The following is a 57,671-nucleotide window of genomic DNA, read 5'->3' as shown; positions in this document are numbered from 1 at the left end:
GGCGACAGGCTCGAGCCGGAACCGGTGACATACAGCACCGCTGCCTCACCACGCTCCAGCGCTACCGGCTTCACATCGCCGACCTTCTTGTCGCCGTCATACAACGCCAGACTCACCTTCACCGGGTTGATCTCGCGCTCACCACGGCCCTTGGCGGCCACCGACTTGACCACATCGGTCTTGCCGTCGGCAGTTTTCAGGCTCAGGGCCTTGTCGCTGAGGTTCTGCACGCGTACCAGGGATTTCTGCTTGTTCTTGAACGGCGGTTCTTCGATCAATTGCGGCTGGCCGCTGCCGCTGTTGACCAGGGTGTAGTAGTGGTCGGCGGCAAGTTTGACCGGCACGGTCTGGCTGCCGACCTTGGCGCTGTAGTCACCGCCCGGCATGAAGCTGAAGTCGCTGCTGGCCAACGGTGCAACGTCGCTGAGGTTGGTGGCGCCGACGGTGGCGCTGACTTCCTGGTTGCTGGCGTTGTAGATGCGCACGAAGCTGGAGCCCTTCGGAGCGGTTGGGCCGTAGAGGGCGGCGTCACCACCGGCAAAGGCGGACATTGATACGAAGCTCAGGCCGGCAGCGATAGCCAGGGTCTTGGCGAGACGACGAGGAGTAGTAGTGAAAGTCATGTGAGTTACCTCTCTTTCAGTTTTGCGCCCGGTCGGGCGTCTCGGATTTAGTGTTGATTGCCATGTTCTGTTGGCGCGAACCGGCTTGTTTAAGCTGCGCAACCCACGCTGGGTCGGCGTCACCGATTTCGTTATTCACGGGCAGATAGCGTTCGGGGAATTCCCAGATCAGCAGCTGGGGCGGGTTGTTCTTGAAGTCGTCACTTTTGAGGTAGCTGAGCATCGGCAGGATCGGGCCGTGGCCGTCTTCGGCGTAGCTGACCACGTCGCTGTGCAAGGCTTGCTTGAGCGCGCCCACGAAGTTCCAGTTGGGGTTGGCGCTGTAGCTGGTGCCCACCAGGGCCACCGGGGTTTCGCTGTCGCTGAACAGCGCGTCATCACCTTTTTCTTCGGCCAGGTGCGTGACGCGTTTTTCCAGCGGCTCTTTAGGCGGCATCAGGTTTTCGAACAGCGGGTCCAGGGGCAGGAACAGACGCAGGTCGCCTTTGTGTGGCTCGATCTTTTCGGCCTCGGTGACAAAACGCTGCGGCTCGCCACTCAGCGGGGTCTTGTCGGCAATCGCCTTGGCCAGTTGCTTGGCGGCGATTTCCGCACCGTCCGGAGTCCAGTGAGTGTCGGTACGCAGGAACACCTGCTTGCCACCCAGCTTGGCCTGTTGCAGCGGCCCAAGCAGGTCGGGAGCCGGGATGTTGTCGGCGGCGACCCGGGCGTGGAAGTCCTGGTACAAGTTGGCGTGGATGCTCGCCGGCTTCACCTCACCCAGGTGTTCCGGGTACAGGCGCACCTTGGCCGGCACAATCGCCATAACCAGTTGGATGCCTTGGGCCTTGAGTTTCTGGCGCACGCCTTCGACCAGCGCGTAATTGCCCTCAAGGTTCTGGTCTTCGTTGACGGCGGGATTGAACTCCTCGTCGCTGTACAGCCAGTGGTCGCGGCCCAGCACTACGCCAGGGCGACCTTCATTGAACAGTTTGTAGTCCAGCGCTGCCCACAGGTTGGTGCCCAGGCGCTTGATCGGGAACTCCTCGTCATAGTGAGTCTCGACGGCTTTGGTCCAGCGACCGTTAAGCACCGTGGCATCAGCGTTGGTGCTGAAGCCAAAGAAGCTGCGCAGTGACCACGCCCCCAGTGCCAGCAGCAGCACCAGGAACAGGCCGATATAGAGGACGCGTAATGAACGGGTCATGGTCGGCTCCCTCAGAATTGGAAGTAAAGGAACGGCGAGAAACTCTGCGCCGACAGTTTCAGAATCGACGCCACGAACAGCAGCAGCACCGCAGCGCGCATGGCGTAGCGTGGCCAGTCAGCGGTCCAGTAGGCCGGTTGCACAGCGGCGTCACGGCCCACGCTGAAACCGGGCTCGTGAATGCTGCCTGGGTTGTCGCCCGGTACCGCCTTGATCAGGCTCGGATCGGCCGGCTTGGTCTTGTCGGCTGGGCGGTTGGTGTAGAAATCGCGCAGGCCGAAGAACGCCAGGGTTGCGTAGGCCACGACCAACGTTGCCACTTGCAGGCCGGTAAGGTTGGCGCGGTTGAGTTCCGACAGCGACCATTCGCTGAAGCTGAACATCGCACCGTACATGCGGCCTGCGACGTGCAGGTTTTCGGCGCGGAAGATCACCCAGCCCATCACCACCAGCAGGAAGGTGAAGGCCCAGCGCAACACGTTGAAGCTGCGCGGCGCAGTATTGAGGCCGATGGCTTTTTCAATCGCCAGCCACATGCCGTGCCAGGCGCCCCACACGATGTAGGTGATGTTGGCGCCGTGCCACAGGCCACCGAGCAGCATGGTCAGGAACAGATTGCGGTAGGTGGTCAGCGTGCCTTTGCGGTTGCCGCCCAGGGTGATGTACAGGTAATCACGCAGCCAGGTAGAGAGGCTGATGTGCCAGCGCCGCCAGAACTCGGTGATCGACTGGCTGATGTATGGCTGCTTGAAGTTTTCCATGAAGCGGAAACCCATCATCAAGCCCAGGCCGATGGCCATGTCGCTGTAGCCGGAGAAATCGAAGTACAGCTGCGCGGTGTAGGCCAGCGCGCCGAGCCAGGCGTCACCGGTGGTGGGATTTTGCAGGGCGAAGCAATGGTCGGCCACCACCGCCAGGGTGTCGGCAATAAATACCTTCTTGATGAAACCCTGCATGAACCGCGTGCAACCCTCGGAGAACTTGTCGAGGGTGTGGGTGCGGTTGTTGAACTGGTCGGCCAGGTCGCGAAAACGCAGCACGGGGCCGGCGATCAGGTGCGGGAAGATTGCCACGAACGCCGCGAAGTCGATCAGGTTGCGGGTCGCCGGGGTATCGCCACGGTACACGTCGATGATGTAGCTGATGGACTCGAAGATGTAGAACGAGATACCAATCGGCAACAGCACGTGGGTGAGAATGAACGGCTCCAGGCCCGCTGACTTCATCATTACATTGATGCTGTCGACGCCGAAGTTGGCGTACTTGAAGTAGCCGAGGATGCACAGGTCGACGGCCACGCCGAGCAGCAGCCAGCGCTGCGCCGGCTTGGTGCGCACGCCGGCGGCACCGACCTTGAGGCCGATCCAGTAATTCCACAGCGTGACGGCGGCGAACAGCGCCAGGAAGTCCACTCGCCACCAGGCGTAGAACACGTAGCTGGCAATCAGCAGCAGCAGGTTGCGATAGCGTTGCCCGCTCAAGTAGTACAAGCCGAGAAAGATCGGCAAGAACAGAAACAGGAACACATTGGACGAGAAAACCATCCCGATCTCTCCATGTTTAACCAACAGTCAAGGGCCAGAGCCCCCCCAAACCCCCCCACGAAATTCGGGAGGGTTGTATTGCAATCTCACTGAAGGAACCGGGTTAACGGTGGGAGCTGGCTTGCCTGCGATGGCGGTGTATCAGTCGACATCAATGTTGAATGTCAGACCCCTATCGCAGGCAAGCCAGCTCCCACAGTTGGACCGAGTCCAACCGGGAGCTATGTATCAGCTGCCTTTGTTGCCTTTTTCGTGCGCCGGGTCGTACACCTTGGTCAGGTCGCCACCCAGGCGGAACGTCTTGAAGGGTTGCATCCCGTGCTTGCGCTCGATCACATCCGGCGCGCAGGTGTAGAGGGTGCAGAAGGGTTCAAGCCAGGCGAATTTCATGTCCTGCTTCAAGTCCTTCATGTCCTGCTCTTTACCGTTCTTCTGCTCGAAGATGTCCGGATCTTTCACCCCGGCCAGCACCTTGTCGCCCAGGCGTTTGAGCGCGCTGTTGTTTTCCTGGCGCAGGTCCACACCGTTGACCAGGGCAAAACTGGCGATCATCGACAGCGGCGGCAGGGCGTAGTTGTGGTACGACAAGGCGCGTTGCTGACGCTTCAATTCGTTCGGCAGGAAGCCTTGGTCATCGACCTGGTTCACACCGACCTTGTATTCCTTCACGGCCCAGTCAAACAGGTCGCGACGGTTGGTGGCGATGGAGGTCGCCATCACCGACCAGGCGGCCCAGTAAGAGTGGTTGTTGGTTTTTTCCAGGGGCAGGTTGTCCCAGTCGCTCACCACCTGATCGGCCAGTTTGTTGAACCAGGCTTCGATCTGTTGCGACTCCTGCTGATGGTTGGCCAGCGGGTGAGATTCGGAGAATTTCAGGCGTACATAGGCCGAGGCCATGCTGCCCAGTGCCCATTTGCGCATGGACTTGCCGGTGTGGTTGAAGTCCTTGGACATCAGTGCGTCGGCCTTGGCCCACGACACCAGCCAGTTCAGGGTGCATTCGAGCTGCTGCGGGCGACCGTCGCGCATGAACTGCATCACCCGTTTGCTGGTGTCTTTTTCCAGCTTGGTGATGTCGGCGGTGCTATCGCGGAAGGCTTTTTCCGACTGCACGTTCAGCGTGGAGCGCGCCTTGTCCGAACCTTCGTACTTGCTGCGAAACTGCAACGGCCCGGTGTAGGGCGTCGGCATGGTGTCGCAGTTTTCCTTGAAGTCGCCGGTCTTGAACGCTTCGATCGGTGCGAAATAGCCCTGGGGCGGGCGCAGCGGCGCGGCGGCGTTGGCTGCCCCGGCGAAGATCGCCAGGCCCAGTAACGATGGAATCAATAGCTTCTGCATAAGTAACCTCATTGCCCAGTTGAAGCGGTCTGTTGACCACCGCTTGGGAATACGTTGCGTGTGCAAATTTTCGCTTCGACTTTCTGCGCGGCAGCACCCTTTTCCGGGCCCTGCACTTCCACGGCCAGCAAGTTCTGCGAGGCCCAGTCTTCATCGGTGCGCAGTTCAAAGGCGAAACGCCCGTCTGTATCGGATGTCTCGGGTTTCTCGATCTTGATGTCCTCGTGGCGACCGTTCATGTACCAGAGGGTGGCTTGCAAGGTTTTTACCGATGGATCGGCGAAGCGGATATCGACCTGATGGTTGGCGTTGCGCAGGTCTTTGTTCGCGCTGTTGACCATCAGTTCGTTCTTGCCGGGTTTGAGGGTGGTGCTGGCGGACATCTGTGCAGGCTTGCCTTCGCAACCGTTGTCCAGCAGCGCCATCATCTGGCGGTAGATGGTTTCCTGGTCGAGACGGTACAGCGGCGAGAATTCCCAGATCAGGATCTTCGGTGGGGTCTTCTGGAACTCGTCGCTGCCCAGGTACTGCAACATCGAGCCTTCCAGGCCACCACCGGGGAAGGCGACGTTGAGGATGTCGGCCCCGATTTCTTCTTCGAGGAAACCGGCGAAGTTGTAGTTCTTGCCGCTGTGGCTGGTGCCCACCAGGGTGATCTGCGGGTTGCCCGAATCACTGAACAGGTCACCGTCACCGGCTTCGCCCTTGGGCTCGGTGGTGAACTGGTCCATGTACTGGATCGCATAGCTGGTGCCGCACAGTTGCCCGGCCATGTTGTGCAGGGTGCCGGTCTTGCCCATGCGGCCCGAGCGCTTGGTCTCGAATTCACGCTTGGGAATCTCGGCATATTCCGGCATCTGCTTGACCTTGGCGGCGACGATCTTCGCCGTGCGCTGGGCGCCGTAGGGGGTCCAGTGCTGGTCGCCGCGGAAGTAGAAGTCGTGAGCCGGCAGCTCGTCCGGCAACTGCTCGTTGGTCAGCGGCGACAGGTCCGGCACCACGTAGCCCATCTTGGCGAAACGGCCGAGCATGGTCTTGTAGTTGGTGAGGGCCTTGTCGAAATCGTACTTGGCCTTTTCCTCGGGGTTGAGCTTGTTGCGGTTCACCAGGCCACGGGTTGGCTGGTAGACCACCACCAGTTCCACGCCCTTGGCCTTGAACGCATCGTGCAATTGCTGCATGCGTTTGTAGCCGGCCGGTGTGGTGTCGAATTCGGTGCGCAGGTCTTCCTGGGTACGGAACAACCAATCGCCCTGGGCTTGTACCAGGGTGGTGAAGTTCTGCTGGTAGCGCGTGGTGTAGTTCTTCGCATCATGGGCGGCCGGGCACAGGCTGCAGCACGGCTCGGCAGTGAAGGTCGGTGCTTTCACTTCATCGGCGCGCACGCCCTGGCTGGCCGCCAGCAGGCCGAGGGTCAGACCCGAGAGGCTCAACAGTTTGATCATGTGTGGGTGCATAAGAGTCATCCTCAGTCCTGCATTTCGGTCTGGCGTTCGACAGGGTCGATCAGCACGGCTTTCTGCTGGCGCACCAGCAAGTCGAGAATTTCTTCCTGGCGCTCGCCAAGAATGCCGTTGAAGCTGATACCGCTGGATTTGGTCGGCGCCAGCATCGACACGCGATACAACTCGATACTCAACGGCGAATCGATGGACAGCGGCCCGCTGCCGTTACCCGCCAGTTCACCACCCACCACGATCAGCGAGACCTTGGCATCGAATGGGTCGAGGGCGATGTCGCGGTCGGTGTCGGTCAAGTCCTTGATGTGGCCGTACACGCCGGTCAGCCCGTTGGCCATCGAGGTATTTTCGTAGAGCTTGATGTTCACGCTGTTACGCACGCGGATACCGTGGCGACGGTTGCTGATCACCTTGTTGCCCCACAGCAGGTTGTCTCCGCTCTCATAGAGGGTGATGCCGTCGGTGTGGTTGCGGTAGATCTCGTTGTCGGCGATCAGGTTGTTGACGCTGTTACGGTCGATCACCAGGCCCGAGAGCTTGTTGTCGTAGCTGCGGTTATTGAAGATGAAGCTGTCGTTCACTTCCCGGGAAATGATGATGCCGTGCTTCTTCTTGGTGCCGTATACGGTGTTGTCGGCGATGATCAGGCCGTGGGAACGGTCATGGGGGTCAATGCCGTAGACGATGTTGTCTTTGTAGGTATTGCCCTTGATCACAAAGCCCGTGGTCTCGTAGCAGTAGAAGCCGTACCACATGTCCGAGAACTCGGAGTCGATGATCCAACCGGTCGGCTCAGGACGCTTGAGCACCTTGGCCATGTTCGGCGTGTACTGGGAAATACTCACCCCGTAGGACTTACTGTTGGCGTAGCCGAAGCTGGCCATCTTGGTCTTGGAGATATAGGTCTCAGTGCCGCCCCAGGCCAGCAGGAACGGGCGGAATTCCTTGGGCGACTTGAACAGGGCAGGGCCGTTGGTTTTTTCATCCCAGCCGGTGACCTTGGTGTCACGTACGAACAACTGGCCGTCGTTGATCAAAAACGAGCCGGCTTGCTGGGACAGGCGCAATTCCTGGGTGTTCTTGTCGATATCGAGGATGCCTTTGCGGCCCACCACAATCGGTAGCTTGGCCAGGAACACTCCTGGCGAAGTCTCGCTGAAGTACTGCTTTGGCACCTTGCCCAGCAGGTCCTTGAGGTTCATGTAGCCGTCGTCGACAAAGATTGCCTGAGGAATGCCATGCTGGCGCACCACCCACTCGGCCATCTTGTTATCGCCACCGATAAAGTCCTTGAGCGCGTCTTCCTGCATCATGCGGCGGATGCTGATCTTGCCCGCCTTGGTCTTGATGATCTTCTTTTCCATGGCCGCGGCGGTGTAGCCCGACAGATCGGGCAGCGCCGGCTTGGCCATTTCCAGCGGCGCGGTGGGCGGGCTGGAAATGGTGTAGGTCTTGGCCTGTTGCAGTTCCTTGGCGATGATCGGCGCCTTGGCCGCCGTATCGGCAAACGCTGTGGCGCTGGCCATCAGCATTGCCGCGACGAGTAGGCTTTGAGCATTCATGGCGCAGGCTCCCATCAGAATTTCCAGACCACGTCGACAAACGCGCGGTGCATGTAGGAGTCGACCTGGCTGCCATAGGCGTCGCCCGGCTTGAACACGCCGGCACGCAAGCGCACCAGGGCCGATGGCTCGTCGATCGACTGGCTCAGCGCGGCGGGCAGCAAGCCTTTCTTGAAGTACTTGGTGACCACCAGGTCCATCTCCTGGCCGAGGTCCTTCTTGCCATCTTCCAGCGGCAGGGAGGTGCTGGAGAGGATCGCGCCGGTGACGTCGTCGGTGTTGTTCTGCACCGCATCGATACCGTTGCTGCCCACCGGCTTGTTGCCGTCCACGCGCCAGAACTTGTGGTACACCAGGCTGGCGTCGTAGTCCTCGCGCAGCTGCCAGGAACCGAACAGGCTCATGGACTGCATGTTGTTCATCTCGCCGCGAAACGCTTCACCGAAGCGGTGTAGGCGCGACTGGGTGCCGGTCCAGTTCGAACGGTTGCTTTGCAGGCCGTTCTGTTCGTATTCGGCGCTGGCACGGGAATAGGCCGCGCCGACTTGCCATTGCGGGTCCAGGCGCAGGCGCACACCGATGTCGGTGGCCCAGCCGCTGAGGTCATCGCTGCGCTTGGCGCTGGTGGGGCGCGTGCCGTCGGCGTTCAAGGCGTTGACCTTGTCGCGGTCCCCGCGCATGCCGGTGATGCTGGCCCAGTAGTTGACGGTGTTGGTGTTGCGCCAGTTGTAAGCATCGCTGTTGGCTTCGATACCGAGCCAGGTCAGGTCGCCGTTTTCGCGCTTGTCCAACGGGTCGCTGGCGACACCCGGTTCGGCGTAATCGAGCTTGCCGTCGTCGTGGGTGTGGTGGCCGCGCAGGCCGATCCACTGGCCCGGCGTCCACTGGTAGGCGGCGTCGGCGTAGAAGTGCTGGCGGTCTTTGTCGACCGGCGAGAGTTCCTTGAGGTCGGTGCGGTATTCGCTGAAGCGTTCGGCGGCGCCGACATTGGCCTTGAGCAAGGTGGTGTCGAAGGTCCAGTTCAGCGCTTCGATGTTGGTGTCGCGCCATTGGCCGTCGTCATTGCGCAGGCGCTGGCGACCGAACTTGAGGATCTCGCCGGGGTAGGGCGTGAAGCCGCTGTAGCCGACCCAGAACTCGCGCAGGGCCAGGTAGTTTTTCTTGGCCTTGCGGTCGTCGTTGCTCGATTGTTCGGTGGTGTCATCGGCCGACTGTTGCAGGGTGTCGGTCTCGATGATGTCGCTGGACACGACGGCCTGGCCCATGGCGTAGGCACTCCACGCGCCGCTTTCGCCGTAGATCCACGGGCGCAGGTCGAGGCCGATGCCGTTGACGTCGCCGCCTTTCTGGGTGCCCAGGTCGCGGTCGTCTTCGGACTGCGCGGTGGCTTTGACTTCCAGGCCGAAGTTCTTGGCTTCGGTCAGCGCGGCCAGGGTCGGGCACGACCACAGCAGGGCGAAGGACAGGCCGATACCGGCCTTGACGAATGGGTTGAGCTTCATAGGGATTCCTCGCCGTCTTCTTCTTGCAGGGCGTGCAGTTGCAGCGTGCTTTGGGCCAGGGTGCCGCGGGCGGCCAGTTCCTGTTGCACCAGGCGTTGGCCCTCGGCGCGTTGCTCAGGGGTCAACGGCGCTTCGAGCTGGGTGGCCAGGTCATTGGCCTCTGGCGTGTCCTGGGCCTTGGCCAACTGGCTGAAGACATAGGCGTTCAATGGGTCGGGCTTGGTGCCCTTGCCTTGGGAAAACAGTTGGGCGATGGCGAAGTCGGCGCTGTTCTGGCCGTTGCGCGCTGCGGTCAGCAAGTGGTCCAGGGCCTTTTGCGGGTAGACCTTGCCCAGGTAGCCACGGCGGTAGATCTGGCCGAGGTAGTAATCGGCGGCCACTTCACGGCCCACGGCTTTTTCGAAATGCGCCTCGGCGGCCTTGGCGTCGGCCGGCACCCATTTGCCTTCGTAGTAGAGCTTGCCCAGCAGCAATTCGGCGCGCGGCTGGTCGGCGGCGCGGCCGTTGTCCAGGTACTTCATCATCTGCTCGACATCGCCCAGTTCGGGGAAGTCGTAGAGCAGCTGCGCCAGGCTGACCCAGGACGCCGGGTAGCCGGGGGCGATTTTTTCAAGCAATGCCTGAGCGGTCTTTTCGTCCGGCGTGCCGAGGCTGGCATCACCGAGTACGCGGGCGACGCTGTCGACGCGCTGGGCGGTGACTGTGCCACGGCTGTAGCCGGCTTCCATTTGCTTGAGCAGTTCGGCCTGTTGTTCCGGCTGGGCTTTTTTCTGGTAGACCGTGGCCAGCTCGACATAGCAGATATCGGTGGTGTTCAACGCGGCCTTGCAGATGCGCTCGATATCATCCAGGTGCTGGTCGTAAGTGTCTTGGGTGCGATACAGCAGCACCTGGGCCAGGCCGGCTTCCGGGTAACCGGCCGCTTGCCATTTGCTGATCTGCTGCTGGGCATTCACGTTGGGGAAGCTGTGCGGGTATTGCAGGTACAGCATCGCCAGCGGGATCAGGGTGTTGCCTTCGCCATTGGCGAAGGCTTTTTTCAGCAGGCTTTCGGCTTCATGGTGCTCGGCCTCAGTGGCGCCAGGCTTGGCCGCCAGCAGGCGACCCAGGCGTGCCTGGGCACGCGGCGAGGTGTCTGCCGCTGCACGGTAAGTGGCTTCGGCCTGCTTGATTTGCGCCGGGTCGCGGGTACCGACCTGGATATCGGCCAGGCCCACCTGGGCCTCGCTGTAGCCCAGGTCTGCCAGTTGCTGGTAATTCTGCTGCGCGGTGACGGTGTCGCCGCGTTTCAGCGCTTCATTGGCCAGGCGTTGGTCGGGCAGGCCGGCGCAACCGGCCAGGCTCACGGCCAGTGCCAGCGCGCAGTACGCAGAGGCCAAGTGAAATCTGCTCTGTGTGGGAGCTGGCTTGCCTGCGATGGCATCGCTGCGGCGCAACTGATGCACCGAGTCGCCTGCATCGCGGGCAAGCCCGGCTCCCACAGAGGTCAGCGGTGTTGTTGGAATAGGGTTCACAGGCATGTCCTCGCTTACAGACCGTGAGCCATGGCTTTGTCGATCAGCCAGTTCAGCGATGGGCCACGGTCACTGGTGACTTCCACCGGGCGACCGGCATAGGTGCTGTCCAGCGGTGCGTCGGGCTTGATCTGCACACGGATGTCAGAGGACAGGTCGGCGCTGTTCAGGCTGGTGCTGCTGACGATGGTGCCGGTGCGAACCTGTTCTTCGTCGGCGACCTGGAAGCTCACCGGCGTACCTGGACGCACATCGCCAAACTGGCGGTAGGTGAAGCGGGCTTCGACGTTAGCCTGGCTGCCACGCGGCACCAGTTGGAAGATCACATCGCCCTTGCTGGCGTACTGGCCGTCGGCGACCAGTTGCTGGGCGACCACGCAATCGCATGGCGAGGTGAGGGTGCCGGTCATTTGCTTGCCGAACAGCTCTTCAACCTTGGCCGGTTGCAGTTGGTCTTCGTCCAGGTGGCCCTTGAGCACGTCGAGCATACTGGTGCTGAACGTCGCCAGTGGCGCGCCCTTGGCCGCTACCGAGTCACCTTTGAGCAGGCTCTGCACGGTGCCGTCACGCGGCATGGTCACGTTCATGCCCGGTACGCTCACAAGGCCGGCCTGGGCGTGGCTGACGAAGTACATGCCGTACAGCGATTTGAAGACAAAACCGAAGGCGGCCAGGCCAACCAGGAAAATCGCCAGGCTGAACGTCACCGCCCGCAGGCGACCGAACGCGGTCATGCCACTGCCGCTGTCCTTGACCTTGCGCGCCTTGGTGAAGTTGTCGCGTTGCAGCGTCGCCAGCACGTCGCCCATGGTCACGATGTCGCCGGACAAGTGCGAGGTGATCAGGTGGCGCAGGGTGGAAATATCCTGGGCATCGAGGTTCTGGAACTGGCAGCCGGTGCGGCCGGTCTGGCGGTCGTAGGAGCGGATTTGCAGCTCCACGTCCATGGCCAGACCGAGGTTATCGATCACGAACTGCAGGCGGCCCTTGTGCACCTGGCCGACGGTGAGCGGCTGGGTGGCGGTAAAGGCCAGGCCACCGGCGGACAGGTCGATCACGCGTGCTTCAGTTGGCGTGCGGTCGCTGTTGAAGAAGCGCAGCTTGGCCGGGATTTTGACCCGTGCGTGCTGGCGCTGGGCTTCGGATTCGTGGACAACGTTGGCGTTTACTTGGCTGTTCATAGTATTCGATTTCCTAGTTAATTCAGGCTTGGCAGGGTCAGACCATCATCAGCAACACGGCAACGAAGATGCTGCCGGCGGAGAAGGTCATGGTCCGAGACGACCAGGTGTTGAACCAACGTTGAAAGCTGGCCAAATCGCGGGTCAGTTTGGTGTCCTGGCGGGTCCAGGACTGTTGATCAAGGCGGAAGAACACGTAGATCTTCACCAACGCGCCCATGATCTGGTTGTAATAGAGAATCAGCGGGTAGGCCGGGCCGATCTTGTGGCCCGAGCACGACAGCAACAGGGTCAGGATCAGGCGGGTGATACCGATCCACAGCAGGTACGCGAGGATGAACGCGCCGCCATACTTGAACGTGGCGATCATCGCCACGGTCAGGCCGAGCAGGGAGGTCCACATCGACACGCGCTGGTCGAACAGCACCACGCTGGTGAACACGCCGAGGCGACGCACGCCCAGGCCGAGGGCACGGGAGTTCTGGCGCAGGTTGTTGCCGTACCAGCGGAACATCAGTTTGCGGCTGGCTTTGATAAAGCTCTTTTCCGGCGGGTGTTCCACGGTGTTGATCGCGGCGTCCGGTACGTAGAAGGTGTCGTAGCCCAGGCGCATCAGGCTGAACCAGCTGGACTTGTCATCGCCGGTGAGGAACTTGAAGCGCCCCAGGCGCCAGTGTTGCAGCGAGTCGCTTTCCACGTCGGCGATAAAGCCCGGGTCAGTCACTACGCTGGCGCGGAACACCGACATGCGCCCGGTCATGGTCAGCACGCGCTTGGACAGAGCCATGGAGCACATGTTGATGTGGCGCTGGGCGAAGCGCAGCTTGTGCCACTCGCTCATGATGTAGCCGCCGCGCACTTCGCAGAATTCGTTGGTGGTCAGGCCACCGACATTGCCGAACAGCTGGAACCAGGGGACGGTCTTGCGGACCACGCCTTCGGCGAGCACGGTGTCGCCATCGATCACAGCTACCACGGCACGGTCATCCGGCAGGTGGCGCGAGATGGCGCGAAAACCGAAGGCCAAACCGTCACGCTTGCCGGTACCGGCGATGCGCACGAAGTCGAGCTTGACGTGAGCCGGCGGGTTCATCTTTTCCCAGAGGCTTTTCACCAGCAGCTCATCGGACATTTCCACCAGCGAGCAGACCACGGTGGTCGGGAAGCCGCATTCGATGGCTTCGCGAATCACCGAGCTGTACACCTGGGCGGTGGTCAGCGCATCGATACGAAAACTGGTGACCATCAGGAACACGTGGGACGGGTCGGCGGCCTTGCCCAGCTTGCGCACTTTGCGGCGCAGGTGCGGGTACACCACGTAGAGAAACAGCATGCCGCGAAAGAAATGCGTCGCACCCATCGAGTAGCGCCAGATACCCACGGCGCCAATCAGGAAAATAAAATTCTTCGATTGCGAATCGAAGGTACTCGCCGGCAACAGCAGGGCGAGCCCCATCAACAGGCTGAGGAATAACAGCCAGCCGGCCGATTGCAGAAATACATGTTTTAACTTGGACATAAGCGTCATCCGGAAGGGGAGGAGGCTTCAGGCTGCAAGTGCTGGGGTAAGCCACTGGCAGCCTGAAACTTGCCGTTGCTGTTACCAGCAAATACCTTCAGTACGGCCACTCACGCTGGTGGCCTTGGACATGAAGCCCACCAGGTCGACCACTTGCTTGCCTTCCGGAGCGTTATGCGCCAGGGCACGGAACTTCTCGTCACGGTTACCGAGGATGATCACGTCGGAGTTGTTGATCACATCATCGAAATCCGAGTTGAGCAGGGACGACACGTGCGGGATCTTGCCTTCGATGTAGTCCTTGTTCGCGCCGTGCACACGGGCGTACTCGACGTTGCTGTCGTAGATGCTCAGGTCGTAGCCCTTGCCGATCAGCATTTCCGCCAGTTCTACCAATGGGCTTTCACGCAGGTCATCGGTACCGGCCTTGAAGCTCAGGCCCAGCAGGGCGACTTTGCGCTTGTCGTGGCTGGAAACGATGTCGAAGGCGTTCTGTACCTGGGACTCGTTGCTGCGCATCAGCGAGTTGAGCAGGGGTGCTTCCACGTCCAGGGAACCGGCGCGGTAGGTCAGGGCACGCACGTCTTTTGGCAGGCACGAACCGCCGAAAGCGAAGCCTGGGCGCATATAGTACTGGGACAGGTTGAGGGTCTTGTCCTGGCAGACCACTTCCATCACTTCACGACCATCGACGCCGACGGCCTTGGCGATGTTGCCGATCTCGTTGGCGAAGGTGACCTTGGTGGCGTGCCACACGTTGCAGGTGTACTTGATCATTTCGGCGACGGCGATGTCCTTGCGGATGATCGGCGCGTCGAGTTCTTCGTACAGCGATTGCAGGACATCGCCGGAAGCTTTATCGAACTCGCCGATGACGGTCATCGGTGGCAGGTCGTAGTCGGCAATGGCGGTGGACTCACGCAGGAATTCCGGGTTGACCGCAACGCCGAAGTCGACGCCGGCTTTCTTGCCGGAGCAGTCTTCGAGGATTGGAATCACTACGTTGGCGACAGTGCCCGGGAGGACGGTGCTGCGCACCACGATGGTGTGGCGGGTGGTCTTGTCACGCAGGACAAAACCGATCTCGCGGCATACCGACTCGATGTAGTTCAGTTCCAGGTCGCCGTTCTTCTTGCTGGGCGTGCCGACGCAAATCATCGACAGGTCGGTATCGCGAATCGCCTCGGCGAAGTTGGTAGTGCCACGCAGTCGGCCGGTCTGGATACCCTGGCTCAACAGCTCGCCCAGACCCGGCTCAACAATCGGCGATTTACCCGCATTGATCAGGTCGATCTTTTCCTTGGAGATGTCTACGCCGACCACTTCGTGGCCACGGGCAGACAGGCAACCGGCACACACGGCGCCAACGTAACCCAAACCAAATATGCTGATGCGCATCGCAATTACCTCTTTGTTTAATTCATGCCATTAAATGGCCGGAGTTCATGTTTGCAAGCGTCACTGATGCCGCGAAAGTTAGGCGAATAGACGCCGACTTACCGCGTGCAGGCATGTTGAATAACGAGTGACTAACTATTGCACTCAAGTTGTGCGCAACGAGGCCTTATTATTGGGGCTTGCCCTGAAATGCAGCCGTGCTTCCTTGGAGGAAGGCTCCGGCGCCGGTGCGGCAAGGTTTTGATGAAGGCAAAATGCCTTTTCTATCAATGCCTTGTGTGTGTGCACGGGCTCATTTAGGTCAGCGCTGCCTTGGCCTGCGGGGGATAGCAATGCGTACTTATCGCCACCCTTAACTCGATCAGTTGATGTTATGACCATAGAACCAAAGTGTTTTATGACAACTTGGCTACTTCCGTTGGTCGTTATGTAAGTCATCTCTTACGTAAGCAGAGAATTTCGTTACCGGTGGTATGAGCGGTGCATCAGGACGAAGTTCCTGGCCGCTCATCCCCTTTCCCGAAATTTTTTGAAATATTAGAAAAGATGGCACTGGTACTATATTGATAGCACTTGCTATTCAGGCCAGTAGTTATGGGGAGTTGGTGCGCGGGGATAGTTTTGTGCCACTACTGATTAAAAAAAGTGGTGCCACTACGAAAAAAACCGACAAGTGTCGAGTGAAAAAATCGTTAGGGTTGTGTCTGGATGTTTTTCTGGCGCCAAATAAATGACTATTCTTGAGGTGAAATGCAGGCAAAAAATGTGGGAGCTGGCTTGCCTGCGATAGCTGTCTATCAGAAACATATGAGCCGGCTGACCCTGCGCTATCGCAGGCAAGCCAGCTCCCACATTTGATTTTGGTGGCTGTACAGGCCTTATTCCGGTGCGTGATCGCGCAAAAACACCAGGTTATCCGGCTTGGACTGCTCCGCATTGAAGCGATAGCCCTGCACATCGAACTTCTTGAGCTTGGCCGGATCGTTGATGCGTTCTTCAATCACAAAGCGGCTCATCATGCCCCGGGCCTTTTTCGCGTAGAAGCTGATGATCTTGTACTGGCCGTTCTTCAGGTCCTTGAACTCGGTGTTGATGATCCGCGCGTTCAGGGCCGTGCGCTTGACCGCCGAGAAGTACTCATTGGACGCCAGGTTGAGCAGCACATCGTCGCCCTGTGCGGCCAGGGCCTCATTCAACCATTCGCTGATGCGGGTGCCCCAGAACGCGTAAAGGTCCTTGCCCCGGGCGTTGGCCAGCTTGGTGCCCATCTCCAGGCGATACGGCATCATCAGGTCCAGCGGGCGCAGCAGGCCGTACAGGCCTGAGAGCATACGCAGGTGGTCCTGGGCATAGCTGAAATCGGCATCGCTGAAGGTCTCGGCGTTCAGGCCGGTATACACGTCGCCCTTGAAAGCCAGCAGCGCCTGCTTGGCGTTGGCCGGAGTAAAGGCTGGTGTCCAACTGCCGAAGCGCGCGGCGTTGAGGCCACCGATCTTGTCGGAGACGTGCATCAACTCGCTGATTTGCGCCGGACTCAGTTCGCGCAGCTGTTCTATCAGCTCCTGGGAATGGTCCAGGTATTGCGGCTGGGTGAAGCGCGCAGTGACCGGCTTGGACTCGAAATCGAGGGTTTTGGCGGGGGAAATCACCATCAGCATGAAGTTGGCTCCTGGAATCGTGGGCGAGATTCTAGGGGGTGGGGCGTTTGGACTCCACCTATGATGGCGATAGATGCGATCCGCTATGATGGGCGGTAACTCTGGAAAGGAAGACCCCGTGTGCGATTAGCGCTTTTATTGTCGGCTTGCCTGCTGTGCGTCACCGCCCAAGCGGCGCCGGTGGATGTCGCCAGCCTAGACCGTAGCACCTGGCCGGAAAAACTCAGCAGCCCGGCGCTGTTCGATGTGGCTTCGCGGGCAGAAATCCTGATGTTTGCCCACGGCCTGCTTGCCAGCGAAGCCTTGGACGAAAGCGCGCTCAAGCAACGCCTGGGGCTGAAGATCATCAACCTGGCGGCCATCGACGACCTGCGTCGCCAGCTCTGGCAACGGCTGTTGGAGAACTACAGCTTCGCCCAGCAAAGCTGCGAGGAAGATGCTTCGTTCTGCTACCTGGTGGAAAACATGGACGACCTGCGCGAGCAGGCCGGCAAGTTCGAGGTCAGTGACAACTCGTTCTATATAGGCTGGGCCGCACCCAGCCGGCACTTTCATGAGCGCTATCTGGATGAGCTGCTGCGCAAGGCTGCGCTGTTCCCGCAGATCAGCAGCGAAGTGGCGCGTTTCGGCGACCATGAGCGCAATGGCGACGAGCTCAACGATCGCATGTTCCTGCTGACCTTCGACGGCGGCCCGGCGTTGGTGGGCGGTAATACCGACTGGCTCACCGACTACCTGCGCAAGCAGAAGATGAACGCCACGTTCTTCGCCCTCGGCAGCAGTTTGCAAAGCCGTGTGGAGCGCAGTTCTGTCGCGGATGTGCAGGCGCTGTACCAAGGGCAGTGCGTAGGTATCCAGGGTTGGCAATACCGTTCCCATAGCCATTGGGTCGACTGGCAAAGCTCCATCACCCGCAGTGCCGCGCTGGTACAGAACCTGATGCCGGAAAACTATGTGCCGCTGTTCCGACCGCCTTATGGGCAGCGTCGTGCGGACAGCCAGGGGTTCTTCCAGCAGCAGGGTTTGCAGGTGGCGTTGTGGGACATCGACTCCCAGGACGATCCGGGCAAACTCAAGGCCGAGGAATCGGCGCAGCGGGTGCTGACGCTGATGCTGCTGTGGCGCAAAGGCGTAATTGCGTTTCACGACACCCAGGACAAGGCGCGGGTGGCAATACCGATAGTGTTGCAGGCAACGGCGCAGAGTGGTTTGGGTTGGCAGGAGTGTCGCGAGGCATTTCGCTGAAAATCCCCGGCCCCGTTGGGGTTGAGGCATTTCTGGGGTGATTTTCTGCGACATTTCGCTGCAGGCGGACTTCCGACTTTAACGGGGTGGCTGGCACTCGGCTAGTGCTATTCGTCATCCTGAAAAATAAACTTCAAAAAAGCGTCAAAGTGCTTTTTCCTGTCATGGGTTTTGCGGTATTACGAAGTCAGACCGCCGAACCCTGCAACACAGGTGGCGTCTTCCAAGACTCCTCATGTGGGCACTGCACTTGACGTCACTCAGGTGTGGTCGGTGGTCGAATCGAGGCGCAGCACCGCCCAGGTATTGCGTCGACTGGCTCCCACAAAGGTGACCGAGTATGGATGATCATGGACGTACCCCTTCTTCCGACCAGCCAATCCTTTACGTGCTTGATACCAACGTATTGATCCACGATCCAAACGCACTGCTTAACTTCGAAGAACACCACGTCGCCATCCCGATGATCGTGCTTGAGGAGCTCGACAAACTCAAAAGCGGCCACCACAGCGTCGCCGCCGAATGCCGCCAGGCCATCCGTCTGATCGACAAGACCCTGGGCGAAGCCTCGCCCGAGGACGTTGAGGTCGGTGTGCCGATCCAGCGTGGCAAAAGCGGGCCCAAGGGCTTGCTGTCGATCCTGATGAGCAAGCGCAGCGAGCCCAACAGCCTGCTGCCGGAAAACCTGAACGACAACAAAATCATCAACCAATTGATCGACCTGCACGCTCGCGACAAGGACCTGCGCGTAGTGCTGGTGACCAAAGACATCAATATGCGCCTCAAGGCACGAGCGTGTGGGATCGCTGCCGAGGACTACAGCACCGACCAGCTAGTCGACGACGTGTCGATGCTGTCGCGGGGTTATCACATGATGACCGGTTCGTTCTGGGACCGTGTCAGCAAGGTCGAGACCCGTCAGGACCATGGCCGCACCTGGCACCAGGTACAGCTGATCGACAACCTGCCGGCCGTGCATATCAATGAATTCATCGTCGACGAACAGGGCTTCGTGGGCTGGATCAAAGAGATCCAGGTCGACAAGCTGCTGATTCTCGACCTGCATCAGGAACCCCTGTTGCACCAGGAAGCCTGGGGCCTGAAACCGCGTGATATCTACCAGAGCCTGGCGCTGTACGCGCTGCTCGACCCGGACATCCACCTGGTCAACCTGACCGGCGCCGCAGGCTCGGGCAAAACCATCCTCGCCCTGGCCGCTGCCATCGAACAGACCATGGTGACCAAGCGCTACCGCCGCATCATCGCCACGCGCAGCGTGCAGGGCCTGGACCAGGAAATCGGCTTTTTGCCCGGCACCGAAGCGGAAAAAATGGAGCCGTGGCTGGGGGCGATCACCGACAACCTCGAAGCCTTGCACATGGATGACGAAAACACCCATGGCAGCGTCGACTACATCCTCAGCAAAGTGCCGTTGCAGTTCAAATCCCTCAACTACATCCGAGGTCGCAGCTTCCAGCAGAGCCTGATCCTGATCGATGAATGCCAGAACCTTACCCCGCACCAGATGAAAACCATCATCACCCGTGCCGGCGCCGGTTCCAAAGTGGTGTGCCTGGGCAACCTGGCACAGATCGACACCCCTTACCTGTCCGCGACCAGCTCCGGGCTGACCTACCTGACGGAACGTTTCAAAGACTTCCCCAACGGCGTGCATATCGCGCTGCAAGGGGTGCCTCGTTCTATTCTGGCTGAATACGCCGAGTCCCACCTGTAACTAACAAGTGGCTAAATGCCACGAACCGCCCCGGATTTTTCACGAAATCCGGGGTTTTTGTTGTGGGCGACATTTGCCTGCGATAACGCGCCCTGGGTACTTGTGGTTTTTGTAATTATTTTGTTACATTTTTTCTCGCGGTAGAAACAATAAAAACACTCCACAACCCGTCGGAGCGCCACCTCCTTGATTCGACGAACCTTTTGAAGACCTATCTAGGGTTTTCACCGTGACCCTGCCTATTACAAAAGCCCGAAACACCGCTCATTGACGACGCACATATCCAAAGGGAAAGGAAAATGGACGTAGCAGGTAATGGCTTCACTTTGTCGCAACGCAAGCACGCCACTCGTTTCAAGCAGATACCCCTGACACCTATCGCGCTCGGCCTGGCTCTCTGGCTGGGCCAGGGCTCATTGGCCTGGGCGGACGACAATCCCTACACCTCCCAGGTACTGGAGTCGGCATTTCGCAAAGCCGTCGCCTCGTTCGGCCCCGGCACCGACGTGTACAAGAACCTGCGGTTTGCCTACGCGGATATCGTCGACCTGGCGGCCAAGGACTTCGCCGCCCAGTCAGGCAAGTTCGATTCGGCCCTCAAGCAGAACTACGAACTACAGCCTGAAAACCTCACCATTGGCGCCATGCTCGGCGATACCCGGCGCCCGCTGGACTACACCTCGCGCCTGGATTACTACCGCAGCCGGCTGTTCAGCAACAATGGTCGCTACACCACCAATATTCTCGATTTTTCCAAGGCGATCATCGTCAACCTGCCGGCTGCCAAGCCCTATACCTACGTAGAGCCGGGCGTGAGCAGCAACCTCAACGCGCAACTGAACGCCGGGCAATCCTGGGCTGGCGCAACCCGTGACTGGAGCGCTAACGCGCAAACCTGGAAAACCCCGGAAGCCCAGGTCAACTCTGGCCTGGACCGCACCAACGCGTATTACGCCTATGCCCTGGGCATCACCGGCAAGGGTGTGAATGTCGGCGTGCTCGACTCGGGCATCCTTACCAGGCACTTCGAGTTTCAGGGCAAGAATGCCCTGGGCCAGGACCGGGTACAGGCGGTGACATCCACTGGCGAGTACTACGCCACCCATCCGCGTTACCGTCTTGAAGTGCCCAGCGGCGAGTTCAAGCAGGGTGAGCATTTCAATATCTCCGGGGAATATGACCCGGCGTTCAACGATGGCCACGGGACGGAAATGTCCGGTGTGCTCGGCGCCAATCGCAACGGCACCGGTATGCACGGCATTGCCTTCGATGCGAATATCTTTGTCGCCAACACCGGCGGCAGCGACAACGATCGGTACCAAGGCTCCAACGACCTCGACTACAACGCGTTCATGGCCAGCTACAACGCCCTGGCGGCGAAGAACGTGTCGATCGTCAACCAGAGCTGGGGGCAAAGCTCGCGCGATGACGTGGAGAACCACTTTGGCAATGTCGGCGACAGCGCCGCGCAAAACCTGCGTGACATGACCGCCGCCTATCGCCCGTTCTGGGACAAGGCCCACGCCGGGCACAAAACCTGGATGGACGCCATGGCCGACGCGGCCCGCCAGAACACCTTTATCCAGATCATCTCGGCGGGCAACGACAGCCACGGTGCCAACCCGGACACCAACGCCAACCTGCCATTTTTCAAGCCGGATATCGAAGGCAAGTTCCTCGCGATCACCGGCTATGACGAGACCAGCGCCCAGGTCTACAACCGCTGCGGCACCTCGAAGTGGTGGTGTGTAATGGGCGTATCGGGCATCCCGTCTGCCGGGCCTGAGGGCGAAATCATTCCGAATGCCAATGGTACCTCCGCGGCGGCGCCGAGCGTTTCCGGAGCCTTGGCCTTGGTGATCCAGCGCTTTCCCTACATGACCGCCAGTCAGGCGCGGGATGTGTTGCTCACCACCTCCAGCCTGCAGGCACCGGACGGTGCGGACACGCCCGTGGGCGAGCTGACGGGAGGGCGCACCTACGACAACCTGCAACCGGTGCATGATGCCGCGCCGGGAACGCCGCAAGTGCCGGGTGTGGTCAGCGGATGGGGCCTGCCCAATCTGCAAAAAGCGATGCAAGGGCCGGGGCAGTTCCTTGGCGCCGTGGCGGTGGCCTTGCCTACCGGTACCCGCGATATCTGGGCCAACCCGATTTCCGATGAAGCCATTCGCGCCCGCCGTGTGGAAGACGCTGCCGAGCAGGCCACCTGGGCGGCGACCAAGCAGCAGAAGGGCTGGCTCAATGGCCTGCCCACCAGTGCCTCGGCCGATGAAGAGTTCGAATACGAGATCGGCCATGCACGGGAGCAGGCGACGCTCACCCGTGGCCAGGACTTGCTCACCGGCACTACTTACGTCGGTAGCCTGATCAAGTCCGGTGACGGCGAGTTGGTGTTGGAAGGCCAGAACACCTATTCAGGCAGCACCTGGGTGCGCGGTGGCAAATTGTCGGTGGACGGTGCGTTGACCTCTGCCGTGACGGTGGATGGCAGTGCCGTGGGCACGCGTAATGCGGACAACGGCGTAGTGACCACAGTGGGCGGCACCCTGGCCGGCACCGGCACGGTGGGCGCCTTGACCGTCAACAATGGCGGGCGCGTGGCGCCGGGGCATTCGATTGGCACGCTGCGTACCGGCGACGTGACCTTCAACCCTGGCTCGGTGTATGCCGTTGAAGTGGGGGCCAATGGCCGCAGCGACCAGATCCAGAGCAGCGGCGTGGCGACCCTCAATGGCGGTGTGGTGAACGTGTCCCTGGAGAACAGCCCCAACCTGCTGTCCGCCACTGAGGCGCGTAGCTTGCTGGGCCAGCAGTTCAACATCCTCAGCGCCAGCCAGGGTATCAATGGCCAGTTTGCGGCGTTCGCGCCCAACTACCTGTTCATCGGCATGCAACTCGCTTACCAACCGAACCAACTGACCCTGGCGATAGCGCGCAACCAGACCACCTTCGCCAGCGTCGCACAAACCCGCAACGAACGGGCTGTGGCGACGGCGGCCGAGAAGCTGGGCGCCGGCAGCCCGGTTTACGAAAGCCTGTTGGCTTCCGATTCCGCCGCACAGGCTCGGGATGCATTCAAGCAGTTGTCGGGGCAGCTGCATTCTGATGTTGCGGCGGCGCAAATGGCCGACAGTCGATACCTTCGCGAAGCGGTCAATGCTCGTCTGCAACAGGCCCAGGCACTGGATTCCAGCGCGCAGATCGATAGCCGTGACAACGGCGGCTGGGTGCAGCTGCTAGGTGGGCGCAATAACGTCAGCGGTGACAACAACGCCAGTGGCTACTCTTCGTCTACCAGTGGGGTGTTGCTGGGGCTGGATACCGAGGTCAGCGACGGCTGGCGTGTTGGGGCGGCGACCGGTTATACCCAGAGCCACCTCAATGGCCAGTCGGCTTCGGCGGACAGCGACAACTATCACCTGTCGGTGTATGGCGGTAAGCGCTTCGAGGCGATCGCCTTGCGCCTGGGCGGAGCCACCACCTGGCACCGTCTGGATACTTCGCGGCGGGTTGCTTACGCCAACCAGTCGGACTATGCCAAGGCCGATTACAATGCGCGCACCGACCAAGTGTTTGCCGAGATCGGCTACACCCAATGGAACCCATTCGAACCCTTCGCCAACCTCACGTACCTGAACTACCAGAGCGACTCGTTCAAGGAAAAAGGCGGTGCCGCTGCGTTGCACGCCGGCAAGCAAAGCCAGGACGCGACGCTTTCTACGGTGGGCCTGCGTGCGCATACGCAGTTGCCGCTCAGCTCCACCTCAGCAGTGACGTTGCGCGGTGAGCTGGGTTGGGAGCATCAGTTTGGTGATACCGATCGCGAAGCCTCGCTGAAGTTTGCCGGCAGCGACACTGCTTTTGCCGTTAATAGCGTGCCCGTCGCCCGGGACGGCGCGGTGATCAAGGCCAGTGCGGAAATGGCCTTGACCAAAGACACCCTGGTGTCGCTGAACTACAGCGGCTTGCTGTCCAATCGCGGTAACAACAACGGGATCAACGCCGGGTTTACCTTCCGTTTCTAACCCGGCAGCGGTGTCCTGTGGCGAGGGAGCTTGCTCCCGCGCCACAGTCATCTATGGAATAAACAGCCCTGCGCAAATTTGACCCACAGGTTTACAATCGCTGCTCCTGATCAGGAGTATTGCTGTGCTGACTCATCTCGATTCCCAAGGTCGTGCCCATATGGTCGACGTCACCGACAAAGCCGTGACGTTCCGTGAGGCCGTGGCCGAAGCGCGGGTGCGCATGTTGCCCGAAACCCTGACAATGATTGTCGACGGCGCCCACCCCAAGGGCGACGTATTTGCCGTGGCCCGCATTGCCGGGATCCAGGCGGCGAAAAAAACCAGTGACTTGATCCCCCTGTGCCACCCGCTGATGCTCACCGGGGTCAAGGTCGAACTGCGCGCCGATGGCGTGGATGCCGTGCATATCCTGGCGCGCTGCAAACTTTCAGGCCAGACCGGCGTGGAGATGGAGGCATTGACTGCCGCCAGCGTCGCGGCACTGACGATCTACGACATGTGCAAGGCCGTGGACCGTGGCATGACCATCGAAAGCATTCGCCTGCTGGAAAAGCTTGGCGGTAAAAGCGGGCATTTCAAGGCGGACCCGGTATGAGCATCAACGTATTGTTTTTTGCCCGTTACGCCGAAGCGGTAGGCTTTGACTCTCTGGAGATGGAGGGCGATTTCGCCACCGTCGATGCTGTGCGCCTGGCGCTGGCCGCTGACCCGGAGTTTGCAGTGCTCAACGAGAGCAGCCTGATGTGCGCACGCAATGAAGAACTGTGCGGCCTTGATGAACCGGTGCAAACGGGTGACGAAGTCGCGTTTTTCCCACCCGTAACCGGAGGCTGAGCATGGCCATTCGTGTGCAGGTCGAAGCCTTTGATCCTGGCGCCGAAGTCAACGCCATGCACGCGGCCAATGTGGGCGTAGGCGCGGTGGTGAGTTTTGTCGGTTATGTGCGTGACTTCAATGACGGGCGCGAGGTGTCGGGGATGTTTCTTGAACACTACCCCGGCATGACCGAAAAAGCACTGACCAAGATCGTCTTGGAAGCCGAGCAGCGTTGGCCGTTGCTCAAGTTGGAGGTGCTGCATCGCATCGGCACGCTGGAGCCGGGAGAGCCGATTGTGTTTGTCGCTGCGGCCAGTGCGCATCGGCAGGCGGCCTTTGATGCGTGTGCGTTTGTGATGGATTACCTGAAGACGCGGGCGCCGTTTTGGAAGAAGGAAAATACCCCGGACGGCCCGCGTTGGGTGGAAGGGCGGCACAGTGATCATGCGGCGGCGGATCGCTGGAAGCCATAGCTTATACAGGGCTGCTAACCGATAGCGATATTAAAAATGGATCTATCGAACTGTCAGATCTGACAGTTGTTTCGCCCCCCCTCTGCAGGTTCTGATGGTATCAGGGCTAACTTAATGAAGGGGTGGGACATGGTCGCGCAACCAAGCAAGTGCCGTTTGTCGAGGTTCAGCATCAGTCGTCCTGCCAATACGGAGGCGGCGAATGGGCTCTATGCCAACGGACGCCATCAGTGTGAAGTCCTCATTGACGTTATTAAAGAAGTTAGTGGCGCTGGCGACGAGTGGGTCCGTGTGCGCTTAACTGATGAGGAGCGCGCCAGTGTCACCCTTGTTGAATGGTCAGAACATGGCAATCAAACGCTCGCTCCCGGGTGGAGCTGCGATGTAGAAAAAAATCAATTCACTCTTGGACTTTGGCGGGACAAATCACAGCAGCAGGAACCGATCAACGACTTGGTAGAGCGTGTTGAGCGTTCCTCAGAGGCTCCTATCAAGCGCTACTTGCGTTGCGACCCGGGCGCACCCATCGGGCCAGCAGTATTTATGGCGTGTGTGACGATTGAAAGTTGTATTTACACAACTTACAGCTTCAGAGATGAAGCTGCTCTTGAGTCTTTTGTCACCCTTAGCCCGGTCCGTCCCATGAGCTGGGATGCAGACGATATGGATCTCTATGTAGATTATCTTGCCTACGCCAGTGCACCGCCTTATCGCACGTCAGTGGATGTTTACTACTGGACACCTCCAGGCGGCTTGTGGGTGGTAAAAAGCATGGGCTTTGATAGTCCGCTGAGTTTGCCTGGGGAGGGTAAGGATTTTCAGAGCGTTTTATCGTGGCATTCACCTCTTGATAACACTTCTTCAAGTAGGGTGGGGACATTTATAAATAAGGACGAGTTGGACTCGACACTTCATCTGCATGAGATTGATGCAGGGCTTCCTGCGCCATCGCCGAACCCCTTGATACCGTTTAACAAAAGACCGACTGTGCTGCGTGCGATCAGGTTGAAGTCTGAGCTGGTGCCTGCGAGTCGCGACACCAAGAGTTTTTGGCGGGTATTGGATAACTATGGCAATGAGCAAAAGTTTTTAGTGAAACAGATAGATTCAATGAACCTGCCTGGCGTTCCATTTTTTAAATTGACCGGTGAGATCGTTCGGACGCTGAGGGTCACTCATTTTAAAATCATGTTGCCCGGTGGCGGGACTTTTACCGATGAGCTCTATGCCAATAGTCGTCATCAATGCAAGGTGGTTGTTGAGGTTGCTATTGAACAGCGACAAACCGATGGGTATTGGCTGCCTGTCAGGCTTTCGGAAGCGGAGCGTAATGGCTTGACCGTTACGCTCTACTCGCCAAATGTCAATGAGCCGCTTCCAGAAGGTTGGAGCTGTGATAAGGAGAAAAACATTTACGATACGGGTCTCTGGCGTACACGTATCGATGAGGTAAGGCCGGATCAAAAAACAGAAGCCGTGACCGGGCACGCTCAGCGACAAGTCGAGATCGTAGATCGCTATTTACGTGTGGATCCGAGTGTGCCCATCGACGAGCGCAGATTCATGGCGTCTATCGAGATAAGTGGTGTGACTTACACGACTAACTACAGTGATGGTGATGTTGCATTTGACTCGTATGTAACGATTCGCGCAACACTACCCTATGCGTTGTCAACGAGCCAGCTTGTCGAGTATGTCGATAATGATGCTTATAGTGATAATCTGTGTGATGTCGATGTTTATTATTGGACACCCCCGGCGGGTTTGCGATTTCTTGTAAATAGAGGTCTTGACTCCCCTGCGTCAATTCCTGCTGAAGGATGGAATTTTCGCACCTCCTATTTTACAAGAAACAAGCAAAGTTCATTTACAAAGGGCGGAGTGGTGATTAATAAAGATACTGTTAATGCTTCAGTTTTGATAGGGGATGTTTTTAGCGGACATCCCAATCCATCCGGCGGCTCTGTCAGGTTTAATCGGCGATCGACAATAATGCGAGCTGTTCGTTTTTGTGGGGAATATAATATAACCGGTAGCAGAGATAATAATAGTGTTTGGCGCTTGTGGGATAATTACGGATGCGAACATGTTTTTAGAATTGAGCAGTTATATGACGGAGATAAGCTTGGTTTGACGGATGTTTAGAGTGTTGTGGGTTTTTGGTTTCTCTCATTCTGGATTCTACGTTAAGTATCGGAGTCAGATATGGATGTTTACTCTCAAGCCTTTAATTTCCGCTCTTACTTCGGAGGCGGAGTAGACCCACGCACCGGCCAATACGGTTGTCGAATTCAGTTGGCCACCTTATACCCGCAAGGCCCGCTGGAGGTCAGTAGAACGATCGCGCTGTCATTCTCCATGATGAACACCGAGTCGGGTGTTTATGGGACTGGCTGGCGGATCAGCAATACCGAGTTTGATAGCGCTCGTTCTATGCTCACGCTGCTTACCGGCGAGCAATTCAAAACCCAGAGCCTGCCCTCTGCGGGCGGAACACTGGTGATCAAGGATCGCAAGCTTGCCGACCTGGTGGTCCAGCGGCCCGATGCCACGACGCTTCATGTGATTTACAAGGACGGTACCGTCGAGATTTTGAAGCGTACGGGCAGCACCACGTCCTATCGTATTGATGCTATCCAGTTTGAAAACGGTGAGCGTCTGAAATGGGAGTACGCGCCGGGTGGTTCTCTTGAACGTATTCTGGATCATGATCAGCAAGTGCTGCTGTTGTTGACCTATTCCAATGGGCGCTTGGTACGTAGTGATACGCGAGTCGACGGAGGACGTTATGCGCGTATCACCTTCACCCAATCGAACGCTCGGGTGACCGGTTTCACCGCTCCTTATGACAGTCGCGAATCTCCTCCCGGCGCAGGCTATGTATTGGAGTACGGGCAAGCCTTTCGCAACGGCATGATTGCTATCCGTCGGGTGCGCTCACCGATGGGTGGCGACGAGTTGATCAACTACGCCGAAAACGGCCATCAGTATGCCAATGGTCAATACATCCCTCGCGTCACCAGTTGGGTCCATACACCCGCTGCCGGCCAGCCCGGCATGTCACGTACCTATAGTTACAGCCCAAGCAGGAATTTCACTGGCTATCCCTTTTCAGGCGGTTTTCGTGAGGGCGAAGACAACCTGTACCTGATAGGCAGTAAGTATGACTATTGGACGGAAGAGACCCGCATCGATAACACAACCCATGAGGCGCCGCTGAGCGTTACGCGTACCACCTACAACAAATTCCACCTGCTGGCCGAGGAACAGGTCCTGCGCGAAGGCACCCTGACTACCAGGACCATTGAATATAACGTGAGCCCAGGGCTCTTCCCGGACCAGCCTCCCAACCTCCAGCTGCCAAAAATTCTCACCACGTGTTACGCGTTGGTGGCGGGTGGTGCGGAACGGGTGGTCAAGCTCGAGAGTGAGACTGACGACTACGGTAACGAGCTAAGCCGTACTGAGGCCTCCGGGGTTCGCATCGAATACAGCTATTACCCGATCAAAGGCGAGGCGGGTAAATGCCCGGCCGACCCTCATGATTTGTTTCAGCGTTACGTCAAGCAAGAGCGCCTTATCCCCGCGGAAGGCACGCCTGCCGCCCGACTCACCGAGTACACCCATACCCGTGTGACACATATGGGTAGCAGCTACTTTGTCGTGCAGGAGTCGGTCACTCAGGCTGGTGTATTCAGCACACAGCAAACCTACTACGACACGCCAGCCGAGCTGGTTGGCCGGTTGAAAAGCACCACGTCTACCATTGATGGCCTGCAATTAGTCAGCAATTACGATTACACCGTCACCGGCGACACGCTGAGCGAAACTCGCCGGCTATTGGGGCGTGAGGGCCACTGGCTGGAGTCAGTGCGCACGCACTCTCTGGTCGACAGGCGCCTACTGTTGATGAGCCGGGACGGAGGGGCAACGCTGGTCACCGCGTACGATGTCGCAGGACGATTGACGGCGCAGACAGCCTCGCCAGGTGAGCCGCAGGAGGCCAGCCGTCGTTTTGTTTATCACTATGCAGCGTCAGGGAAACGCGCTCATTTGGTGATGACTGATGCGCAAGGCCGCAGTACCGTCACTTACTTCGACGGGGCAGGACGGCCAGTTGCCGAGGCATTGTTACTGGAGAATGGCGCAAAGGAGCAGCCCCTCGGGACCTGGCGCTACGATGCCCTTGGGCAAACGGTGGAACGGACTCATATTGATTATCTGCCGGATGGCGAGCGTGTATTGACCACCGGCTACGCTTATAACGCGTGGGGCAACGCCTGCCGTGTAAGCCGCGCCGATGGCAGCGTGGCGATCGATGAATATGACCCAAGACTGCACCTGCGTGTAACGGGGGTCGAGGGCGGCGAGCTCCTGGAAACCTATCTGAATGTTCACCATCAGCCGTTCCTGGTAAACCGGGTGGACGCCCTGGGGCAGGTCACTGAAGTGGAGTCATGCCTCTATGACGGCCTGGGGCGCTGCCTGTCACGGGCGGACGTGGACAAGCATCGCACCGTTTACACCTATGACCTGTTCGACCGCGTGTTGACCACCCTCCACACGCCCTCGGATGGCAGCCCTGCGCGGCTGCGCACGGTGGCCTATGCACATGGAACCAGCGAGTCGCTGCCCAGTTCAATCAGTATCGATGGCAAGCAGGTGGGATCGCGCACCTACGACAGCCTGGGGCGTTTGACTGCTCAGTCCAGGGGCACGGCACCCGCCACCACTTGGCACTATGAGACAAACTGGACCGAACCTGTCGCCGTGGTCTCGGGCAGTGGGCATCGTCAGCAATGGACCTACGACAAGCAGTTGAGCACACCAGGCACGGTCAAAATGGAGGGGCACACGGATAGGCAGTACCGGCATGATCCCGTCAGTGGTCAGCCGACCTATTCAGAAAGCGGCGCGCTCAAACATGAGTTATTCCATGATGTGAACGGCTACCCGGAAAAAGAGGTACAGACGGTCCTCGGTAGGCCGCAGACCACGCAGTATGGTTATTCAATCGGCGGGCGTATGTTGCAACACACCACGGATGATGGGCAGCGTAGCGACTTTGAATATGACTCCCTGGGCAGGGTTTGCACGATGACTGCTGGGACGGTAGTCATTGAACAGCGCTATGACATGTTTGCGCGACCTGATGTACTGACCACTCGCTACGCCGATACTGAGGTGGTCACACAGGTGAGTTACGACACCTTGGGGCGGGAGGCGCAGCGGCGCTTTTTGCACAATGGCGTGCTGCTACACGTCATGAGCAGCACTTATCATCCCAACAGCCTGCTGGCCAGTCGCATTGTGCGTGACGCAGCCTCTGAATTGGTGATGGGGGAGACCTTTACCTATGACGCCTTCCTGCGGCTCAAGACTTATGGCTGCGAGGGGCGTGAACATCCCCGGGATTGGCTGGGGCGCGACATTGTTGGGCAGCAATTTAGCTTCGACAGCCTGGATAACATCACAGGCGTCGTGACGACTTTCGCTGACGGCACGCAGGACATCAGCGAGCGGTTTTTCACCGACGCAGACCCCACGCGCCTGACCCGTGTGACCCACTCCAACCCGTTGCAGGATGATGCCCTGACCTATGATGCGGCGGGTAATTTGACCGGGGGGCCAGCAGGGCGAACGTACACCTATAACGGCTATGACCAGTTGACCTGCGTGCAGGAAGGTTCCCAGCAGTGCAGCTACCAGTACGATGCCGAGTCTCGACAAGTCGTGGCGACACGTGACAACGAAACATCGGTGGCCATGGTCTATGCGGGGGATCATCTGGATAGGTTGGTGCAGGGCAGTAGAAAACTGCGTTACTTCAATGCCGGGGGCCAGGTGCAGGCGCGTACCGGTGGCGTCGAGGGGCCGCAGCTGCATCTGAATGACGGTGCCGGTACCGTGCGCGGCGTGGTGGCGCCTGGGCAAGCGCCTGTACAGCGTCATTACGCTCCGTATGGCGAGGGCCAGGTTGTACCGCAGGACGGCAATGTGCGATCGATGGCGGATCTGCAACTGCCGGCGTTTAACGGCGAGCGTCTGGATGCGGCGGTCGGCCTTTACCATTTGGGCGCGCGTGCCTATGACCCGCGCTTGATGGTATTTCTTTCGGCTGATCCATTGGCGCCTTTTGATGAGGGTGGGATTAACAGCTACGCCTACTGCGCTGGTAACCCGATCAACCTCATCGACCCGAGTGGGCTTTTTCCAAAGTGGCTGGCTTGGGTGCTGACCGGGGCTGCGCTGGCCTTAACGGTGGTGGCGTTCAAGGTTGCAGTGGTCGGGATGGCGGCGGCGCTCGTTAAAGGGGGGGTAAAGGCGGCAAATATTCTGGGCGTCATCGCTACGGGCTCTAGCTTGGTAGGCGGCACGCTGGGGATTACAGGGCTGAGTATCGAGGCCGTCGACAAGCAAATGGGGTGGGACCGTTCGCAGCACATCAAGAACCTGGGATGGGCGTCTTTCGGGTTCTCCAGTGTTGGCGTCGTTGCCAGTGTCGGCCTTTCTGCCACATTGGGGGCTAAAGCTTTTGCAGCCGCAGCGGGCAGGTCATCTGAAAAGACCATTGGATTCTTCTCCAGCCCCCTCGGCAGCGGGCTCGTTGCGGCAGGCAAAAACGCGACGGGGTTGTCTTACTCGCTCGCTGTCCCCGCCAAGATAACCACTGCCAGTCAACTTTTCGGCGGTGCCCGCTCGGTACTCAGATGGACTAACTTCGGTCGTGGCTTGGATGCGCGAATCAAGAGCCTGCAAGCTCAGCCATCGGCCGACGACGAGCAGTCACAGCGCCAGCAGCAACCACAGCCGCGCCCCATAAGCCTGGGGCTGGCAGACATGCCGGGGAGCAGTTTTCAGTTCTATGGGGAATTTCGAAAAGAGACTGTGCGTATTCGTCAGCCTGTCTGGAGTGACCTGGGCGATAGTGACTGATCAGGACAAGACAGTGGGCGCATAAAAAATGCCAGTCAGGCTCGATGACTGGCATTGGTTCCACCTTACGGCCGTTTGCGTTCTACAGCTCGCAGCAAGTGCGTCGGCGGTGTCTCACAGCTGATCTTGCGCCCCAGCAGCGTCTCGATTGACGGCAACTGATACGAGTCATCCTCCCCGGCAAAGCTGATCGACACACCCGCCGCGCCTGCGCGACCGGTACGCCCGATGCGGTGCACATAGTCGTCCGGCACTTCCGGCAAGGTGAAGTTGATCACGTGGCTGATGCCGTCGATATGAATACCGCGACCGGCTACATCGGTAGCCACCAACACGCGGATCTTGCCTTCGCGGAAGCCTTCCAGGGTCTTGATGCGCTTGTGCTGCGGCACGTCGCCCGACAGTTGCGCAGCATTGACGCCGTCGCGCACAAGGCGTTCTTCGATGCGGCGCACTTCGTCCTTGCGGTTGGCAAAGACCATCACGCGTTCCCAGCCATTGTCGTTGACCAGGTTGTAGAGCAGCTTGTACTTGTCGGCACCGGCCACGGCGTAGATATGTTGCTCGACGTTTTCACTGGCAACGTTCAGCGCCTCGATCTCGACGATCGACGGGTCGGTGGTCCACTGTTTGGCGAGGTTCATCACGTCTTCGGTGAAGGTCGCGGAGAACAGCAGGGTCTGGCGCTCGGTTTTCGGCGGCGTCTGGCGAATGATCTGGCGCACTTGCGGGATAAAGCCCATGTCGAGCATGCGGTCGGCTTCGTCCAGCACCATCACTTCGACCATATCCAGGTGTACGTCGCCGCGCTGGTTGAAGTCCAGCAGGCGGCCCGGGGTGGCAACCAAAATGTCGCAGTGGCGGGCTTCGAGGTGCTTGAGCTGTTTGTCGAAGTCCATGCCACCGACGAACGTCATCACGTTGAGGCCGGTGTACTTGGTCAGGTCGGCGGCGTCCTTGGCGATCTGCACCACCAGCTCCCGGGTCGGGGCGATGATCAGCGCGCGCGGTTCACCCATGTAGCGCTCTTTGGGCGGCGGCGTCTGCAGCAGCTGGGTGATGATCGAGATCAGGAATGCGGCGGTCTTGCCGGTGCCGGTCTGGGCACGGCCGATGGCGTCTTTGCCCGCCAGGGTGAAGCCCAGCACCTGCGCCTGGATCGGCGTGCAGTACGGGAAGCCCAGGTCCTGGATGGCGTGCATCAGTTCCGGGGCCAGCTTGAAGTCGTGGAAGCGGGTTTTGCCTTCCTGGGGCTCGACGACGAAGTCTTCGAGTTTCCACGGGGTCACCGGCGGCTTGGGCGCGCGTTCGCGACGAGGTTTAGCCGCAGGTGCTGGGGCGGCCTCGGCAGGCGTTACCTGTTCAGGCGGCGTCACCGTGGGTTTTTTCGGTGAGGCGGCAGGCGTAGTCCGGCCAGGCTGTGGACCGTCATTGCGGTTGCCGGGCTTGGGGGCAGGAGCACTGGGAACAGGCGCGAGCGGCTCAGCCTCGCTTTTGCCGAACATCTTCTTGAGTGCTTTGAGCACGGTCATCTCATTAATTGGTTAAGGAATGTACGCCGGCCAGTGTAATGCAAGAATCGGGCGCGGCGTAGTGCGTCTGTCATACGGCTACATAAACGCGGGTTTCAGCGCAGGCGTTCAGCCAGCCAGGTGCCGATATCGCGTATCTCTTCGGGTAACACTTCGTGGCCCATTGGGTATTCCTGCCATGTCACGGTGACACCACGGCTCTTTAAATGCTCGTAGGCGCTACGACCCATGGCCTTCTGGACGACGTCGTCGTACTGGCCATGCAGGCAGAGGGCGGGAATGCGTTGCTGGCTGGCGGACAACTCCAGCTCATCGTCAAAGGTCGGTGCATACGTGGAGAGGGCAATTACGCCACCCAATGGACCTTCCCAGTGTTTGAACGCCGTGTGGAAAACCACTGCGCCACCCTGGGAGAAACCCGCGAGAAAAATTCGCGAAGCGTCTATTCCGGTTCTCTTTTGTGCCTCGATCAAATCCGTGACCATGTTGGCCGAGGTTTCCAGTTCTTCCAGGCTGATCGAACGTGCCGGGCTCATGGCCTTGATGTCGTACCAGCTCGGCATCTCATAACCGCCGTTGATGGTCACCGGGCGCATCGGCGCCTGGGGCAAAACGAAGCGGGTGGTCAGCAAGCTTTCCTGCAGCGCCTCGGCCACCGGCAGGAAGTCGTAGCGATCGGCACCCAGGCCATGCAACCAGATAACGCAGGCGTCTGCGGGCTTGGCGGGCTGAAGAATCAAGGGGTCGGTCATGTCTGCTCCATATATGTGCGCACGCTTGGATTGGGGGCGTCGGGACGGTGCGCGACAGGTTGATCTGTTAAGAGAATGTCGCAAGGTTGAATCTTTTACCACTGAACAGGACGGGCAACGACTCGGCCAGCACTCTGGTACGCGCCTTGCTATGTGTAGGTGGATGTCAGAACTCTCCTAGGGCGGTAACACTATCAGTGACTGCCGCCGGTGGGAAAGCAACTGGAATTACCGCAAAAACCTCATGCTGCTTGACCCCAAAAAAAGCCAACACGGGTCGATATCGCCTCATAAGGGTGCGCTGAGGTTGGAGCTTGGACACAACAAGAGCAACTGGAGGTATGTAATGAAGGTATTGAAGTCCACCCTGGCCATCGTCACAGCGGCGGCTGTACTGGGTGTCAGTGGTTTAGCCCAGGCGGGTGCCACCCTGGATGCCGTGCAGAAAAAAGGCTTTGTGCAATGCGGCGTAAGTGACGGCTTGCCGGGTTTCTCGGTGCCGGATGCCAGCGGCAAGATCCTCGGGATTGACGCTGACTACTGCCGTGCCGTGGCCGCTGCGGTTTTTGGTGACGCCACCAAGGTCAAGTTCAGCCAGTTGAACGCCAAGGAGCGTTTCACCGCGCTGCAATCGGGCGAAGTCGACATCCTGTCGCGCAACACCACCATGACCAGTTCCCGCGATGCGGGCATGGGCCTGAAATTCCCGGGCTTCATCACCTACTACGACGGCATCGGCTTTCTGGTCAACAACAAGCTCGGCGTGAAAAGTGCCAAGGAACTGGACGGTGCAACCATCTGCATCCAGGCGGGTACTACCACTGAGCTGAACGTTTCCGACTACTTCCGCGCCAACAACCTCAAGTACACCCCGATCACCTTCGACACGTCTGATGAAAGCGCCAAGTCGCTGGAGTCCGGGCGTTGCGACGTGCTGACTTCCGACAAGTCGCAACTGTTCGCCCAGCGCAGCAAGCTGGCGGCGCCGAAAGACTATGTGGTGCTGCCGGAAACCATTTCCAAGGAGCCACTGGGTCCGGTGGTGCGTAACGGTGACGACGAGTGGCTGGCCATCGTGCGCTGGGTGGGCTACGCCATGCTCAACGCCGAAGAGGCCGGTGTGACGTCGAAGAACGTTGAAGCTGAGGCCAAGTCCACCAAGAACCCCGACGTCGCCCGTCTGCTGGGAGCGGATGGCGAATACGGCAAAGACCTGAAAGTGAAGAAGGATTGGGTCGTACAGATCGTCAAGCAAGTGGGTAACTACGGCGAAATGTTCGAGCGCAACCTGGGCAAGAGCACCCCGCTGGAAATCGACCGTGGCCTGAACGCGCTGTGGAACAACGGCGGTATCCAGTACGCACCTCCTGTGCGCTGATCGCTGATGGTTCTATCACCCGGTGGGCCAACCGCCGGGTGATGTTCTGTTCCATTCCTTGCGGGGCATTCCATGCAAAATCTCATCGGCGCACCCAAGCAGAAGCTCAGCTTCAGCGATCCCAAAGTGCGCGCGTGGCTCTTCCAGATCATCACCATTGTGGCGGTGGTCTCGCTGGGCTGGTACCTGTTTCACAACACCCAGACCAACCTGCAACACCGGGGCATCACCTCCGGCTTCGACTTTCTTGAACGCAGTGCCGGCTTTGGTATCGCGCAGCATTTGATCGACTACACCGAATCGGACAGCTACGCCCGGGTGTTTGTGATCGGCTTGCTCAATACCTTGCTAGTGACGGTCATTGGTGTGGTGCTGGCAACCCTGCTCGGTTTCATCATCGGCGTGGCGCGCCTGTCGCCCAACTGGATGATCAACAAGCTGGCGACGGTCTATGTTGAAGTCTTCCGCAACATTCCGCCGCTGCTGCAGATTCTGTTCTGGTATTTCGCGGTGTTCCTGACCATGCCGGGGCCGCGCAACAGCCATAACTTTGGTGACATGTTCTTCGTCAGCAGCCGTGGCCTGAACATGCCGGCGGCGCTGGCGGCCGATGGGTTCTGGCCGTTTGTCGCCAGCGTGGTGGTCGCTATCGTGGCTATCGTGCTGATGACCCGCTGGGCCAACAAGCGCTTTGAAGCGACAGGCGTACCGTTCCATAAATTCTGGACGGGCCTGGCGCTATTGATTGTGATCCCGACGTTGTGCGGGTTGACCTTCGGCGCACCGCTGCATTGGGAAATGCCCAGGCTTGCCGGCTTCAACTTCGTCGGCGGCTGGGTACTGATTCCGGAACTGCTGGCGTTGACCCTGGCCCTGACCGTGTACACGGCGGCCTTCATTGCGGAGATCGTGCGTTCGGGCATCAAGTCCGTCAGCCATGGCCAGACTGAAGCGGCAAGCTCGCTGGGCCTGCGCCCGGGGCCGACGCTACGCAAGGTCATCATCCCGCAAGCCTTGCGCGTGATCATTCCCCCGTTGACCAGCCAATACCTGAACCTGGCGAAAAACTCCTCGTTGGCCGCTGGTATCGGCTACCCGGAAATGGTTTCGCTGTTTGCCGGCACGGTGCTCAATCAGACCGGCCAGGCCATCGAAGTCATTGCCATCACCATGAGCGTGTACCTGGCGATCAGCATCAGCATTTCCCTGCTGATGAACTGGTACAACAAGCGCATTGCGCTGATCGAGCGGTGAGGAAACGCCCATGACTACGCATACGTTCAAACCTGATATGCCACCCCCGGACAAAGTCTTCGGGCCGGTGGCCTGGATGCGCGCCAATCTGTTCTCAAGCTGGCTTAACACGCTGCTGACTTTGCTGGCGATCTACCTGGTGTACCTGGTGGTGCCCCCGATCCTGCATTGGGCGATTCTGGACGCCAACTGGGTCGGCACCACGCGCGCCGATTGCACCAAAGAGGGCGCCTGCTGGGTGTTCATCCAGCAGCGCTTCGGGCAGTTCATGTATGGCTATTACCCCGTGGACCTGCGCTGGCGCGTGGACATGACGGTATGGCTGGCCATCATTGGCGTGGCGCCGTTGTTCATCTCGCGTTTTCCACGCAAGGCGATCTACGGCCTGGGCTTTTTGCTGCTGTACCCGATCATTGCCTACTGCTTGCTGCATGGCGGCGTGTTCGGGCTGAGCAACGTGGCGACCAGCCAATGGGGCGGCTTGATGCTGACCCTGGTGATCGCCACGGTGGGCATCGCCGGCGCCTTGCCGTTGGGCATTGTACTGGCGTTGGGACGGCGTTCGAACATGCCGGCGATTCGGGTGGTTTGCGTGACCTTCATCGAGTTCTGGCGTGGCGTGCCGTTGATCACGGTGCTGTTCATGTCATCGGTAATGTTGCCGTTGTTTCTGCCCGAGGGCATGAACTTCGACAAGCTGTTGCGTGCCCTGATCGGCGTGATTCTGTTTCAGTCGGCCTATGTGGCTGAAGTGGTGCGCGGTGGCTTGCAGGCGATCCCCAAGGGGCAATACGAAGCGGCTGCGGCGATGGGCCTGGGTTACTGGCGCAGCATGGGTCTGGTGATCTTGCCGCAAGCCTTGAAGATGGTGATACCGGGCATCGTCAATACGTTCATCGCACTGTTCAAGGACACCAGCCTTGTGATTATCATCGGCCTGTTCGACCTGCTCAACAGCGTCAAGCAAGCCGCCGCCGACCCCAAATGGCTGGGCATGGCCACTGAAGGCTACGTGTTTGCCGCCCTGGTTTTCTGGATTTTCTGTTTTGGTATGTCGCGCTATTCCATGCATCTGGAACGCAAGCTCGACACCGGCCACAAGCGTTAGGAGTTGTTTTAATGAGCCAAGCAATCAAACAGCCGGTGAGCCCTGAAGGCATTATTCAGATGCAGGGCGTCAACAAGTGGTACGGCCAGTTCCACGTGTTGAAAGACATCAACCTCAACGTCAAGCAGGGCGAGCGCATTGTGCTGTGCGGGCCGTCGGGCTCGGGCAAGTCCACCACCATTCGCTGCCTCAACCGCCTGGAAGAGCACCAGCAAGGCCGCATCGTGGTCGATGGCGTGGAGTTGACCAACGACCTCAAGCAGATCGAAGCGATCCGCCGTGAAGTGGGCATGGTGTTCCAGCACTTCAATCTGTTCCCACACCTGACCATCCTGCAAAACTGCACGCTGGCGCCGATGTGGGTGCGCAAGATGCCCAAGCGCAAGGCCGAGGAAATTGCCATGCACTACCTTGAGCGTGTACGCATTCCAGAGCAGGCCCACAAGTTTCCGGGGCAACTGTCCGGCGGCCAGCAACAGCGTGTGGCCATCGCCCGTGCCTTGTGCATGAAACCGAAAATCATGCTGTTCGACGAGCCGACCTCGGCACTCGACCCGGAAATGGTGAAAGAGGTTCTGGACACCATGATTGGCCTGGCCGAAGACGGCATGACCATGTTGTGCGTGACTCACGAAATGGGCTTTGCGCGCACCGTGGCCAACCGCGTGATCTTCATGGACAAGGGCGAGATTGTGGAGCAGGCGGCGCCGAATGACTTCTTCGACAACCCGCAGAATGACCGGACCAAGTTGTTCTTGAGCCAGATACTGCATTGATCAATGGTTGAACACATAAACCCGGCCTGGTGCCGGGTTTATTGTTTGTCGGCTAGCAAGCCTTGAGCGCCTCTGGCTTCGTGTTGACGATATGAGTGAGACCGCGCAAATACCTTGGCATAGCCACTCTACTGCTTCTTTTGCTACCCAGGCACTCTGGTGCGTTGCCTTTGCAGGCAACTGCGAATAGCCTCGTCGGCGCCCAGTTACGTCAGGCCCTGAACATCTCACCGTGTCGCCAGGCTGTATTCGAGCTGCATATCGCCTTGCTCGACGCGGTAGAAAACCAAGACCCCGAACGTGCCAAATCCCTCTGCCGGCAGTTGATCAATGAACCTTGAAGCCAAACGTACGACTGAACTCGAAGAACTGTTGATCGACGCCGAAGCCGATGACGAGGCCGTTCAGCAGGCCCATCCGCGGGTGGTTCGCCCGTGGCTCCTGCTGCTGGGCCTGGTACTGGTGGCGTTGAACCTGCGGCCGGCGCTGTCGAGCATGTCGCCACTGCTGGCTGAAGTCTCCAGCAGCCTTGGGTTATCTGCGGCCAAGGCCGGGTTGCTGACCACTTTGCCGGTCTTGTGCCTGGGCCTGTTCGCGCCCACTGCGCCGATCCTGGCCAGACGTTTTGGCGCCGAGCGCGTGGTGCTGGGCATTCTGCTGACCCTGGCCGCGGGGATTATCCTGCGCAGTTCGTTCGGTGAAGTGGGGCTGTTCGCCGGCAGCCTGATTGCCGGTGCGAGTATTGGCATCATTGGCGTGTTGCTGCCGGGCATCGTCAAGCGCGATTTTGCCAGGCAGGCGGGCGCCATGACCGGCGTCTACACCATGGCGTTGTGTCTAGGGGCTGCGTTGGCTGCGGGAGCCACGGTGCCCCTGAGCCAATATTTCGCAGACAGCTGGGCCATCGGTCTGGGGTTCTGGGTTATTCCGGCGTTGCTGGCGGCCTTGTTCTGGTTGCCACAAGTGGGGCAAAAGCACGGTGCCCATCAGGTGGCTTACCGGGTCAGAGGCTTGCTGCGTGACCCGCTCGCCTGGCAGGTGACTTTGTACATGGGCCTGCAATCGTCCCTGGCCTACATTGTGTTTGGCTGGTTGCCGTCAATCCTGATCGGACGTGGCCTGAGTGCTACCGAAGCCGGGTTGGCGCTCTCAGGCTCCATCATCGTGCAACTGCTCAGTTCCCTGGCCGCACCGTGGTTGGCCACCCGAGGCAAGGACCAGCGCCTGGCGATTGTGGTGGTGATGCTGCTGACCCTCGGTGGCCTGTTCGGTTGCCTGTATGCGCCGCTGGACGGTTTATGGGGCTGGGCGATTCTGCTCGGTCTGGGGCAGGGCGGCACCTTCAGCCTGGCGCTGACTTTGATCGTGCTGCGCTCGCGTGACGCTCACGTCGCCGCCAACCTGTCGAGCATGGCCCAGGGTATCGGTTACACCCTGGCGTCAATGGGCCCGTTTGCGGTTGGCCTGGTGCATGACTGGACCGGCGGCTGGGCGGCTATCGGCTGGATCTTCGCGGTGATCGGCCTGGGCGCGATTGTCGCGGGTCTGGGCGCCGGTCGTGCGCGCTACGTACAGGTCACCAGCGAGAAGCTCTAGAGGTAAACCACTTCCAGAGTGGCCGAACCATCGAGCGGGGTTTCCACGCTCAGGTCCAGGTTTTGTCGAGCATTGATCACCGTCTGCACGGTGACGGTGCTCAGCATTAAACCGATGGCCGCGGGCCCGCTGACACTGCCCTCCACATCGGTAAAGCCCAGGTAGCTCCTGGAGCCGATGTCGATGGGGTTGAGGTTGGACGTGCGCCACGCCAGTCCCCCGGTAGTGGACTCGGTGCCGTAGATCTGCGCAATGTTGCCGGCCTGGGTCTGTCGTGGGTCGAAGGTCATGGAGTAGACCCCCAGGCGATTGCCGCTGATATCGAACCCCAGGCCGTAGTAAATCTCGCTGTCGACCATGGCCGAGCCGTCGCGGTTGTCGCGCATGCGCAGGGCAAAGCGAACCGTGCCCGTGCAGGCGATGCCGACGGTCAGGGTCTTGACGGGCAGGCGCGTGGCGGTCGCCAGGTGCAAGTCCTGTTGGGCAATCTTGCCGTAGTCAATCAGGGCGCCGCCGGGGAACTGCGGCAAGCAGGCGGAGGGAGTGATCAAGCCTTTGACACTCAGGTCCATCGCCGAGGCGGCTAGCACAGAGGGCGTGCTGGTCAACAGCAACAGACTGGTAAAGAGGCGGGTTTTCACGGGACGAGTTCCTCACAGTGACGGGTCAGGGGTAGACGATTTCGATAGTGCCGGAACCATTGATATGCACCACCTCGCGAAGATCCAGGCTTTGCATGGGGGCAAGGTAAGACTTGAGACGCATCGTGCCGGTCAGGGTCTGGATGGCCACCGGGCCGGTGGTGACGCCCATCGTGTCGGTAAACCCCAGCAGGCTGTTGGCGGCCATGGGGATTTGCCGCGCGGTGGAACTGCTCCACGCCACGCCGTTGCTGGTGGAGTCGGTGCGGTACAGCGCGGGCAAGGTGTCGGCGCTGAATTCGGCCGGGTCGATAGTCAGGTAAAATCGCCCGATTTTGTTGCGACTGGCATCCAGGTCCAATCCATAAGCGGTTTCATCGGTACCGCCCGTGGCCGAACCGTCGCGGTTGTCTTTCATGCGCAGAGCAAAGCGGATCGGCGCATCGCAGGTCACACTCAGGCGCAGTGTGCGAATGGGCAGCGGTGTTTCAGTGGTGGCATTTAGGTCTTTGGCATACAGGGTGCCGTAGTCCACTACGCCCTGGTCGGATAATGTCGGCAGGCAGGCGATGGGCGCAAAGTGCGCGCGCACGGTCAGTTCCCGGTAGCGTCCGTTTTGTGCGCTGTACAACATCCCGGAAACTTCCCAGGTGGTGTTGTCGCGCACTTGAGTGGCAGCGGGGTCGGCCCAGGCGCGCAGCGTCAGTTGCAACGACAGGGTGTTGCCCCTGAGCACCGCACCGTGTGCGACCGGCGCGATGCCATGGCCGGAACGCCATTCCAGCACCGCGCCATTGGCCACGGGCGCCTGGCCCGCAGCAGGTAGCAGCCCCAACTCTACGGCGCGACCATCGAGCACGGCGTTGCCGGCTTCGATGGCATAGCTGCCATGCGGGGTAAATTGCAGGCGCTGCGGGCTAGCGGCCAGTGCGCGATAGAACAGGCTCAAATCTTGCGCTTGCGGACAGTTGATGGTCACGCTCAGGCGCCGCTCGCCAAGCAAGCGCTCCAGCGCACTGTCGCTTTGTGCCAGGCGGCTCATCAAGCCGAAATCGATCAGGGATTCGCTGACATTCAGTTGGCATTCTTCCAAGGCGTGGGCGGTGCCGGCCCCGCCGATCAATAACCACAGGCACAGTTGGCGCATACATGTTGCGAAGGGCATGACGGGGATCCTCAAGGCGCGTGGCAACGCGCGGGAGCAGTTTCGAAGTACACCGTGGGGTCGGCTTTTTCCGGCAGGGAGTAACGCAATTCGCATCGACCGCCATCGGGTGTGGTTATCCACAGCGTCGATTGGTCCAGCACGTTGGGTAGAAACACCTGGCTGGCGTCCTGCACCAAGGTGACGAACTCGCCGCTGGCGCTGCTGACTGAGGCTCCGGCAGGCAGAGGTGTACCCTGGTCGGTGCTGACGGTGAGCAATATGCGACGGGTCAAGCTGATGCCAAATTCGACTCGGTCAACGGCGCCGCGTCCGGCCGAGATCATCGCCAGGCCATTGTTGATGTCGGCATTGCGCGGCAGTGAACGTGTCTGCACTTCCACTGGGCTGCGCCCGTAGGCGGCGACTTGCGGCACCACGGCCTGGCCTTGCCAGTCGGTCCACACCGCGCCGCTGGGGGTACTTAGCTTGATGCCACTCATATCGCCGACCGACACCAGGGCAAAGGTGTCGCGCACCGGGTAGGGTGAAAAAGTCACGCCGTCGCCATGTATCACCACACCGCCGCGAGCGCCGCCTTGATAACTGGAGCGTTCGGCATCAGCGCGGCTGTAGCTGAAATCGAGCTGGCTGTAACGCGGCAGTACCGAGACGCCCAGCGTGGTTTCCACTTGATGGTCGCTGCTGTCGTGTTCGGCGCTGACGCGATAGCTGAGTTGGTCGTCGATCTGTTCGGTGAGGCCCAGGCCGGTGCGGTTCTCACCGCCGGAATTGCGCACCCAGCTACGTAGCCGGCGACTTTCGCCAAACGGCACGCTGATATTGAGGTACACCGCGTTGTCCTGTTGCTGGCTACCGCCCATTTGCCACTCGGCACTGGCCGACAGTGACACAGCGCCGATGCTCGTGCCCCAAGAGGCCAGCGCACGGCTGCTGCTATCGCCAGCGAAGTTGGCCGAGCGCGCAACCCCGGCGCTGAACGCACCCAGCAGCGGATGCGACCAGCCCAGGTTGAGGCTTTGTTGGTCGCGATAACGGGCGTCGCGGTTGCTGTCATCACGCTCATACGTGCTTTCTTCAAGTTCGCGATAGCCGATGCTGCGCCAGGAATTGGCGGCGCTGATCGACCACTGCTCGCCCAGGCGCTGGGACCAGGAAAGGTCGGTCTGTACGCCCGAAACCTTTTCCCACGCCTGGGTGTTGGACAGCTGTGTGGACAGTTGGATCTGGCTGTCCACCCACGGCAACCAGCCCAGGCTGGCGCCCACCGAGCGGTATTCGCTGGCTGCCAGTACACCAGTGCCCAAGGTCAACTGCGGGTGCAGCGCACCGGTCCAGCCGCCACTGACCACCCACGGATCCTCGCATTTGGCGTCGCCCACATTCCGCACCCGGCCCGCGGCCACGGAGTAACCCGGTGCTGGCAACCCAAGGCCGAGCATGGCCGCCGGTACGGTGAAGCGCCGCTCACTCCCGGCGCTTTCCTTGACCGTGACCTCGACGTCCGAGCGCGTATTCAAGCGACGTACATCGGGCAGGGTAAAGGGGCCTGCGGGCACGACGGTGGAGTGAATCAACGCACCGTTCTGTCGTACCTCCACCTGGGCAGGGCTGTTGGCAATGCCCTGGATCAGAGCACCCTGGCCCTGTTCTTGAAGGGCTTGCTCGGTAAGCACCTGCACCCCGGTAATCTGCGCGCCGGACAGTACCGGGTTATACAGGTTGATTTGCCCAGCTTGCAGCACCGCCTGGTGGCTGGCGAAGGTGCGCTGGGCATAGGCTTGCAAGTGGGTGCTGCGTGACAGGCCATCCTGCCAGGTCTGTACTTGGCGGCTGCGCACGATCCAATCGCCGGCATTGAACCCCACCTCGGTGTTGGCCGAGCCAAAGCGGCTGGCGTCATCGCCGAAGCGGTTGTAGAAACCACTGAGGTCGTAGTTGAGCAGCCCGGCAAACCCGCCGGTTTCGTACCCCGAGATATCCTGCTGTATGGGGCGCAGCGCCTCGGTGGGTACCACCAGTGACACCGTCAGCGTCGCCGGGTCCGGTTCAACCAGGGTTTGCGGATATTGCGCAAGAAAATCGTGACAACCTGCCGTTTCATTCGGGATCACCAGGTTGGCGGCGTCCAGCAATGCGCGGTCGAAGCACGGGTTGCCTTGCTGATCGAAGGTCACGTCCAGCCGGCCGCGTCGCTGACCATTGACCCGCAGATTGACCGTGTGTTGCCCGGTGGCGAAGCGCGGTGCTGCCAGCAGCAGGCTGGCCAGCTGTGGATCAATGCCGCGTTGATGCAAGGTCTGGGCGTCGAAGCTGGAGGCGCTGGAGTTTTCGGCCCATGCCTTGGCGGGCATCAGCGCGCACAGCAGCAACACCAGCGGCAAGGTCGAGTTGGCAGGGATGTCGGGCACGGCTTCGCCGTCACGGTAACTCAATACTGTTTTCACGCAAGGTACTCGAGTAGTGAACGCGCGGGCCCCGTGTGCCCAGGCGTTCTGGTGACGGTCAATGAGCCGTCACTTCGTTATTCAGGCGGCGGTCAGGGGTGCGACGCCTGCGGTTTTCAGTCAGAGGGTGATCGGTGCGTCGTAGGCTTTCACCGCAAAGCCGTACACAGTGGCCGGCTGCAACCTGACCGTGTTGGCCTGCCCGCCGCTGGCCGGCACGCTCAAGGCTTCGCCGGGCAGCACGTAAGTGCGCGGCAGCATCGCCCTGCCGTTGCCGGGCAACAGCAGCAGTTCCTGCGCCAGGCGCACTACATAGGGCGTGTCGTTACGTACTTGCAACTGGCCGTCGCGCAAGGTCCAGGTCAGGTCGGTCCAAGGCGTGCGGTTGGGGGCAAGGCCTCTGGGATGCACGATCACTGGCAAGTTCTGGCGCACGGTCACGCCCACGCGGGCATGCCCGGCGGCGGTCGCGGCACGGCCTTGGGGCATGCCTTCGAACACTGCGCGTTTAAGCCGTTGGGTGAGCAACGGCTTCCGGTTTTGCAGGATGAAGCGCACCAACTGGGATTTAGACGCCTCGACCCGTGACAGCGGCGGTGTCACCACCAGCAGCGGCTCGGTGTCTTCCGGAATATCCTGCAAGGTCACATGCAGCAGCGCGAGTTGGCTGTCGGTGTTGGTCACCGACACTGCCGCTTCGCCTTCGGCTTCGAACACGATCACCACGGAGGTGTCCGGTACCATCCCGTCGGCTTTGACTTGATTGCCGAGTATCAGCAGCAGGGCGATAAGGCCGACAGCGGTGTTTGAGAATGTCGTCGTCATGACGGGTTTTCCATTAGGCCAAAAGGTATCGGTCAGAGGTAACGCAAATCCAGGACGATGGAGCCGTCGAGGGGGACTTCCTGGTCCAGCGTCAGGTACTGCGAAAAATTGATGGCGGTGACCACCTGAAGCTCCGCGGTCAGTTGGCTGATGAAGTCCGGTTGACGGTCGCCCAGCAGTGCAAAGGCCATATAGGATCTTGGATAGGCGTTGGGGTCCGGTGACCAGGTTTCCCCGTTGTTGGTGGAGGCCAATACCTGCATGGGCTGCGCATCGCCCACTACGTTGCGATAGGACAACGCTACGGAGCCGAGACGCTCCTCGGGGGCGTGGATGTTTCTGCCCAGTCCGTAGAAAAAGTCGGGGGCCAGCGAGGAGTCGGCGCGATTGTCGATGCCTACCAAGGCAAACAGCATGGGCCTGGCGCAGAGCACATGCAGTTCGAGTAGCTGGCTGGGCAGCACGGTGAACTCGTCTACGTTGAGGCTATGTGCGGGGATCTTGTCATGCTCGATGATGCCGTCATTCATCAGCTCGATGTGGCAGGCATCCGGTGTCACCCGGCCGGTCACCGTGAGGTCGACGGTCGAGGCTGCGTGGGTATCGGTCATCGCGGCCAGGCCAAGCACGATGGCCACGTTTCGCCCCCATGCCGTGAGCACGCGCAACGCCAGGCGCAGCCCATGCCTGCCGGCGTTCGAGGGGTGGGCGGCCATGGGTTACAGGTACTTCACTTCAAGGGTGGCGGAGCCGTCGATGGTCACCTCATTGCTGAGGTCCATGCCGGCAGTGCTCATGATGAAGGTCTGCACTTGCAGATCGACCAGCAGGTCTTTGACAGGTAGCGGCTGGCTGTCGTCATCCATTGCGGCGATCGACATGTACAGGCCCGGATCCCAGAACTTTTCTTTGAACCAGGTATTACCTTGGTCGGACGATGCAATGGGTTGCACCACTACACCATCCTCGGCCAGTGGATTGGCAAGCGTGAGGCTGTATCCCCCCAGCTTCTGGGTGTCATTGATAAAGCCCAGGCCGTAACTCGAAGAGATAGCTGAGGATGCACGGTTATCGATCGAGTGCAGGGCGAATTGGATCGGCGCATCGCAATTGACGGCCAGGATCAGGGTATGGTTGCCAATGACTGTCGGGTTGTCAGGTTTCAGATCTTTAGCGGAAATCTTGCCATGGTCGATCACACCTCCACCGGACAGGCTGGGTATACAGGCGCTGGGCACGATCAGCCCCTTGACGGTCAGGTCGACGCTGGAGGCAGCGAAGGCAGTGGCTGAGTTGAGCAGAAGTACGCTGGCGGCCAGCGTGGTCAATCGAATATTCATCGGGTCTCCTTATCCTTAGAGGTAATTGACTTGCACGGTGGCGTGACCGTCGATAGGCACATCGTCGGTCAGTGTCAGGTTGCTGGCGGGCGCGATGTGAGTGATCAGGCGGATCTCGGCCTCCAGCTTCTGGATCGCAATCGGTACCACGCCGTCGTTGTTGGCGACCGCTGTCAGCACGGTGTGGCTGAGCATCACGGAGGGCATCCAGGTTGCGCCGCCATCCCTTGAGACGATGGTGCGTACCGGCACGTCGTCGGCCACCGGCTGGTAGAGGCCAAGCCCGGCATCACCGACTTTTTCATCGTTGGGGGTCATGCCCAGGCCGTGCCAGCTGAAGTGGCTGGCGGTGGTGCCGGCGCGGTTGTCGATGGTGTTCAGGGTAAAAAACGTCGGCCCTTCGCAATGCACGCTCAAGAGCATGGTTTCTCGGGGCAGGTCGGTGTAGGTGTCGCTATTGAGATCCTTGACCGACACCTTGCCGAAGTCGACATTGCCACCGCCGGAGACCTCTGGCGCGCAGGCGCTTGGCGTGATGATGCCTTTGACGGTGAGGTCCAGGCTGCTGGCGGCCAGTGTGAGAGGCGAGATGGTCAACAATAGGACGGCCAGGGGCGTGGCTCTTAAGTAAGTCATCGTTTGAACCTTCCTTAGTACGAAGATGATGGGTTACAGGTACAGAACTTCAAAAGTTGCGGAGCCGTCCAGCGCCACTTCGTTGGCCAGGCTCAAGCCGTTGGCGGGTGCAATGGCGGTGTGCACGGTGATGTCCATGAGCGCGTTCTGCACGGGGTGCGGGGCCCAGCCGGAATCGGCACGGCTGCCCAGGGCCACCAACATATCGTCTTGCAGCGGGTCCTCCGGATAGAGCGGCGCCCAGGGGCGCTGTTCGTACTGGTAGAGCAAGGTCGAAGGTGTTTCGGCGACGGGGTTACTGAACATCAGTTGGTACCCGCCGAGCTTTTCTGTGCCGTTGGCTACACCCAGGCCGTAGGCGCCAAACGTTGAGGAGCCGGCTCGGTTGTCGATGGGCTTGATGGCAAACAGCGTCGCCGCCTCGCAATTCACGCTCAGTTGTAATGTCTGGTCCTCAAGCCAGGTATGGCTGTCGAGGTTCAGATCTTTTGCTGCGACTTTTCCATAGTCCACAGCCCCTGGCAGGTTCGGGGTGCAGGCACTCGGTGTGATCAAGCCCTTGACGGTCAGGTCCACGGAGCTGGCAGCGAAAGCGGATGACGTCATGGTGAGCAACAGCGCGCCGCTCAACAGGGGCAGGCGGGGCTTCATCTGGGAAACGTCCATTTACAGGTACTTCACTTCAAAGGTCGCGGAGCCGTCGATTGCCACTTCGCTAGTCAAGGTCAGGTTTCTTGCAGGTGCAATCAAGGTGTGCAGCGTCATGTCCATGAGCGCGTCTTTGATCGGGTGGGGGGCCCAACCGTTCTCACCGCGGCTGCCCAGCGCCACCAGATCGTTGGGGGCAATGACCTCATCCGTAAGGAGGTCTGTCCATCGGCCCTCGGAGTTGTACATTGCAATCAGGGTGGATGGTGTTTCAGTGACGGGGTTGCTGAACGTCAACTGATACAGGCCGAGCTTCTGGGTTTCGTTGATCAAGCCCAGGCCAAAGGCGAAGCCGGACGCGGCGGAACCGGCTCGATTGTCGACGGGATGGATTGCAAACAGCGTCGCCGCGTCGCAATTGACGCTCAGTTGCAGGGTCTTTTTCTCAAGCGGCGTATAGCTGTCTTGATTCAGATCTTTTGCGGCGATTTTTCCAAGATCGACGTCACCCGGCAGGTTGGGTGTGCAGGCGCTGGGCGTGATCAACCCTTTGACAGTCAGGTCGACGCTGCTGGCGGCGAAAGCGGATGACGTTATAGCGAGCAGCAGGGCACTGCTCAGTAGGGATACAGAGGTCTTCATTTCAAATTGTTCCATTACAAGCTGGCAGATTGAGGCCCGCCAGGGCAACGCCCGGTCGTGTGTGGGCGGGTGGTTGCCTGGAGGCGATCTCGATTTTTTTGCGCTTGCCGGGGAGTGGCAAGTCGTCCCTCTTTGGGGTGGGCACAATCTAGCGAGGGGGGCGCGCGGGGGAAATACAACTAATACGACATTGGCGGGGGGGGCGAAGGACGTGCCGGGAGAGGGGGGCGGTGGTGCTTTTCGTAGTTGTTGTATCGACTCGGTCAGGCTCAAAAGATTATAGATATCCCCTGAATGGGTATTTGCTACATGAGAGGTCTCAAGGGCTATTGCACCAGTGCCGGAGATTACTGCCGGATCAATAGTCACGATAGAGGTACTGATGGGTTCGCTGGTAGGTTCAACAGCAGGAGCGAACCGCAAATTGAAGCCGCAAGGTGCCCCCCCGCTTCATTGGCAGCAGTTGAGCGTGCTGGTGGTGGAAGACCATTCAGCCTACCGCCTGTTGCTGGGTTGTTTGCTGCAGAAACTGGGGTTGGGATACGAATTGGCCGACGATGGGTACGTCGGGCTGGCGGCCTTTGCCAGCCGGCCCTTCGACTTGGTGATCAGTGATTGCCAGATGCCGTTCATGGACGGCTACAGCATGGCTCGCGCTATTCGCCAGCATGAGTGCGACAACGGGCAGAGGCGAGTGCCGATCATTGCCTTGACCGCCAACCTGCAAAACGACAGCCCCCAGCGTTGCCGCGACGCCGGTATGGATGCCTGGCTGCTCAAGCCATTGACCCTTGAACAGCTGCACGCCGTGTTGGCACGCTGGCTGCCGGGCGTGGATGACGCGTATGTCGTCCAGAAGGCTGTTGCGCCGCTCGCCGGCTGGCCAACCCGTGCCACGTTGGTCGCCATGTTTGGCAGCGAGCGTATCGTCGATCAATTGTTGGAAACCCTGTTGTTCGAGGCTTGGGAAGACCACCGCGTGTTGCGCCATGCCTGCTTGACGTTGAACTCGTCACTGACGGCTGAGCGCCTCCATCGATTGGTGGGCAGCCTGGTGTTTTTGGGCGGTACTGGCCTTGAAGCCAGCGCCGTGAAGCTGATCGAACAGGTCCAGTCCCAGGGTGTTGCTGCGCACAAGGTGCAATTGGAGTTGTTCCTGGCGCGCTTGTTCGTCTATCTCGAGTACCTCTCTGAAGTCTGAGAGGTAGTGTTGGCGCAGAGCGTTTTGCAATCCGTTGATCTTGTCTTTGCTGTAGGTATTTTCTTATTGTTTTGTAGGCAAAAAAGTGTGAGCTACTGAACATTGAGCGTGGCTGCCAGCAGCACTTTGTTAGCGGTTGTTGATGAGCGCCAGCGGGGGTATTTTGCGCGGATTCAGTTTGCCATCATTCGTGGGAATCTATGCTTCGAGTAATTATTGCTGACGATCACCCTATTGTGCGTATCGGGCAGAAAGTCGTGATTGAGGCGCATGGCCGGTGCAAAGTGGTCGCGGAAGCCGACGGCCCCGATCAGTTGCTCGAACTGTTGAGGACAACCCCATGTGACGTGCTCGTCACAGACTTTGCCATGCCAGGCGGCCAGCAGGCCGACGGCTACGGGCTGTTGAGCCTGTTGCACCGCCAATATCCGCAGTTGCCGGTGATTCTGGTGACCATGTTCGCCAGCGTCGCCACCCTGCGTGCTTCCTTCGCCCATGGTGCCAAGGCCGTGGTGGCCAAAAGTGCTTCGGCCAAGGAGCTGCCCCAGGCGATCAAGGCTGTGTGTGCCGGCCAGACGTTCGCCAGTGAATCCCTGCGGATGCAAATGGTAGAGGCGGGTACGGGCGATCAGTCCCAGGTGCCGCAATTGTCCTGCAAGGAGCGCGAGGTGGTGCGCATGTTGGCCAGCGGCATGACCGTCAGCCAGATTGCGGCACAGGTCAACCGCAGTATCTCTACCATCAGTAAGCAGAAAAGCACGGCTATGCAGCGGCTGAGTATCTCAACCGATGTAGACCTGTTCGCCTACGCTCGCAGCACTGGGATGGTGCCGTAGGCTCCTGCATTTGCCTGGCGAATGTCAGTAGCCAGCGCGGTGTGGGCAGCCTATCGTGCGCTTATTCTTTCGAAACCTGCGGAGCCTGCCCATGAGTGATGCCCATAACGCCCTGATCACCGCGTTCTACAGTGCCTTCCAGCGCCTGGATGCCGAAGCCATGGCCGCCTGCTACACCGAAGACGTGGTGTTCAGCGACCCGGCCTTCGGCGAGTTGCGCGGGCGCGACGCGGGGGATATGTGGCGAATGCTCACCACGCGGGCCAAGGATTTCTCCCTGACCTTCGACCACGTGCGCAGTGATGACAGCACAGGCAGCGCGCACTGGGTGGCGACGTACCTGTTCAGTGCCACGGGCAATACGGTGGTCAACGACATCGGTGCGCGCTTTGTGTTTCGCGACGGCAAGATCTGCGAGCACCACGATCACTTCGACCTGTGGCGATGGTCGCGCCAGGCGCTGGGCTTGAAAGGGCTGCTGTTGGGCTGGTCGCCGGCGCTGAAAAATGCGGTGCGGGCCCAGGCGCTTAAAGGCTTGAAGGCATTCCAGGCCGGTCGTTGATAAGATTGGCGCTCCTCTGGTTTGCCGAAATTGCCCTGTGACTGATCCTGTAGAACCCAAACCCTGGTTCGTCTACCTGGTGCGTGCCGCCAATGGCTCGTTGTATTGCGGCATCAGCAATGACCCGGTGCGCCGCTTTGCCTGCCACCAAAGCGGCAAGGGCGCGCGGTTTTTCTTGTCCAGCCCGGCGGTGGCGTTGGTGTACACCGAACAATGCGCGAGCAAGGGTGAGGCGTTGCGCCAGGAGCGGCTGATCAAGAAGCTGAAGAAGAGTGCCAAGGAGTGTCTCGCGACGAGTGGCAAGCAATGATCGAAATTATTTACTGATTCATGTGAGGTAAATCCCCGGCCCATCCGTGTAGTGCATGAAACTGCGATCTATTCGCATTAACAGCGTTTTCTACACGGGTTCTCACAGCATGAAGTCAACGGCGGGTGGTTGGGTAAAACAGTGGCTGGGAGCCTCGGTCTTGGCGGTGTCAGGGCTGGCGTTGCTGCCTTTGAGCGTTGCGCGTGCGCAGGAGCAGCAAAGCGCCCAGTTCAATTTTGCCCTGGCAGCCAAACCACTGCCCCAGGCCCTGAGCGAGTTCAGCCGTGTCACAGGCATCAGTGTGATCTACACCGATGAAGCGCCTTATGGCCTCAATGCCCCGGCGCTCAGTGGGCAGATGAGCGCGACCCAGGCCCTGCAACGTCTGCTGAGCAATACAGGTTTCACCTTCCGCCAGATCGACGCCCGCACCCTGGCCCTGGAGCCGCTGCCCAGCGACGGCGCGGTCAACCTTGGCGCCACCACCATCAGCGCGGCCAACCCGACGCAGGACAGCACCAGCTATCAGCCGCCGCCCACCAGTTCGGTGATGCGCTCCCATGGGTTGCTGCTGGAAACCCCGCAAACCGTCAACGTGGTGCCGGCTCAGGTGCTGCGCGACCAGCAACCGCGCAACCTGGATGACGCCCTGGGCAATATCAGCGGCATCACCCAGTCCAACACCCTCGGCAGTACTCAGGACGCGGTGATGTTGCGTGGTTTTGGCGACAACCGTAACGGCTCGATCATGAAGGACGGTATGCCGGTGGTGCAGGGCCGTGCCATGAACGCTACCGCCGAGCGTATTGAAGTGCTCAAGGGCCCATCCTCGCTGTTGTATGGCATCCAGGACCCGGGCGGCGTGGTCAATATCGTCAGCAAAAAGCCTGAGCTGATGCAGTCCACCTCCCTGACCGCGCGCGGCTCGACCTTCGGCAGCGGCAAGAACGGCAGTGGCGGCAACCTCGACACCACCGGCCCCCTCGGCGACAGCGGCCTGGCTTATCGCCTGATTGTCGATCATGAAGACGAAGATTACTGGCGTAACTACGGCACCCATCGCGAGACCCTGGTGGCGCCGTCCCTGGCCTGGTACGGCGATACCACCCAAGTGGTGCTGGCCTATGAACACCGCGAATTTCTCGCGCCGTTCGACCGTGGCACCGCCATCGATCCCAAGACCAACCACCCGCTGAACATCCCCGCCACCCGGCGTCTGGATGAACCGTTCAACAACATGGAAGGTCGCTCCGATCTGTACCGCCTGACCGTCGATCATGATCTGAACGACGACTGGAAAGCTCACTTCGGCTACAGCTGGAATCGCGAAACCTATGACGCCAGTCAGGTGCGCGTGGTCAAGGTCAACACCAACGGCACCCTGACCCGTAACATGGACGGTACCCAGGGCGCGTTGACCACCGACCGCTTCGCCACCGCCAGCCTCGAAGGCAGGGTCGATGTTGCAGGTATGCAGCACGATCTGGTGTTCGGCCTGGACGATGAGTACCGCAAGATCTACCGTGCCGACCTGATCCGCCAGGCGCCGCGGGGCACCTTCGATTACAACAACCCGGTATACGGCAATGAAGTCGCCGGTTCCAAAGTCAGCGCGCCGGACAGCAACCAGACCGATCTGCTGCGCAGCGATTCGCTGTTCTTCCAGGATGCCATCCACCTCAACGATCAATGGATCCTGGTCGGCGGTGCGCGCTACCAGATGTACGATCAATACGCCGGCAAAGGCGTGCCGTTCACCGCCAACACCGACGGCAATGGCCAGAAGTGGGTACCTCGGGCCGGGCTGGTGTATCGCTACACTGATCAATTGTCGTTCTACGGCAGTTATACCGAGTCGTTCAAACCCAACTCCACCATCGCGCCGCTGGCCAATAAAACCGTGTTGAGTGGCAGTTTGCAGCCGGAAGAATCCAAAGCCTGGGAGCTGGGTACCAAGTTCGACCTGCCGGGGCGCATCACCGCCAGTGCCGCGCTGTTCACGATCGATAAACGCAACGTATTGGTGCAGGTAGGCGAGGGCCTGACCTCGGAGTACAGCGTGGCCGGCAAGGTGCGTTCTCGCGGTCTGGAGCTGGATGCCAGCGGCCAGCTGACGGATAAATGGAGCCTGATTGGCAGCTATGCCTACACCGATGCCGAGGTTACCGAAGACCCTAAGCTCAAAGGCAATCGCCTGCAGAATGTGGCAAAAAGCACCGGCTCGTTGTCGGCGGTGTATGACTTCGGCAGTGTCCTGGGCGGCGATCAACTGCGTGTCGGCGCCGGGGCGCGTTATGTCGGCGAGCGGGCAGGGGACGCGGCCAACAGTTTCGAACTGCCCAGCTACACCGTGGCCGATGTGTTCGCCAGCTATGACACCCGGCTTGAAGGGCAGAAGGTCAAGTTCCAGCTCAATGTGAAGAACCTGTTCGATCGTACTTACTACACCTCATCGGTGAATACGCAGTTTGTGTCCATGGGCGATGCGCGGCAGGTGTCGGTATCCAGCACCTTGACCTTCTGATTCATTTATCTGTGGGAGCTGGCTTGCCTGCGATGGCATCGACTGGGTTTGCCTGATACACCGAGTTGTCTGCATCGCAGGCAAGCCAGCTCCCACAGGAAAGCGGTCGCCACATTGATAGCGAGCTGTTAGCGTTGCCGCCATTGCATGCTTATGGAAAACGCAACGATGCACTTTGTAAAATGGTTACGCACCGGCACCCTGCTGGTCGGTTTGAGTTTTTTACTGGGCGGCTGCGCCAGCGTCTCCCAAACTTCCACGCCGGCAACCCTGGATAAACTGTTGAGCGACCCGGCGCTGCACGGCGCTACGGTGTCGCTGATGGTGCGCGATGCTCGCAGTGGCGCCACGCTGTATCAGCACAACCCTCGCACCCGGCTGGTGCCCGCGTCCAACCTCAAGTTGCTGACCACCGCCGCGGCGATGGATGTGTTGGGGCCGCAATACCGCTTCGCCACCCAACTGCTGAGCAATGGCATACGCCAGGGCGACCGTTTGACCGGCAACCTGTACCTGCGTGGCCTCGGCGACCCGACCGTTCAGTTCGCCGATTACCAGGCCCTGGCCGCGCAATTGGCCAGCCAGGGCGTGCGCCAGGTGCAGGGCGACCTGGTGTTCGATGACACCTGGTTCGACGCTGAGCGGTTGGGTGTCGACTGGTCTCACGATGACGAAACCACCTACTACGGCGCGCAGATTTCAGCGCTGACCGTGTCGCCTGATTCGGATTTCGATGCAGGCAGCGTACTGGTTACCGCGAAGGCTGCGCTGCGGGCCGGCTCGCCGGTAAGTGTCGAGATTTTTCCGCCCACCGATTACCTGCAACTGAGCAACCGCGCCATCAGTGGGCCGGGCAACAGCTATGGGATCAACCGTCGCCATGGCACCAACCTGTTGCAGCTCAGCGGCGCAGTGGCGCCGGGGCGGCAGAGCCAGCAATTGGTCAGCGTCTGGGAGCCTACGCAACTGGTCGCGAATCTATTCGAACAGGCCTTGGCGCAACAGGGCATCACCGTATTGGGGCGTCGAGTGATGGGTGGGGCAAGCCCGGCTGCAGTGACGGTGCTGGCCGAGCACCAATCGGCACCGTTACAGGAGTTGATCACGCCGTTGCTCAAGCTCTCGAACAACAACATGTCCGAAGCCTTGCTCAAGGCCATGGGGCGCCAGACCGCCAATAGCGGCACGGCAGCGGCGGGCGCCGTGGCGGTGGCCGGGTTTCTCAAGCGTCAGGGGCTGGACACCAGCACGTTCAGTCAGGTCGACGGCTCCGGCCTCTCGCGGCGCAATCTGGTGTCGTCGCAAACCCTCACCGACCTGCTACTGGCCGCCAGCAAACAGCCGTGGTTCGACACCTGGTACAACGCGCTGCCGATTGCCGGCAACACCGACCGCATGACCGGCGGCAGCCTGCGCTACCGTCTGCGCGACACGCAGGCGCAGAACAACCTGCACGCCAAGACCGGCTCCATGGGCGGCGTGTCGTCATTGAGTGGTTACATCACCGACGCCGGTGGGCGCAAGCTGGTGTTCGCGATGCTGACCAACAACTACGTAGTGGCCGGCGCGCAGGTCAAGGCGTTGGAGGATCGCGTGGCAGTGGCGCTGTCACGCAACGACGATTGATTCAGGGCTGATAGCCCATGCGCCAACTCACGGCCCGGGTCGCCGCCAGCAGGTGCTGCGCCGCCGGGCCATCTTCATCGGCATGGAACAGTGAGGTCGGGCCGACCACGGTCATCACTGCCGCCACTTGCCCGACCGCATTGAACACCGGCGCCGACAACGCATCCACGCCGGGCATCAGCAGGCCATGCACAAAGTGCAGGCCACGGCTGCGGATTTGTTCGCACACGCTGGCATAGGCCTGATCGTCTGCCAAGGTATGAGCGGTGCCGGCTTGAACCTCGCGTTCGCGCAGTTCCACCGTTTCCCGTGACGGCAGGTAAGCGCTGAACACCAGCCCGGTGGACGAACTGAGCAGCGGCAGCACTGAGCCCAACTGCGTCACCACAGTAACGGCGCGCACTGCCGGCTCGATCTGTACCACGGTCGCGCCCTGGTTGCCCCACACCGCCAGAAAGCAGGTTTCATTCAATTCATCGCGCAGCTCGGCCAGGGGCATGGCGCCGACTTTCAACACATCCATGCTGCCCAGCGCCGCCAGCCCCACGCGCAACGCCTCCCGGCCCAGGCCGTAATGGTTGGTGGCGGTGTTCTGCTCGGCAAATCCGGAGGCAATCAGCGCCTGCAAATAGCGGTGGACCTTGCTCGCCGGCATCTGCACATGTTCGGCCAGACGTGACAGCGAGGTGGCCGGGGACAATTCGGCCAGAGCCTTGAGAATATCGGTGCCGACTTCCGCCGAACGGACTTTCTGTTTACCGGTGTCGCGGGGCTTTTCCATGGAAGGGCGAGAATCCGAAAGATGAATGGGCGTCTTTATAGCTTGACGGTCAACAGTGATCAAATTACGTTATGCGTAACTGGATTACGATAAATACAACTGACCCACAGAGGATGATCCATGACCCTCGAATACCTTTCGGGTTTCGGCAACGAATTCGCCAGCGAAGCCTTGCCTGGCGCATTGCCCGCCGGCCAGAACTCGCCGCAGAAGGCCCCCTACGGGCTGTATACCGAACTGTTTTCCGGCACGGCCTTCACCATGTCGCGCAGCGAAGCCCGGCGCACCTGGCTGTACCGCATCCAGCCGTCGGCCAATCACCCGGCGTTCATCAAGCTTGCGCAGCAATTGGCCGGTGGACCCTTGGGCGCAGTGACGCCCAATCGTCTGCGCTGGAACCCGCTGGATATTCCGAGTGAGCCGACGGACTTTATCGATGGACTGGTCGGCATGGTGGCCAACTCGGGGTCGGAAAAACCTTCGGGCATCAGCATCTACACCTACCGCGCCAATCGTTCCATGGAGCGCGTGTTCTTCAATGCCGACGGCGAACTGCTGATCGTGCCGGAGCAGGGCCGCCTGCGCATCGCCACCGAACTGGGCGCGCTGGACGTCGAGCCGCTGGAAATTGTCGTGCTGCCCCGTGGCCTCAAATTCCGTATCGAACTGCTGGATGCACACGCACGCGGTTATGTTGCCGAGAACCACGGCGCCCCGCTGCGCCTGCCCGACCTGGGCCCCATCGGCAGTAATGGCCTGGCTAACCCGCGTGACTTCCTCACGCCAGTGGCCCGCTACGAAGACCTCAAGCAACCGACCACGCTGGTACAGAAATTCCTTGGTGAACTGTGGGCCTGCGAGTTGGACCATTCACCGCTCAACGTGGTCGCCTGGCACGGCAACAACGTGCCGTACAAATACGACCTGCGTCGTTTCAACACTATCGGCACGGTGAGTTTCGATCATCCGGATCCGTCGATCTTCACCGTGCTGACCTCACCTACCAGCGTGCATGGCCTGGCCAACCTCGACTTCGTGATCTTCCCGCCGCGCTGGATGGTGGCCGAGAATACCTTCCGTCCGCCATGGTTCCATCGCAACCTGATGAACGAATACATGGGCCTGATCCAGGGCGCCTACGATGCCAAGGCCGAAGGCTTCCTGCCCGGCGGCGCGTCGCTGCACAGCTGCATGAGCGCCCATGGCCCGGATGGCGAGACCTGCACCAAGGCCATCAATGCGGACCTGGCGCCGCACAAGATCGATAACACCATGGCCTTCATGTTCGAGACCAGCCAAGTGCTGCGCCCGACCCAGTTCGCTCTGGAGTGCCCGCAGCTGCAACCTGCTTACGACGCGTGCTGGGCCTC

44 protein-coding genes and 1 pseudogene (2 of these 45 cut by a window edge) are annotated in these 57,671 nt (G+C 59.9%); 21 read left to right on the top strand and 24 right to left on the bottom strand.

The genetic code is table 11. The features are described from left to right. The 12 genes from FW800_RS18005 to yaaA form a co-directional block, all read right to left on the bottom strand. Positions 1–623, bottom strand: the 5' portion of a protein-coding gene (locus FW800_RS18005; RefSeq protein WP_005785001.1) for an alginate O-acetyltransferase AlgF. The gene continues 34 nt to the left of window position 1, outside the view; the window shows 623 of its 657 coding nt (coding positions 1–623); it begins with the start codon at positions 621–623; its stop codon lies beyond the left edge, outside the window. 16 nt (positions 624–639) lie between these two features. Continuing rightward, positions 640–1,809: an alginate O-acetyltransferase gene (locus FW800_RS18000; RefSeq protein WP_103733352.1), complete on the bottom strand. Its 1,170-nt coding sequence runs from the start codon at positions 1,807–1,809 to the stop codon at positions 640–642. A gap of 11 nt (positions 1,810–1,820) precedes the next feature. Further along, positions 1,821–3,353, bottom strand: a complete 1,533-nt coding sequence (locus FW800_RS17995; protein ID WP_032877692.1) for an MBOAT family O-acyltransferase — start codon at positions 3,351–3,353, stop codon at positions 1,821–1,823. Positions 3,354–3,581: 228 nt separating this feature from the next. Beyond that, on the bottom strand, positions 3,582–4,691 hold the full coding sequence (locus FW800_RS17990) for a mannuronate-specific alginate lyase (protein ID WP_005785006.1): 1,110 nt from the start codon (positions 4,689–4,691) through the stop codon (positions 3,582–3,584). 8 nt (positions 4,692–4,699) lie between these two features. Beyond that, a complete protein-coding gene (locus tag FW800_RS17985) occupies positions 4,700–6,148 on the bottom strand; it encodes an alginate O-acetyltransferase (protein WP_228309362.1) in 1,449 nt (482 codons plus the stop codon). An 11-nt stretch (positions 6,149–6,159) separates the two neighbouring features. Continuing rightward, positions 6,160–7,728 carry a mannuronan 5-epimerase AlgG gene (gene algG, locus FW800_RS17980; RefSeq protein ID WP_078820327.1) on the bottom strand — a complete coding sequence of 523 codons (1,569 nt, stop codon included), beginning with the start codon at positions 7,726–7,728 and terminating at the stop codon, positions 6,160–6,162. Further along, the gene (locus tag FW800_RS17975) at positions 7,728–9,215 is read right to left on the bottom strand and encodes an alginate export family protein (protein WP_446438149.1); all 1,488 of its coding nucleotides are present in this window, start codon (positions 9,213–9,215) and stop codon (positions 7,728–7,730) included. Before FW800_RS17975 ends, algG begins: the two co-directional genes overlap by 1 nt. Beyond that, positions 9,212–10,660: an alginate biosynthesis TPR repeat lipoprotein AlgK gene (algK, locus tag FW800_RS17970; RefSeq protein ID WP_248091233.1), complete on the bottom strand. Its 1,449-nt coding sequence runs from the start codon at positions 10,658–10,660 to the stop codon at positions 9,212–9,214. Before algK ends, FW800_RS17975 begins: the two co-directional genes overlap by 4 nt. Positions 10,661–10,743: 83 nt before the next feature. Continuing rightward, positions 10,744–11,910, bottom strand: a complete 1,167-nt coding sequence (locus FW800_RS17965; RefSeq protein ID WP_338476515.1) for an alginate biosynthesis protein Alg44 — start codon at positions 11,908–11,910, stop codon at positions 10,744–10,746. 37 nt (positions 11,911–11,947) lie between these two features. Continuing rightward, complete coding sequence (gene alg8, locus FW800_RS17960; protein WP_005785017.1) at positions 11,948–13,429, bottom strand: mannuronan synthase; 1,482 nt, start codon at positions 13,427–13,429, stop codon at positions 11,948–11,950. 81 nt (positions 13,430–13,510) lie between these two features. After that, positions 13,511–14,827, bottom strand: a complete 1,317-nt coding sequence (locus FW800_RS17955) for a nucleotide sugar dehydrogenase (protein ID WP_014717010.1) — start codon at positions 14,825–14,827, stop codon at positions 13,511–13,513. 878 nt (positions 14,828–15,705) lie between these two features. Further along, on the bottom strand, positions 15,706–16,485 hold the full coding sequence (gene yaaA / locus FW800_RS17950) for a peroxide stress protein YaaA (protein WP_446438148.1): 780 nt from the start codon (positions 16,483–16,485) through the stop codon (positions 15,706–15,708). 120 nt (positions 16,486–16,605) lie between these two features. Here yaaA and FW800_RS17945 point away from each other — a divergent pair, with 120 nt between their 5' ends. From FW800_RS17945 to FW800_RS17910, 8 genes are all read left to right on the top strand, one after another. Next, positions 16,606–17,730, top strand: a complete 1,125-nt coding sequence (locus FW800_RS17945) for a polysaccharide deacetylase family protein (protein WP_078820329.1) — start codon at positions 16,606–16,608, stop codon at positions 17,728–17,730. A gap of 340 nt (positions 17,731–18,070) precedes the next feature. Continuing rightward, positions 18,071–19,465 carry a PhoH family protein gene (locus FW800_RS17940; protein WP_032877681.1) on the top strand — a complete coding sequence of 465 codons (1,395 nt, stop codon included), beginning with the start codon at positions 18,071–18,073 and terminating at the stop codon, positions 19,463–19,465. 299 nt (positions 19,466–19,764) lie between these two features. Continuing rightward, complete coding sequence (locus FW800_RS17935) at positions 19,765–23,493, top strand: autotransporter domain-containing protein (protein WP_446438147.1); 3,729 nt, start codon at positions 19,765–19,767, stop codon at positions 23,491–23,493. 124 nt (positions 23,494–23,617) lie between these two features. Continuing rightward, the gene (gene moaC / locus FW800_RS17930) at positions 23,618–24,091 is read left to right on the top strand and encodes a cyclic pyranopterin monophosphate synthase MoaC (protein ID WP_032877677.1); all 474 of its coding nucleotides are present in this window, start codon (positions 23,618–23,620) and stop codon (positions 24,089–24,091) included. Then, a complete protein-coding gene (moaD, locus tag FW800_RS17925; RefSeq protein WP_248091201.1) occupies positions 24,088–24,330 on the top strand; it encodes a molybdopterin converting factor subunit 1 in 243 nt (80 codons plus the stop codon). The genes moaC and moaD overlap by 4 nt, the downstream gene beginning before the upstream one ends. Positions 24,331–24,332: 2 nt before the next feature. After that, positions 24,333–24,785, top strand: coding sequence for a molybdopterin synthase catalytic subunit MoaE (gene moaE, locus FW800_RS17920; protein WP_078820332.1), 453 nt, complete (start codon positions 24,333–24,335; stop codon positions 24,783–24,785). 129 nt (positions 24,786–24,914) lie between these two features. After that, entirely contained in the window at positions 24,915–26,930 is a 2,016-nt protein-coding gene (locus tag FW800_RS17915; protein WP_446438146.1) for a hypothetical protein, read from the top strand. Between the two features lie 60 nt (positions 26,931–26,990). Beyond that, positions 26,991–31,721: an RHS repeat-associated core domain-containing protein gene (locus FW800_RS17910; RefSeq protein ID WP_446438145.1), complete on the top strand. Its 4,731-nt coding sequence runs from the start codon at positions 26,991–26,993 to the stop codon at positions 31,719–31,721. Between the two features lie 65 nt (positions 31,722–31,786). On the opposite strand, the gene rhlB is transcribed toward FW800_RS17910, so the two are convergent. After that, the gene (gene rhlB / locus FW800_RS17905; RefSeq protein WP_248160948.1) at positions 31,787–33,253 is read right to left on the bottom strand and encodes an ATP-dependent RNA helicase RhlB; all 1,467 of its coding nucleotides are present in this window, start codon (positions 33,251–33,253) and stop codon (positions 31,787–31,789) included. Between the two features lie 95 nt (positions 33,254–33,348). After that, entirely contained in the window at positions 33,349–34,005 is a 657-nt protein-coding gene (locus FW800_RS17900; protein ID WP_446438144.1) for an alpha/beta hydrolase, read from the bottom strand. 346 nt (positions 34,006–34,351) lie between these two features. On the opposite strand from FW800_RS17900, the gene FW800_RS17895 reads away from it, so the two are divergent. From FW800_RS17895 to FW800_RS17870, 6 genes and pseudogenes are all read left to right on the top strand, one after another. Further along, a complete protein-coding gene (locus tag FW800_RS17895) occupies positions 34,352–35,383 on the top strand; it encodes an amino acid ABC transporter substrate-binding protein (RefSeq protein WP_032877669.1) in 1,032 nt (343 codons plus the stop codon). Positions 35,384–35,455: 72 nt separating this feature from the next. Then, complete coding sequence (locus tag FW800_RS17890; RefSeq protein ID WP_446438143.1) at positions 35,456–36,637, top strand: amino acid ABC transporter permease; 1,182 nt, start codon at positions 35,456–35,458, stop codon at positions 36,635–36,637. A gap of 10 nt (positions 36,638–36,647) precedes the next feature. Further along, positions 36,648–37,745: an amino acid ABC transporter permease gene (locus FW800_RS17885; protein ID WP_032877666.1), complete on the top strand. Its 1,098-nt coding sequence runs from the start codon at positions 36,648–36,650 to the stop codon at positions 37,743–37,745. An 11-nt stretch (positions 37,746–37,756) separates the two neighbouring features. Continuing rightward, complete coding sequence (locus tag FW800_RS17880) at positions 37,757–38,521, top strand: amino acid ABC transporter ATP-binding protein (protein ID WP_005785051.1); 765 nt, start codon at positions 37,757–37,759, stop codon at positions 38,519–38,521. A gap of 185 nt (positions 38,522–38,706) precedes the next feature. After that, positions 38,707–38,862 (top strand): annotated as a pseudogene (locus FW800_RS17875) (GntR family transcriptional regulator); the annotation flags it as partial. Further along, positions 38,852–40,117 (top strand): CynX/NimT family MFS transporter, encoded by a 1,266-nt coding sequence (locus FW800_RS17870; RefSeq protein ID WP_148853487.1) that lies wholly within the window; start codon positions 38,852–38,854, stop codon positions 40,115–40,117. The pseudogene FW800_RS17875 and the gene FW800_RS17870, both read left to right, overlap by 11 nt. On the opposite strand, the gene FW800_RS17865 is transcribed toward FW800_RS17870, so the two are convergent. The 9 genes from FW800_RS17865 to FW800_RS17825 form a co-directional block, all read right to left on the bottom strand. Continuing rightward, entirely contained in the window at positions 40,114–40,758 is a 645-nt protein-coding gene (locus FW800_RS17865; protein ID WP_446438142.1) for a DUF1120 domain-containing protein, read from the bottom strand. The two genes, FW800_RS17870 and FW800_RS17865, sit on opposite strands and share 4 nt — an antisense overlap. Positions 40,759–40,783: 25 nt before the next feature. Further along, complete coding sequence (locus tag FW800_RS17860; protein ID WP_446438141.1) at positions 40,784–41,923, bottom strand: DUF1120 domain-containing protein; 1,140 nt, start codon at positions 41,921–41,923, stop codon at positions 40,784–40,786. 11 nt (positions 41,924–41,934) lie between these two features. Continuing rightward, the gene (locus FW800_RS17855) at positions 41,935–44,358 is read right to left on the bottom strand and encodes a fimbria/pilus outer membrane usher protein (protein ID WP_446438157.1); all 2,424 of its coding nucleotides are present in this window, start codon (positions 44,356–44,358) and stop codon (positions 41,935–41,937) included. Between the two features lie 132 nt (positions 44,359–44,490). Beyond that, positions 44,491–45,195 carry a fimbria/pilus chaperone family protein gene (locus FW800_RS17850; protein WP_032877660.1) on the bottom strand — a complete coding sequence of 235 codons (705 nt, stop codon included), beginning with the start codon at positions 45,193–45,195 and terminating at the stop codon, positions 44,491–44,493. 32 nt (positions 45,196–45,227) lie between these two features. After that, positions 45,228–45,911 (bottom strand): DUF1120 domain-containing protein, encoded by a 684-nt coding sequence (locus FW800_RS17845; protein WP_223017612.1) that lies wholly within the window; start codon positions 45,909–45,911, stop codon positions 45,228–45,230. 3 nt (positions 45,912–45,914) lie between these two features. Further along, entirely contained in the window at positions 45,915–46,535 is a 621-nt protein-coding gene (locus FW800_RS17840) for a DUF1120 domain-containing protein (protein ID WP_446438140.1), read from the bottom strand. 15 nt (positions 46,536–46,550) lie between these two features. Further along, entirely contained in the window at positions 46,551–47,171 is a 621-nt protein-coding gene (locus FW800_RS17835; protein WP_032877657.1) for a DUF1120 domain-containing protein, read from the bottom strand. 33 nt (positions 47,172–47,204) lie between these two features. Further along, positions 47,205–47,822, bottom strand: coding sequence for a DUF1120 domain-containing protein (locus FW800_RS17830; protein WP_103733363.1), 618 nt, complete (start codon positions 47,820–47,822; stop codon positions 47,205–47,207). Positions 47,823–47,837: 15 nt separating this feature from the next. Beyond that, a complete protein-coding gene (locus tag FW800_RS17825) occupies positions 47,838–48,461 on the bottom strand; it encodes a DUF1120 domain-containing protein (RefSeq protein WP_148853496.1) in 624 nt (207 codons plus the stop codon). A 382-nt stretch (positions 48,462–48,843) separates the two neighbouring features. Between FW800_RS17825 and FW800_RS17820 the strand changes: the two genes are divergently transcribed. The 6 genes from FW800_RS17820 (at position 48,844) to dacB (ending at position 55,520) form a co-directional block, all read left to right on the top strand. Continuing rightward, the gene (locus tag FW800_RS17820; RefSeq protein ID WP_103733365.1) at positions 48,844–49,662 is read left to right on the top strand and encodes a response regulator; all 819 of its coding nucleotides are present in this window, start codon (positions 48,844–48,846) and stop codon (positions 49,660–49,662) included. A 200-nt stretch (positions 49,663–49,862) separates the two neighbouring features. Beyond that, positions 49,863–50,498: a response regulator transcription factor gene (locus FW800_RS17815; protein WP_032877653.1), complete on the top strand. Its 636-nt coding sequence runs from the start codon at positions 49,863–49,865 to the stop codon at positions 50,496–50,498. A gap of 91 nt (positions 50,499–50,589) precedes the next feature. After that, positions 50,590–51,060: a nuclear transport factor 2 family protein gene (locus tag FW800_RS17810; protein WP_032877651.1), complete on the top strand. Its 471-nt coding sequence runs from the start codon at positions 50,590–50,592 to the stop codon at positions 51,058–51,060. Positions 51,061–51,097: 37 nt separating this feature from the next. Beyond that, positions 51,098–51,370, top strand: coding sequence for a GIY-YIG nuclease family protein (locus FW800_RS17805; protein ID WP_032877650.1), 273 nt, complete (start codon positions 51,098–51,100; stop codon positions 51,368–51,370). Positions 51,371–51,479: 109 nt separating this feature from the next. Then, the gene (locus FW800_RS17800; protein ID WP_032877649.1) at positions 51,480–53,894 is read left to right on the top strand and encodes a TonB-dependent siderophore receptor; all 2,415 of its coding nucleotides are present in this window, start codon (positions 51,480–51,482) and stop codon (positions 53,892–53,894) included. A gap of 168 nt (positions 53,895–54,062) precedes the next feature. Next, positions 54,063–55,520, top strand: coding sequence for a D-alanyl-D-alanine carboxypeptidase/D-alanyl-D-alanine endopeptidase (gene dacB, locus FW800_RS17795; protein WP_248131723.1), 1,458 nt, complete (start codon positions 54,063–54,065; stop codon positions 55,518–55,520). A 1-nt stretch (position 55,521) separates the two neighbouring features. Here dacB and FW800_RS17790 read toward each other — a convergent pair whose 3' ends face one another. Next, complete coding sequence (locus tag FW800_RS17790) at positions 55,522–56,301, bottom strand: IclR family transcriptional regulator (protein WP_032877646.1); 780 nt, start codon at positions 56,299–56,301, stop codon at positions 55,522–55,524. Positions 56,302–56,421: 120 nt separating this feature from the next. Between FW800_RS17790 and hmgA the strand changes: the two genes are divergently transcribed. After that, positions 56,422–57,671, top strand: partial view of a homogentisate 1,2-dioxygenase gene (gene hmgA, locus FW800_RS17785; RefSeq protein ID WP_446438139.1) — the 5' portion only. Its footprint extends 34 nt past the window's final position; the window shows 1,250 of its 1,284 coding nt (coding positions 1–1,250); it begins with the start codon at positions 56,422–56,424; its stop codon lies beyond the right edge, outside the window.

It is taken from the genome of Pseudomonas sp. 910_23 (assembly GCF_052850795.1).
This window is presented reverse-complemented; position numbering and strand designations above follow the sequence as displayed.

Excerpts from the sequence above, each read along its gene's own strand:
- FW800_RS18000 (WP_103733352.1), bottom strand. The coding sequence starts at position 1,809 with ATGACCCGTTCATTACGCGTCCTCTATATCGGCCTGTTCCTGGTGCTG.
- FW800_RS17995 (WP_032877692.1), bottom strand. The coding sequence starts at position 3,353 with ATGGTTTTCTCGTCCAATGTGTTCCTGTTTCTGTTCTTGCCGATCTTT.
- FW800_RS17990 (WP_005785006.1), bottom strand. The coding sequence starts at position 4,691 with ATGCAGAAGCTATTGATTCCATCGTTACTGGGCCTGGCGATCTTCGCC.
- FW800_RS17985 (WP_228309362.1), bottom strand. The coding sequence starts at position 6,148 with ATGCACCCACACATGATCAAACTGTTGAGCCTCTCGGGTCTGACCCTC.
- algG (WP_078820327.1), bottom strand. The coding sequence starts at position 7,728 with ATGGGAGCCTGCGCCATGAATGCTCAAAGCCTACTCGTCGCGGCAATG.
- FW800_RS17975 (WP_446438149.1), bottom strand. The coding sequence starts at position 9,215 with ATGAAGCTCAACCCATTCGTCAAGGCCGGTATCGGCCTGTCCTTCGCC.
- FW800_RS17965 (WP_338476515.1), bottom strand. The coding sequence starts at position 11,910 with ATGAACAGCCAAGTAAACGCCAACGTTGTCCACGAATCCGAAGCCCAG.
- alg8 (WP_005785017.1), bottom strand. The coding sequence starts at position 13,429 with ATGTCCAAGTTAAAACATGTATTTCTGCAATCGGCCGGCTGGCTGTTA.
- FW800_RS17955 (WP_014717010.1), bottom strand. The coding sequence starts at position 14,827 with ATGCGCATCAGCATATTTGGTTTGGGTTACGTTGGCGCCGTGTGTGCC.
- yaaA (WP_446438148.1), bottom strand. The coding sequence starts at position 16,485 with ATGCTGATGGTGATTTCCCCCGCCAAAACCCTCGATTTCGAGTCCAAG.
- FW800_RS17940 (WP_032877681.1), top strand. The coding sequence starts at position 18,071 with ATGGATGATCATGGACGTACCCCTTCTTCCGACCAGCCAATCCTTTAC.
- FW800_RS17935 (WP_446438147.1), top strand. The coding sequence starts at position 19,765 with ATGGACGTAGCAGGTAATGGCTTCACTTTGTCGCAACGCAAGCACGCC.
- moaD (WP_248091201.1), top strand. The coding sequence starts at position 24,088 with ATGAGCATCAACGTATTGTTTTTTGCCCGTTACGCCGAAGCGGTAGGC.
- moaE (WP_078820332.1), top strand. The coding sequence starts at position 24,333 with ATGGCCATTCGTGTGCAGGTCGAAGCCTTTGATCCTGGCGCCGAAGTC.
- FW800_RS17915 (WP_446438146.1), top strand. The coding sequence starts at position 24,915 with ATGGTCGCGCAACCAAGCAAGTGCCGTTTGTCGAGGTTCAGCATCAGT.
- FW800_RS17910 (WP_446438145.1), top strand. The coding sequence starts at position 26,991 with ATGGATGTTTACTCTCAAGCCTTTAATTTCCGCTCTTACTTCGGAGGC.
- rhlB (WP_248160948.1), bottom strand. The coding sequence starts at position 33,253 with ATGACCGTGCTCAAAGCACTCAAGAAGATGTTCGGCAAAAGCGAGGCT.
- FW800_RS17900 (WP_446438144.1), bottom strand. The coding sequence starts at position 34,005 with ATGACCGACCCCTTGATTCTTCAGCCCGCCAAGCCCGCAGACGCCTGC.
- FW800_RS17895 (WP_032877669.1), top strand. The coding sequence starts at position 34,352 with ATGAAGGTATTGAAGTCCACCCTGGCCATCGTCACAGCGGCGGCTGTA.
- FW800_RS17890 (WP_446438143.1), top strand. The coding sequence starts at position 35,456 with ATGCAAAATCTCATCGGCGCACCCAAGCAGAAGCTCAGCTTCAGCGAT.
- FW800_RS17885 (WP_032877666.1), top strand. The coding sequence starts at position 36,648 with ATGACTACGCATACGTTCAAACCTGATATGCCACCCCCGGACAAAGTC.
- FW800_RS17880 (WP_005785051.1), top strand. The coding sequence starts at position 37,757 with ATGAGCCAAGCAATCAAACAGCCGGTGAGCCCTGAAGGCATTATTCAG.
- FW800_RS17870 (WP_148853487.1), top strand. The coding sequence starts at position 38,852 with ATGAACCTTGAAGCCAAACGTACGACTGAACTCGAAGAACTGTTGATC.
- FW800_RS17860 (WP_446438141.1), bottom strand. The coding sequence starts at position 41,923 with ATGCCCTTCGCAACATGTATGCGCCAACTGTGCCTGTGGTTATTGATC.
- FW800_RS17850 (WP_032877660.1), bottom strand. The coding sequence starts at position 45,195 with ATGACGACGACATTCTCAAACACCGCTGTCGGCCTTATCGCCCTGCTG.
- FW800_RS17845 (WP_223017612.1), bottom strand. The coding sequence starts at position 45,911 with ATGGCCGCCCACCCCTCGAACGCCGGCAGGCATGGGCTGCGCCTGGCG.
- FW800_RS17840 (WP_446438140.1), bottom strand. The coding sequence starts at position 46,535 with ATGAATATTCGATTGACCACGCTGGCCGCCAGCGTACTTCTGCTCAAC.
- FW800_RS17835 (WP_032877657.1), bottom strand. The coding sequence starts at position 47,171 with ATGACTTACTTAAGAGCCACGCCCCTGGCCGTCCTATTGTTGACCATC.
- FW800_RS17830 (WP_103733363.1), bottom strand. The coding sequence starts at position 47,822 with ATGAAGCCCCGCCTGCCCCTGTTGAGCGGCGCGCTGTTGCTCACCATG.
- FW800_RS17825 (WP_148853496.1), bottom strand. The coding sequence starts at position 48,461 with ATGAAGACCTCTGTATCCCTACTGAGCAGTGCCCTGCTGCTCGCTATA.
- FW800_RS17820 (WP_103733365.1), top strand. The coding sequence starts at position 48,844 with ATGGGTTCGCTGGTAGGTTCAACAGCAGGAGCGAACCGCAAATTGAAG.
- FW800_RS17815 (WP_032877653.1), top strand. The coding sequence starts at position 49,863 with ATGCTTCGAGTAATTATTGCTGACGATCACCCTATTGTGCGTATCGGG.
- FW800_RS17810 (WP_032877651.1), top strand. The coding sequence starts at position 50,590 with ATGAGTGATGCCCATAACGCCCTGATCACCGCGTTCTACAGTGCCTTC.
- FW800_RS17800 (WP_032877649.1), top strand. The coding sequence starts at position 51,480 with ATGAAGTCAACGGCGGGTGGTTGGGTAAAACAGTGGCTGGGAGCCTCG.
- dacB (WP_248131723.1), top strand. The coding sequence starts at position 54,063 with ATGCACTTTGTAAAATGGTTACGCACCGGCACCCTGCTGGTCGGTTTG.
- FW800_RS17790 (WP_032877646.1), bottom strand. The coding sequence starts at position 56,301 with ATGGAAAAGCCCCGCGACACCGGTAAACAGAAAGTCCGTTCGGCGGAA.